The 56,990-nt window shown below is 58.3% G+C and carries 52 protein-coding genes and 2 pseudogenes (1 of these 54 running past the window's edge); 29 read left to right on the top strand and 25 right to left on the bottom strand.

The genetic code is table 11. The annotated features are described in order from the left end of the window. Positions 1-594, top strand: the 3' portion of a protein-coding gene (locus GA0061103_RS29880) for a hypothetical protein (RefSeq protein ID WP_208603584.1). Its footprint begins 24 nt before the window's first position; 594 of the gene's 618 nt are visible here — the last part of the coding sequence; its start codon lies off the left edge, out of view; the stop codon is at positions 592-594. A gap of 223 nt (positions 595-817) precedes the next feature. On the opposite strand, the gene GA0061103_RS29875 is transcribed toward GA0061103_RS29880, so the two are convergent. The 3 genes from GA0061103_RS29875 to GA0061103_RS29865 all read right to left on the bottom strand — a co-directional run bounded on the left by GA0061103_RS29875 (position 818) and on the right by GA0061103_RS29865 (position 2,338). Then, entirely contained in the window at positions 818-1,387 is a 570-nt protein-coding gene (locus GA0061103_RS29875) for a hypothetical protein (protein WP_092718080.1), read from the bottom strand. Positions 1,388-1,421: 34 nt separating this feature from the next. Next, complete coding sequence (locus tag GA0061103_RS29870) at positions 1,422-2,003, bottom strand: hypothetical protein (RefSeq protein ID WP_092718078.1); 582 nt, start codon at positions 2,001-2,003, stop codon at positions 1,422-1,424. Between the two features lie 74 nt (positions 2,004-2,077). Continuing rightward, on the bottom strand, positions 2,078-2,338 hold the full coding sequence (locus tag GA0061103_RS29865; protein ID WP_092718075.1) for a hypothetical protein: 261 nt from the start codon (positions 2,336-2,338) through the stop codon (positions 2,078-2,080). A 445-nt stretch (positions 2,339-2,783) separates the two neighbouring features. On the opposite strand from GA0061103_RS29865, the gene GA0061103_RS34860 reads away from it, so the two are divergent. Beyond that, the gene (locus GA0061103_RS34860; RefSeq protein WP_141694483.1) at positions 2,784-3,017 is read left to right on the top strand and encodes a hypothetical protein; all 234 of its coding nucleotides are present in this window, start codon (positions 2,784-2,786) and stop codon (positions 3,015-3,017) included. A 149-nt stretch (positions 3,018-3,166) separates the two neighbouring features. Here GA0061103_RS34860 and repC read toward each other — a convergent pair whose 3' ends face one another. The 3 genes from repC to repA form a co-directional block, all read right to left on the bottom strand. After that, the gene (repC, locus tag GA0061103_RS29855; RefSeq protein WP_092718068.1) at positions 3,167-4,507 is read right to left on the bottom strand and encodes a plasmid replication protein RepC; all 1,341 of its coding nucleotides are present in this window, start codon (positions 4,505-4,507) and stop codon (positions 3,167-3,169) included. Between the two features lie 154 nt (positions 4,508-4,661). Continuing rightward, the gene (gene repB, locus GA0061103_RS29850) at positions 4,662-5,687 is read right to left on the bottom strand and encodes a plasmid partitioning protein RepB (RefSeq protein ID WP_167376670.1); all 1,026 of its coding nucleotides are present in this window, start codon (positions 5,685-5,687) and stop codon (positions 4,662-4,664) included. Next, a complete protein-coding gene (gene repA / locus GA0061103_RS29845; RefSeq protein WP_092718062.1) occupies positions 5,684-6,901 on the bottom strand; it encodes a plasmid partitioning protein RepA in 1,218 nt (405 codons plus the stop codon). The genes repB and repA overlap by 4 nt, the downstream gene beginning before the upstream one ends. 1,243 nt (positions 6,902-8,144) lie before the next feature. On the opposite strand from repA, the gene GA0061103_RS29835 reads away from it, so the two are divergent. Next, positions 8,145-8,276, top strand: a complete 132-nt coding sequence (locus tag GA0061103_RS29835) for an SDR family oxidoreductase (protein WP_425349561.1) — start codon at positions 8,145-8,147, stop codon at positions 8,274-8,276. A 206-nt stretch (positions 8,277-8,482) separates the two neighbouring features. On the opposite strand, the pseudogene GA0061103_RS29830 reads toward GA0061103_RS29835, so the two are convergent. Beyond that, a pseudogene (locus GA0061103_RS29830) lies at positions 8,483-9,270 on the bottom strand (SDR family oxidoreductase). Next, a complete protein-coding gene (locus tag GA0061103_RS29825) occupies positions 9,267-9,590 on the bottom strand; it encodes a nuclear transport factor 2 family protein (RefSeq protein WP_245304903.1) in 324 nt (107 codons plus the stop codon). The pseudogene GA0061103_RS29830 and the gene GA0061103_RS29825 overlap by 4 nt, the downstream one beginning before the upstream one ends. 102 nt (positions 9,591-9,692) lie before the next feature. Between GA0061103_RS29825 and GA0061103_RS29820 the strand changes: the two genes are divergently transcribed. After that, positions 9,693-10,604, top strand: coding sequence for a LysR family transcriptional regulator (locus tag GA0061103_RS29820; protein ID WP_092718053.1), 912 nt, complete (start codon positions 9,693-9,695; stop codon positions 10,602-10,604). A gap of 110 nt (positions 10,605-10,714) precedes the next feature. Here the strand turns inward: GA0061103_RS29820 and GA0061103_RS29815 are convergent, their stop codons facing one another. Next, positions 10,715-11,869 carry a site-specific integrase gene (locus GA0061103_RS29815; protein ID WP_092718050.1) on the bottom strand — a complete coding sequence of 385 codons (1,155 nt, stop codon included), beginning with the start codon at positions 11,867-11,869 and terminating at the stop codon, positions 10,715-10,717. Then, positions 11,869-12,156 (bottom strand): DUF7673 family protein, encoded by a 288-nt coding sequence (locus GA0061103_RS29810; RefSeq protein WP_092718047.1) that lies wholly within the window; start codon positions 12,154-12,156, stop codon positions 11,869-11,871. The genes GA0061103_RS29815 and GA0061103_RS29810 overlap by 1 nt, the downstream gene beginning before the upstream one ends. A gap of 169 nt (positions 12,157-12,325) precedes the next feature. On the opposite strand from GA0061103_RS29810, the gene GA0061103_RS29805 reads away from it, so the two are divergent. After that, positions 12,326-13,465 carry an RHE_PE00001 family protein gene (locus GA0061103_RS29805; RefSeq protein ID WP_092718043.1) on the top strand — a complete coding sequence of 380 codons (1,140 nt, stop codon included), beginning with the start codon at positions 12,326-12,328 and terminating at the stop codon, positions 13,463-13,465. Positions 13,466-13,542: 77 nt separating this feature from the next. On the opposite strand, the gene GA0061103_RS29800 is transcribed toward GA0061103_RS29805, so the two are convergent. The 4 genes from GA0061103_RS29800 to GA0061103_RS29785 all read right to left on the bottom strand — a co-directional run bounded on the left by GA0061103_RS29800 (position 13,543) and on the right by GA0061103_RS29785 (position 17,005). After that, positions 13,543-14,316, bottom strand: coding sequence for a hypothetical protein (locus tag GA0061103_RS29800; RefSeq protein WP_141694482.1), 774 nt, complete (start codon positions 14,314-14,316; stop codon positions 13,543-13,545). 229 nt (positions 14,317-14,545) lie between these two features. Further along, the gene (locus tag GA0061103_RS29795) at positions 14,546-15,061 is read right to left on the bottom strand and encodes a hypothetical protein (RefSeq protein ID WP_092718036.1); all 516 of its coding nucleotides are present in this window, start codon (positions 15,059-15,061) and stop codon (positions 14,546-14,548) included. Positions 15,062-15,159: 98 nt separating this feature from the next. Continuing rightward, the gene (locus GA0061103_RS29790) at positions 15,160-16,053 is read right to left on the bottom strand and encodes an anti-phage nucleotidyltransferase (protein ID WP_092718034.1); all 894 of its coding nucleotides are present in this window, start codon (positions 16,051-16,053) and stop codon (positions 15,160-15,162) included. 10 nt (positions 16,054-16,063) lie between these two features. Then, a complete protein-coding gene (locus GA0061103_RS29785; RefSeq protein WP_245304902.1) occupies positions 16,064-17,005 on the bottom strand; it encodes an anti-phage phospholipase in 942 nt (313 codons plus the stop codon). Positions 17,006-17,391: 386 nt separating this feature from the next. Between GA0061103_RS29785 and GA0061103_RS29780 the strand changes: the two genes are divergently transcribed. The 8 genes and pseudogenes from GA0061103_RS29780 to GA0061103_RS29750 all read left to right on the top strand — a co-directional run bounded on the left by GA0061103_RS29780 (position 17,392) and on the right by GA0061103_RS29750 (position 31,008). Next, positions 17,392-22,215, top strand: coding sequence for an AAA domain-containing protein (locus tag GA0061103_RS29780; protein ID WP_092718027.1), 4,824 nt, complete (start codon positions 17,392-17,394; stop codon positions 22,213-22,215). Continuing rightward, positions 22,216-23,706, top strand: coding sequence for a hypothetical protein (locus GA0061103_RS29775; RefSeq protein WP_092718024.1), 1,491 nt, complete (start codon positions 22,216-22,218; stop codon positions 23,704-23,706). 59 nt (positions 23,707-23,765) lie between these two features. Next, positions 23,766-24,650 (top strand): bacteriophage abortive infection AbiH family protein, encoded by an 885-nt coding sequence (locus GA0061103_RS29770; protein ID WP_167376669.1) that lies wholly within the window; start codon positions 23,766-23,768, stop codon positions 24,648-24,650. Positions 24,651-24,796: 146 nt separating this feature from the next. Beyond that, positions 24,797-25,984 (top strand): Fic family protein, encoded by a 1,188-nt coding sequence (locus GA0061103_RS29765; RefSeq protein ID WP_208603583.1) that lies wholly within the window; start codon positions 24,797-24,799, stop codon positions 25,982-25,984. After that, the gene (locus GA0061103_RS29760) at positions 25,981-29,700 is read left to right on the top strand and encodes an NACHT domain-containing protein (RefSeq protein ID WP_092718013.1); all 3,720 of its coding nucleotides are present in this window, start codon (positions 25,981-25,983) and stop codon (positions 29,698-29,700) included. Before GA0061103_RS29765 ends, GA0061103_RS29760 begins: the two co-directional genes overlap by 4 nt. 325 nt (positions 29,701-30,025) lie before the next feature. Beyond that, positions 30,026-30,340, top strand: a pseudogene (locus tag GA0061103_RS35505) (DUF309 domain-containing protein); the annotation flags it as partial. A gap of 6 nt (positions 30,341-30,346) precedes the next feature. After that, on the top strand, positions 30,347-30,547 hold the full coding sequence (locus GA0061103_RS35500) for a hypothetical protein (RefSeq protein ID WP_245304915.1): 201 nt from the start codon (positions 30,347-30,349) through the stop codon (positions 30,545-30,547). 170 nt (positions 30,548-30,717) lie between these two features. Then, entirely contained in the window at positions 30,718-31,008 is a 291-nt protein-coding gene (locus GA0061103_RS29750) for a cold-shock protein (RefSeq protein WP_092718006.1), read from the top strand. A gap of 13 nt (positions 31,009-31,021) precedes the next feature. On the opposite strand, the gene GA0061103_RS29745 is transcribed toward GA0061103_RS29750, so the two are convergent. From GA0061103_RS29745 to GA0061103_RS29725, 5 genes are all read right to left on the bottom strand, one after another. Continuing rightward, positions 31,022-31,288, bottom strand: coding sequence for a hypothetical protein (locus GA0061103_RS29745; RefSeq protein WP_092718003.1), 267 nt, complete (start codon positions 31,286-31,288; stop codon positions 31,022-31,024). Positions 31,289-31,293: 5 nt separating this feature from the next. Further along, positions 31,294-31,536: a hypothetical protein gene (locus GA0061103_RS29740; RefSeq protein WP_092718000.1), complete on the bottom strand. Its 243-nt coding sequence runs from the start codon at positions 31,534-31,536 to the stop codon at positions 31,294-31,296. Between the two features lie 12 nt (positions 31,537-31,548). Further along, positions 31,549-31,794, bottom strand: a complete 246-nt coding sequence (locus GA0061103_RS29735; protein WP_245304901.1) for a hypothetical protein — start codon at positions 31,792-31,794, stop codon at positions 31,549-31,551. An 82-nt stretch (positions 31,795-31,876) separates the two neighbouring features. Further along, positions 31,877-32,653: an exodeoxyribonuclease III gene (gene xth, locus GA0061103_RS29730; RefSeq protein WP_092717997.1), complete on the bottom strand. Its 777-nt coding sequence runs from the start codon at positions 32,651-32,653 to the stop codon at positions 31,877-31,879. A 5-nt stretch (positions 32,654-32,658) separates the two neighbouring features. Then, positions 32,659-32,838, bottom strand: coding sequence for a hypothetical protein (locus tag GA0061103_RS29725; RefSeq protein WP_092717994.1), 180 nt, complete (start codon positions 32,836-32,838; stop codon positions 32,659-32,661). A 197-nt stretch (positions 32,839-33,035) separates the two neighbouring features. Here GA0061103_RS29725 and ku (GA0061103_RS29720) point away from each other — a divergent pair, with 197 nt between their 5' ends. The 6 genes from ku (GA0061103_RS29720) to GA0061103_RS29695 all read left to right on the top strand — a co-directional run bounded on the left by ku (GA0061103_RS29720) (position 33,036) and on the right by GA0061103_RS29695 (position 37,090). Beyond that, complete coding sequence (gene ku / locus GA0061103_RS29720; protein WP_092717991.1) at positions 33,036-33,935, top strand: non-homologous end joining protein Ku; 900 nt, start codon at positions 33,036-33,038, stop codon at positions 33,933-33,935. Positions 33,936-33,947: 12 nt separating this feature from the next. Continuing rightward, a complete protein-coding gene (gene ku, locus GA0061103_RS29715; RefSeq protein WP_092717988.1) occupies positions 33,948-34,760 on the top strand; it encodes a non-homologous end joining protein Ku in 813 nt (270 codons plus the stop codon). Further along, entirely contained in the window at positions 34,757-35,788 is a 1,032-nt protein-coding gene (ligD, locus tag GA0061103_RS29710; RefSeq protein WP_092717985.1) for a non-homologous end-joining DNA ligase, read from the top strand. The genes ku (GA0061103_RS29715) and ligD (GA0061103_RS29710) overlap by 4 nt, the downstream gene beginning before the upstream one ends. A gap of 170 nt (positions 35,789-35,958) precedes the next feature. Next, complete coding sequence (locus GA0061103_RS29705) at positions 35,959-36,432, top strand: Hsp20 family protein (protein ID WP_092717982.1); 474 nt, start codon at positions 35,959-35,961, stop codon at positions 36,430-36,432. Between the two features lie 73 nt (positions 36,433-36,505). Then, entirely contained in the window at positions 36,506-36,805 is a 300-nt protein-coding gene (locus GA0061103_RS29700; RefSeq protein WP_092717979.1) for a DUF982 domain-containing protein, read from the top strand. A gap of 9 nt (positions 36,806-36,814) precedes the next feature. Next, entirely contained in the window at positions 36,815-37,090 is a 276-nt protein-coding gene (locus GA0061103_RS29695) for a hypothetical protein (RefSeq protein WP_092717976.1), read from the top strand. Positions 37,091-37,102: 12 nt separating this feature from the next. Here the strand turns inward: GA0061103_RS29695 and ligD (GA0061103_RS29690) are convergent, their stop codons facing one another. Further along, a complete protein-coding gene (gene ligD, locus GA0061103_RS29690) occupies positions 37,103-39,772 on the bottom strand; it encodes a DNA ligase D (RefSeq protein ID WP_092717972.1) in 2,670 nt (889 codons plus the stop codon). Between the two features lie 761 nt (positions 39,773-40,533). Between ligD (GA0061103_RS29690) and GA0061103_RS29685 the strand changes: the two genes are divergently transcribed. The 7 genes from GA0061103_RS29685 (at position 40,534) to GA0061103_RS29655 (ending at position 49,582) form a co-directional block, all read left to right on the top strand. Next, positions 40,534-41,292, top strand: coding sequence for an ImuA family protein (locus tag GA0061103_RS29685; RefSeq protein ID WP_092717969.1), 759 nt, complete (start codon positions 40,534-40,536; stop codon positions 41,290-41,292). Then, positions 41,210-42,724, top strand: coding sequence for a Y-family DNA polymerase (locus tag GA0061103_RS29680; protein WP_208603582.1), 1,515 nt, complete (start codon positions 41,210-41,212; stop codon positions 42,722-42,724). Before GA0061103_RS29685 ends, GA0061103_RS29680 begins: the two co-directional genes overlap by 83 nt. Then, positions 42,721-45,987, top strand: coding sequence for an error-prone DNA polymerase (locus GA0061103_RS29675; RefSeq protein ID WP_092717964.1), 3,267 nt, complete (start codon positions 42,721-42,723; stop codon positions 45,985-45,987). The genes GA0061103_RS29680 and GA0061103_RS29675 overlap by 4 nt, the downstream gene beginning before the upstream one ends. 10 nt (positions 45,988-45,997) lie before the next feature. Beyond that, complete coding sequence (locus tag GA0061103_RS29670; protein ID WP_092717961.1) at positions 45,998-46,663, top strand: SOS response-associated peptidase family protein; 666 nt, start codon at positions 45,998-46,000, stop codon at positions 46,661-46,663. Positions 46,664-46,704: 41 nt separating this feature from the next. After that, positions 46,705-47,349 carry an SOS response-associated peptidase gene (locus tag GA0061103_RS29665; protein WP_092717958.1) on the top strand — a complete coding sequence of 215 codons (645 nt, stop codon included), beginning with the start codon at positions 46,705-46,707 and terminating at the stop codon, positions 47,347-47,349. Between the two features lie 228 nt (positions 47,350-47,577). Further along, on the top strand, positions 47,578-48,360 hold the full coding sequence (locus GA0061103_RS29660; RefSeq protein WP_245304900.1) for an LLM class flavin-dependent oxidoreductase: 783 nt from the start codon (positions 47,578-47,580) through the stop codon (positions 48,358-48,360). Positions 48,361-48,487: 127 nt separating this feature from the next. Continuing rightward, positions 48,488-49,582 carry a substrate-binding domain-containing protein gene (locus tag GA0061103_RS29655; protein ID WP_092717951.1) on the top strand — a complete coding sequence of 365 codons (1,095 nt, stop codon included), beginning with the start codon at positions 48,488-48,490 and terminating at the stop codon, positions 49,580-49,582. A 60-nt stretch (positions 49,583-49,642) separates the two neighbouring features. On the opposite strand, the gene GA0061103_RS29650 is transcribed toward GA0061103_RS29655, so the two are convergent. From GA0061103_RS29650 to GA0061103_RS29630, 5 genes are all read right to left on the bottom strand, one after another. Then, positions 49,643-50,023 (bottom strand): carboxymuconolactone decarboxylase family protein, encoded by a 381-nt coding sequence (locus GA0061103_RS29650; protein ID WP_092717947.1) that lies wholly within the window; start codon positions 50,021-50,023, stop codon positions 49,643-49,645. A gap of 15 nt (positions 50,024-50,038) precedes the next feature. Next, entirely contained in the window at positions 50,039-51,220 is a 1,182-nt protein-coding gene (locus GA0061103_RS29645; protein WP_092717944.1) for an acetyl-CoA C-acetyltransferase, read from the bottom strand. A 15-nt stretch (positions 51,221-51,235) separates the two neighbouring features. Further along, positions 51,236-51,862: a 3-oxoacid CoA-transferase subunit B gene (locus GA0061103_RS29640; RefSeq protein ID WP_092717941.1), complete on the bottom strand. Its 627-nt coding sequence runs from the start codon at positions 51,860-51,862 to the stop codon at positions 51,236-51,238. Positions 51,863-51,871: 9 nt separating this feature from the next. Next, a complete protein-coding gene (locus GA0061103_RS29635; RefSeq protein WP_092717938.1) occupies positions 51,872-52,570 on the bottom strand; it encodes a CoA transferase subunit A in 699 nt (232 codons plus the stop codon). 75 nt (positions 52,571-52,645) lie between these two features. Further along, positions 52,646-54,346, bottom strand: a complete 1,701-nt coding sequence (locus GA0061103_RS29630; RefSeq protein WP_092717935.1) for an FAD-dependent oxidoreductase — start codon at positions 54,344-54,346, stop codon at positions 52,646-52,648. Positions 54,347-54,830: 484 nt separating this feature from the next. Between GA0061103_RS29630 and GA0061103_RS29625 the strand changes: the two genes are divergently transcribed. The 3 genes from GA0061103_RS29625 to GA0061103_RS29615 all read left to right on the top strand — a co-directional run. Beyond that, positions 54,831-55,604: an IclR family transcriptional regulator gene (locus tag GA0061103_RS29625; protein WP_092717932.1), complete on the top strand. Its 774-nt coding sequence runs from the start codon at positions 54,831-54,833 to the stop codon at positions 55,602-55,604. Next, a complete protein-coding gene (locus GA0061103_RS29620; RefSeq protein WP_092717929.1) occupies positions 55,601-56,410 on the top strand; it encodes an IclR family transcriptional regulator in 810 nt (269 codons plus the stop codon). The genes GA0061103_RS29625 and GA0061103_RS29620 overlap by 4 nt, the downstream gene beginning before the upstream one ends. A 163-nt stretch (positions 56,411-56,573) precedes the next feature. Further along, positions 56,574-56,990, top strand: a 417-nt coding sequence (locus tag GA0061103_RS29615; RefSeq protein ID WP_167376667.1) for an EthD domain-containing protein, incomplete at its 3' end; no start/stop codon positions are given.

Here is a 56,990-nt window from a genome sequence, read left to right as displayed (position 1 = left end):
GTCTTCGTCAACTGCCCGTTTGACGCCCAATACCGCGACTTTTTCTACGCTATCGTCTTTACGGTCATCCGCTCGGGTTTCGTTGCGCGATGTGCGCTCGAAACCGACAACTCCGCCGATAACCGCTTCGACAAGATCTGCCAGATCATCAAGGAATGTCGCTACGGCATCCACGATATTTCTCGGACGGAGACGGACGGCAATCCACCGCTACCGCGGTTCAATATGCCGCTGGAGCTGGGTGTCTTTCTGGGGGCCAAAAAATACGGTGGGCCGGCGCATCGCTCCAAGTCCTGCATCATTTTCGATCGCGAGCAGTATCGTTTTCAGCGATTTATATCCGACATTGCCGGCCAGGATATCCACGCGCATGGCGGAGATACGCGACGGTTGATTACCGAGCTCGCCACGTGGTTGAGAACGCAAAGCCGAGATCAGAAGGTTCCGGGCGGTATTGCAATCGCGGAGGAGTTCGAAAGCTTCAATGCTGTTCTTCCCGATATTTATGCGGCTCGTCAGTTGCACCCGAGCGAAGTCACCTTCGGCGACTACAATGAGGTCGTCGTTGAATATCTGACTGCCGGAGTATCTTAGTCCAATCTAGGAACTGGATCCTGACCACTGCGAAAGGATTGTAGGTTCCCAGGTCAAGTTAATTGCCAACCCTGGATAAACGGCCATATACTTACGATTACGTGCAAAACAACACCTGGCTTGCTAACAAGCGAGGCTTTTCGCCTCCACGGACGATCTGGCCGGGTCTTAACGAGTCGTCCTCGATAAAGGCGTCAGAGCGATGACACCCTCCGCCCTCGCGTCAATGAATGCCGCCGAAACGCTCAAGCATTGTCCGAAGCTGCCGGTTCTCATGGCGAAGGCGCTCGATCAGCAATGACTTTAGTCGTCGATTTTCGAGCTCGAGCAGGGCGAGTTCATCGGTCAAAGGCTCGTAGGCCGTGACAGGGTTCTTGAACGCTGTCGTGACAGGTTTTTGAAGCGAACGCAGCTTGTGTTCGACGTGCCTGACGGCACGAGACGATTCGGACCTAGTGGCAGCGTTTCCTGCTGTAAATGGACGAGGTTCTTCGACCGGCGTAGGGGCGATCGCGATCGGTTCAACAGATTGAAGCCCAACGGATGCGGATCCGATGTTTTCAACGCCGGTGGCGGTAGGCACCACCGGCACGGGAGCCAAAACAGGCGTCGGCGTAGCGGTGGCGATGTCAATGGTCGCGCCGGCGTCATCGAACAATTGCGGCGCAACGCTGGCAGCCTGGCGCGCCAGGGCTTTTAAGTCCGTCGTGCCCCAGATCGATCCCGAGGTCGCGACAGAACGGCGGCCCTTCGACTTGAACTCCACAACGAAACGTCTTTGCTGGGTCTTCATAAAATTCCACTTTTAGAAAGCCCGGCTGGCAGGCTTATCGGTTTTCAAACCGCTCAAGCATTCTGCGCAGTTGAGCGTTCTGCTGTTTCAACCTTTGAGCCAGCGCCACCTTCAGATCGGCAATCTCGACATCGAGGGTCAAAACCTCATCCAAGAAGGCAGGCCGCGCCGAAGTGGCTGGCTGCTCGCTGACGTCATCCGGTCGGAGGACCGACGAAGATGGCCGCTCGACGTGGCCTTGCTCTATACGCTTTGCCCGCTTTTTGCCAGCCTTCGACACGATGGCTTCATCACTACGCGTCGACGTCGCATCCGTGGCTGGCTTGTCCATTGCCAGTTCCAAGGGATCAGGATGAGGATTAGATACTCTGGCATCGGCAGTGGGCGCTCTGTCATCTACCACAGCGACGAGCTCCGGTGGCGCTGCCTGATCTGCTTCGTCCAGTTGGGTTATCTCGGCCGTATCGGTCTGGTCCAGCGAGCCGGCTGCTGAAACTGACGCGCGTCCGTCATTCGCCTCGTCTGTCGGCGACTCGGGGACCGGTGCGGGAAGAAGCGGTTGCTTCGGCTTGGGGCGTGCCGTCAAATCGGCGAGGAAACGCCATGGTGATCTCATAGGATTCAACCTCAAGCAAACAGGGGCATGGCGACGATTGCTGACAGGTCTCCCCGCCCCTTATTAGTCAAATGTCACCGCTGCAAGCGCGAACTCTTTAGTGGATGGCTTACTTCGAGCTTTTTGCGCAGATCCCGGTTTTCTTCTTCCAGCTTGATGAGATCTTCGAGCTCATCAAGGGCTGCGACAGGGGCCGGCTCTGAGGGCGCGCCAGCCTTTGGCACGCGCGCCGTTCGCGTGGCTTTTGCAGCAGCATCGGGCTTGGCAGCGACGATTTTGGCGCTTTTGCCACGACCGCGACCTGACTTGACCGCGCCCGCCGGCGACGTGGCCATTTCCGTGCCAGTATCTTGAGCCGCTGCGGTAATCTTCTTCTGCCGCGGGGCACGCGTCTTCTTGACAGGCGAAGCCTGGGTTGCAGCCCCTGCAGTCTCGGTCTGGTCAGTCTAATTGTCGGCGTCAGCCATTATGATCTCCTTTGCGGCCGAATCCATTTCGGTCAAGCTCTGGTACAGTGTCAACAACAGCTTGCGTGGGCCTTTCAGCGGCTCCGGGCGAAGGCGACGCGGTCGCGTCAGCCAACGACGATGGACCGATAAAGGGTCCCTGCCCTATGACCCGGGGCTCGACCGTTGGGGAGCACCCCTTCACACGCGCTCGAATTCATCGAAGCAGGGAGTTGTGCGCATATGTCGTGTCAGTAACCTTGTTTAAAGTGGATCGAAAAGCCGACGATTGCTATCTCGTCGTCGGGGCTCTTCATTGGAGCGAGGGGACGAGATGACATCACGAAGATCGATTGCCGAGCAAGTGATCGCCAGGGCGAGAGCTCGGGGCACGCCAATCGACGACGATCTCGAATTCATGGCGGTAGTAGAACTGTGGATCGCCGGCGAGATCGAAGCCGATGGTATGCGGGATCGTTACGATACCTTGCTGAGGCAACGATCCATGTCCAAAAAAGGCGGTATTGGCGCGCTCGCGGATCCAGGTGCTGACGAATGGAACAGATGACGTCCAAACGCAGATCCTATCGGCCCGCGAGATGCTGGCGCACATGGACATGCCACTCACTTGAAGTTGCAACACACGCGCCTGCGGATGGCGACCGGACTGGCTCCGACGCGAAAACCGATCTCGGGCTCGCCTGAACGGTTTTGCATTCATCCCATGTACCCAGTGCTTAATCCCGTGGAACCAGAACTTGGCGATTGGGGTCTCGTCAGATCAGGATTGCTGACCGCCAATGCGCAAGACGCTGCTGCCCTAGCCTTTGACTGGAGAAGCGCCGATACCATGGGTTTAATCGTAAACTGCCGCTGTGCGGCACGTCTGGTGAGATCGCGCAGATAAGCGCCGGCTGAGACGATGTTTCCTCCCCGTTCGAAGATGCAAGCGACCGCCGCACTGGCGTTTTCGTGCCCCATGACAGCACAGGCTTGATGGAAGGCCGACGGACTAATCTGAAGCATCGTTCGTAAGACAGAGGTGGCTGTCAGGAGGTCTCGCCAGGTTCTAATCGCTCCGCCCGGCCCATAGGCATGAATTTCGTCGCAGGCGCGAAGCACGATATCCAGCGGAAGGGTCGGTTTTTTGAACTGCGTCTCGTCTGCGGCGGGGCTGGAGGCTGGTTGCTCTGGCGAGGTTGCGTCAGCCAGATGCCCAGACCGAAAAGTCATGCAAGGTCCCGCGTCATGGATTGCTTCAGATTCAGAAAAGGAATGTGTTTGTGAATCCTGTATGTGGCGCTCATTCTGGGACTCTCTGGCGCGCAAATTTTGGGTTTTATCGTGATCGTTCAGGAGTTTGACGATTACCGTGCGAAGCTCGCTTAGGCGGTTCAGCAAGAGCTCGAGTTCCTCAAGGGACGGCCGACGTGGCAAGGTTGTAAGGAAGGAGCGAAACCGGCCGTGAAGACCTTCCCAGTCACCGTCGACGCACCCATCTTTTGCGAGTTGGATGAACTTGATGATGTCGCGCCGGCATAGAGTGATCCGCTCTCTCGTTGACTGGAAAAGTTCTCGATCAGCCGCGATTTGCGCTGCAATCGTCTCTATTTCCGTTGCGCGCGAAAGGAGTGGGGCCAAATTGAAGCCGAACGCTTCGTTGATCTCGCCTGCTCTGCTCCGCCGAGCAAAGCGTTTTCCATTAGCGCTGTCTTTACGAAGGATGAGCCCCGCGTCGACGAGCGCGGCAAGATGGCGTCTCAAGGTTGCTGCTGTCATTCCCCTTGCGCGTATTGAAAGCTGTGCGTTCGATGGAAAGACGATCAGATCGTTCTGAGGCACAAGATCATCGGACGGGTAGAAAGACAGAAGAGCGTCGAGGACCGAGAGAGATCGGTCCGACACATTCAATTCCTCTCTGGCTTCGCAGACAGCCCTGAAAAGCTTCCACTTGTTGCGCTTGGTTTCCGGTGGTGCTTCGTCAATTTGTCGCTGCCTTGCCAATAAGGCAAACGTCATCGACCGCCCAAACGGCGTTGTGATATGTCCACGATCCATTTCTTCACCTTAAAAAAGGCAAAAGAAATCCGCTCACCAAAATCGGTGCCAAGACTCTTGACTAGGATTCATGGAAATGCGATTCTCGATCTTGTCACGGAATACGAGAGAGGCTTCCACGGTTCACCGCTTGGGGGCCTTTTTCTTTTGCATCCTACTCCTGTTTTTCTGTTTCAACGGTGCCTGTTGTCCCTTCCGAGACGTAGGCGGCGTAAATGTCCGGCAGCTTGCGCAGAAGAAACTCCGCGAAATTCGGAGCATCCTTCGTTTGAATTGTCACCTTCACGGCACGCTTCGCGAACTGCGCGGTTGCAATCCTGCGACCCTCCTTGGTCTCGACGACAAGCTCCTCGCCCTCGGTAGACCTTTGCGGGGCCAAAGCCTTCAGAATAGTCTCGAAACGGGCATCGCTTGAGCGGGCGCGGAAAGCTTCCTGGTCGATCAGCTGACGCCAAACCTTGTCGCTTCTTGTGTCCGTGAGAAGCCGTGCGAAGGTTTCCCAGCGCGGCCTTCCGATGGAGGGAGCCGGTCCGATGGCTTCGATCAGTTCGGCTGGGATGGAATTTGCAAGCGAGATCATTCCTGACAGCACACCTTTCGATGTTGTCGTCAGCGCGTCCATAATCACCTGGCGGCGAACCCCCATCTCTTCAAGACGGAGCGCAAAGAGGGCCTTTTCGATGAAGGACAGATCGAGACGGTCTGTGTTTTCCTTGCCTTGCGCGACGATAAGGTCTTCGTCTGAGAGGGGCCTGACAATGGCTTTAACCTTGGCCCCGATTTGCCGTAGAGCCTCCAAGCGTCTATGCCCAAACGCTAGCTGATATTCGCCAGCTTTGTCCTGATGCGGGCGAACCAGAACAGGGACGATCTGTCCGCTGGTGCGGATGCTCTCGCGCAACTCAATGAAACTTGGGCCCGTAAAGTCGTCAAGGCGGTCCTTAACGAACGATCGGTGAATGACTTCCGGTGCAAGTTCGACGATCGTTTCGCCCGCTTCGAGTTGGGCGCGCAGTCGTTCCGCCTCTTCGGCCTCAGTGGCAAGGTTGGCAATGGCCCGATTCATCGAATTAAGCGCGCCCGACTGTACAGCCGGCTTTGAGCGCGTAGCAGGTTCTGCGGCGGAAACGGGCTGAATCGGCTCGAGGAAATTCTTGAGCTGGTCGCTTCGTCTGCTCATGTCTTGCGCCCCCATGCCTGCTTGACGAGCATTTCGATTTCGCCGTTCATGCTGTCGAGAGATTCAATCGCCCGGTCGTAGGTCGCGCGGGTAAAGTTTTCCCGACCGACCTCGTATAGCGTTTGCTTGGTGATACCGGCATCGGAGATCGCAGCGGATTTCACCATGGCATTGGTCAGTACTCGGTCGCCGAATAGACTCTTCAGCAAGCCAACAATTTGGCCCTGAGGACCGTCGCTGGGTTCATAGCGCGTCACGGCGTAGCGAAAGAAATCGTATTCCGCATTGCCGCCGGCGTTTTCGACAACGTTGAATAGGCCGGCTGTCATGTGCAGGAATTGCGACATGGAGGCGACATCCAACATTTGCGGATGGATGGTGACGACAACGCTGCGTGCCGCACAAAGCGCCGAGAGTGTCAGAAATCCAAGTGACGGGGGGCAATCGAGAATAACGACGTCGTAGTCCTTGTCGACGGAGGCAAGTGATGTCGCGATGCGCGTGAAGAACATCTGGTCGCGGTTGCGAGACCTCTCGCTCAGCATGCGAGGGGTGTCGTGCTCGAATTCCTGCAGTTCCAGGTTGCCCGGGACGATATCGAGGCCGGTGAAGTAGGTTTTCCGGATGATATCGCTGAGTGGGCGCTGGTGCTGATCGTAGCGAATGGCGCCGTACATGGTTTCGTTGGCGGCTAGATCGAATTCGGGCTGGATGCCGAACAACGCGGAAAGCGACGCTTGGGGGTCGAGATCGATGGCCAGCGTCCGATAGCCGCGAAGCGCAAAATATTGCGCAAGGTGCGCGGCTGTAGTGGTCTTGCCGGAGCCGCCCTTGAAATTGGTGACCGCAATCACTTGCAGGGCTTCGTTGTCCGTTCGCTGCGGTGAATACCCTTTCTTGTTGGCGCTCAAGTAACGACGGATTTCATGGATCTGTTCAAGTGAGTAGAGGCGCCGTCCGGCGCCGTTCTTTTCCGCGTCTGGGATATTGCCTTCCGACGCCAGAAGGCGAAGGTAGGCATCACTGATTCCGATCAGCTTTGCAGCTTCTCCGGCCATGAACTTGCGAAGTTGCTTTTCGGCGGTCGGCGGAAACGCGCGCGCCCGCAGCTGCTGGAGTTGGGCGCTGAGGAGATCAGCGTCGGCCTCGATAAGGCGGGTTAGCGACGGGACAGCCGATGCACGCGCCAGAGAGTGAGTTGCGACTGAATTCATTTTAAACGCTCAATCAGGTGAAATCGACAATTGAGCGTAAAAATGATCCGAGTCGGTATCGCGGTCAAGGGAAATTGGGTTAACGGAAGGTTAACGCAATCGCTTAACGGTGAGCTAGATATTGAGATGCCCGAATCGCCACAGACCATCCCAGAATTCTTAGCTGATTTCCCTCCCCTCCCCGCAGATAAGAGCAGAAATCAATCGGCTACAGCGCTGGATCCTCAGGAAACGGATGGCGCGATCATGGAAATCTTTGTGAAGTACCCGCGAGCTCGGTAGCGAAGCCCGAGGTTCGGTTGCAACGACATCGGCGGCAAAAAGGTAGCCTAGCCGGTCAAGTTGCCGACATAACGTGTCCATGTCCGTTGGCGGGAGCGGCTCGCCGAAACGAGTGCCTCTGCGAATACGCGGCTCCCTGCAATCGCGGCTCGCAGCAACGAGCGGGCGCCGGTGGCCAAGCAATGGGTTAACGGACGTGGTGGGTCCTAGGAGGCTGGCGCTCCAGAGCATATGATGACTACAATGACTGGATGTATTGTGACGGCGATTGTGGTTCACCTCCGATACAGCGCACGTGAGCCGGCGGAGGCCAGCTTTGCCTTACGCGGTGAAAATTCAGTGAACGCCAGTCAAGACCTTTTTCAACGCGGGGGCTGCTTGGCACGTTCTGAGTAGATGGCGGCGGCGGCCGGCTCTTTCGTTTCTGTCGATTCGGCTACGGTGATGGCCTTTTTCGTGATGAGTTCTCTCCGCCGCATTAACATTCTTACACTTTTGGCTGGGAGAAATGTGGGAACCCAGCTTGGTTGCATGGGGCTGCGGCGACAGGATTAACCTGACGATGTGGTACGGTGGAGTGATTAATTTAAACTCCAGGTGATGCTGCGGCATGCCATTGTCTGATGCTAATGTCTCGTGTGTGTGGGGTCTTCGGCCAGGCTGAGGGCTAAGTCGGATGGCGGACCGCGGGAAATACCACAGCGGTTCCATGTGATGGTGCGGCGCCCATGGTCAGCTCTTCCTTTTTCATCGACGGGCACATCGTGCGGGCACCTGCAAGTTCTCAGCTAAGAACTTTTATAGGCAGTCGAAGAGTCGGGGTTCAACAACCTCCGCGCCTCATGCAACGGCTCACAGAAAATCCGATAAGTTCTCAGCTGAGAACCAGCTATAGAGGCGCTGTACGGCCTGTGCTGTGCGCTCATCGCGTCCACGCTAGGCTTTATTGAGCTTCCCGTTCATGCAGCAGGCGATCAAGCGTTTGGGCACGCCTGCCGATATCGCCGGACCGGTGGCATTCCTAACCAGCGACGGCGCCCGCTTTGTGGCCGGCCAGACGCTTGTCGTCGGTGGCGGCTGGATGCGACAGTAGGGATCGCGGTCTCGGTGAGGCCGAGGGCACGCCCTCGACCAGCCCCTGATCGACTGCCTGGCCGGGATATTCCGATCAGCCTTGCCTGATAGCAGCTGTTGACAAATGCCGGTCAGGAGGGCGGCCAATCCGTGGCGACTTTATCCGTTGGCAAGGCCAGGCCAGCTCCCGGCGTCCGCGCTTGAGCGAGCGCCGAGGAGCCGCCCTTATACCGTTTTGATCGTCCCGCCATCGATGACAAACTCAGCGCCGTGGATCGCAGCCGCACGGTCGGAGGCGAGATAGGCGATAAGGTCGGCCACCTCCTCAGGCTCGGCTCCGCGCCCGATCGAGATCCCGCCTAAGGCATCGAGCACCGACTGCCGCGCATCCTCGATCGTGCCGCCATTGGCATTCCGAAGCATTTCGAGAAAGTCTCCGGTGGCATCGGTCATGATCCAGCCAGGCGAGACGGAATTGACGCGGACGCGCTTGGGACCGAGTTCTTTCGAGATCGACTTGCTGTAGGTTCTGAGCGCCGCCTTCGCCGCGGCGTATGCTGTCGTGGATTCAGGCAGCGGCAGGACGGACTGAATTGAGGTGATGTGCACGACAGCGCCCTTGCCCCGCTCAAGCATCTGCGGGATCAACAAGCGATCGAGCCGGACGGTCGCCAGCAGGTTGAGGTTCAGTTCGGCGAGCCAGTGGTCATCCGTCAGCGCGGCGAAACCACCCGCCGGCGAAGCCGAGCCACCGATAACATGGGCAAGGATGTCAATGCCGCCCAGCCGCTCGATTGCCACCCTGGCTAGCGCTTCGCTACCCTCCGCAGTGGTCAAGTCGGCCTGAGCATATTCCACGCCCTCGATGGGATCCTTGATCGTGCGGGCGGCGGTGACAACACGGGCGCCGCCGGCAAGGAAGCGCTCGACCGTCGCGCGGCCCAGCCCCTTGGTGCCCCGCTGACGAGTATGCGCTTGCCGGCGAATTCGGTTGGATCTGCCTTGATGTTCATACTGTCGTCTCCAGGGTCTTGATGGCGTTGTTGGCCAGCTCAAAGCGATAGGTGAAGCGGATCGGGCTGCCGGGAAAGTCTCCATGGGCGGGGCCTTCGAGCACGACATCGCCATCTTCCTCCCGAACAGCATCGGGCTCGAAGATCGCCTTGACCGCGATTGCTTCATCCTTGAGCAGCTTTCGTATCTCAGCCACCCCCTCGTAGCGCTTGCCGTTGTCGATGAAGACGGCATCTTGCAGGAACGGCTTCATCATGCCGTCGATATCGAGACGGGCATTTGCCTCGACATAGTCGGCAATCGGCTTGGGTAGGTTCATTGACATCTTCATCTCCTTGATGGTGATGAGGCAAACTTAGTCATGGACTTTTCGCCCGATAAGCGAGACAAACCGGCATGGGGCATTACGAAAATCGGGACAATGACTCGTTATTCGCTGATCGAACTTGAGGCCGTTCTCGCCATTGTTCGGTGCGGCTCGTTTCGAGCGGCGGCGCTCGAACTCGGCATGTCGACCACTGCTATCAGCAACGCGGTGGGCAAGCTCGAACGGGAGCTTGACGTGCGGTTATTCAATCGCACCACGCGCAGCGTCTCGCTCACCTATGCGGGGAGGATCTTCGTCGCACAGATCAAGCCAGCGCTTGATGGCATCCAGAAAGCGATGAACACGGCGCGCTCCCAGCAGGACACGCCGTCTGGGATCTTACGCATCAATGCTTTCGCGACCGCGGCGCGCGAGATTATGGCGCCGCTGGTCCTGAGCTATCTGAAGCTATATCCGCAGGTTCATATAGACATCGTCACGGAGGGGCGGCTTGTTGACGTCGTGGCAGCGGGCTTCGATCTGGGCGTGCGCAGCGCGGATCTGGTGCCCAGCGACGCGATCGCCATACCGCTGGGTCAGATGCGACGCATGGCGGTTGCGGCATCGCCCGCCTTTTTCGAAAACAGGGCTATCCCCCGAGTGCCGCAGGACCTGCTTTCTTACCCCTGCGTTCGCGTGCGGCTTCCCGATGGCTCGTTGTTCCGATGGCGGTTCGAGAAGGGCGCCGAAGAACTGCAGCTCGACGTCGAGGGGCCGATCACTCTTGACGAGGCATCCCTGGCGCGGATCGCGGTGATGAACGGCGTGGGGATCGGCTATTTCATGGAAGCCGATGTCCGCGAAGACATTGCTGCGGGGCGACTCGTACGCATTCTCGAAGACTGGACACCGCCGCTCGTGCCGCTGTGCCTCTATTATTATAATCGGCGCAATTCCTCTGCAGCCTTCCAGGCCTTCATCGGGCTTGCGCGCGACTACGCGGCCGGGCGGCTCGCACAGCGTTGAGCCTGCTGAACGTCAGAAGTGCCGAGGTCGCTCGGCATCCACCTCGAAAAGTCGCGGTTTTGCGCCCAATTTTCCGACGGCCAGGGATCGTTCGTGGGCGATTTCGGCCATCAGAGAAGCCGAGCTGCCCTGCCGCTGCGCCGAGTCGCGCTATTGTAATAGCTCGAGGCTTGTTGAACCGAGCGATGCCTTGACTGCTCCATCGCTTCGGGAAGGGGAATGCCGCGGTTGGCAGCTTCGGTGAGGTATCCGGACCGCAGCCCGTGTGCGGAGAATTCCATAGGCTCCAACCCAGCCATCTCTGCCCGCAGCTTCAGAATCGCATTGATCGACTGCGGATCGAGCGCTCGTCTTGATACGGTTCCCCAACGCCCGATCCCCCGAAACACGCTGCCCTTGTCGATCTTCGTCCCCGCCAGCCAAGCATTTAACGCCTCGACAGGCCGCCCCGTCAGATAGACGACGTCGTCCTGCTCGCCGTTCGTCGTTTTGGTACGTCCGAGATGAATGGCCAGAGAGGGGAGGGGAGGGCCGTCGGCCACCTCGATCGGCGGCTCGACGGTCAGTTGCTCGACGTGCAACTTGGCGATCTCGCTACGCCGGCGGCCGCCGGAGGCAAAGGCGACCATCAGGATCGCCCGGTCGCGCAGATCACGCAGGCTGTCGGTCGCGCACGTGGCCAACAGTTTTGCCAGCACGTCGCCGGTAACCGCCTTGGCGCTCTTGCGACGCCGGGTCCTCGGGACCGCGCGCACGGCCAGACGGATGGCTGATTTGAGGGCAGGGGAGGCGAAGGCGCCGTCGAGGCCTCGCCATTTCGTCAGCGTCGACCAGTTTGCCAGCCGCCGGCGCACCGTAGCCGGCGCGTGCGGGCCGACGGCTTTTAGAAAGCCCTGGTGGCGGAGCTTATCGTCGACCTCGGCCGGCATGCCGTGATCGGGGTCGGCCGCGCGCTTCTCAGGATCCCAAAGGTGATGGGCGACGAACTTCAGGAGCAGGGCTTCAGGCGCCGGCCAGGGCAGAGATTTTCCTGTCGCGGCCAAGCCCCAGGCTTCGAGATAGGCGAGATCGGAGGTGAGGGCCCGCAGCGTGTTGTCGCCCATGCCCTGGTTGACGAGGTGGCGCAGCGTCTCGACATCCTGGTCGGTGAGCAGCTCGGCGAGCTCGTCGCGGCGTTCCATCGGCATGACAGAGGCGATAGTGTCGAGTTCTTCGGCGCGGCGCTCGACGGCGGACTGGGTGGCGGATTTGCTTGGAACTGCCATCAGTCGATCTCGACATGAGGCCGCCAGCGGCGGATGATCTGGATAATCTCCGGCTTGTAGGCATCCGGATAGGACAGCGTCTCCTCGCGGGCGATGAAGGTGAAAACGGTGATCATGTCCTCGCAGATCTCCGGATCGAGATCGGCCAGGTCGGTTAGGTCGAAGCCGCCATGCACCTCGGCATTCCACCAAGCCAGCAAGAAGTTGGCGACACGGCGGCTTTGCCCGGTATCGCCGTGCGCGACGTTGAGCAGCTTTTCGAGGGCGAAGCGGACGCGGTCTTCCATGGAAAAAGGCCTTTGCGGAGCGGTATTTGCTCAGATTCGAGGGATTCGGAGCCTCTGTCAATCTACCATCGATAAACGTTTGTTATCGATGGTAGATATGCCAACCCAAAACCGTACCATGTGAGGAACTGCAATATTCAGATAGAGTTCTTTTAGAAAATCATTTATCATGATTTCAATGGCTTACGATCTCGCGAAAATCAGCATGACAGCCCTGATGCGACCGGCTTTCGACGCGGGTGCTGCTCTGACGCGTTTGGACGAGCGGATCGCCCGTTCACCGGTCGGCGCCGGCTGGATCGAACGCATGCATTTTACCGATGCGTGCGCCTCGCTGTGGATCGACGGCGAGCTCGTCCATCTCGAAGATCTCGTCCTCCACGACGCGACCCGCGATATTCGCACGCCGACCCACGAACTGACAATCGCCCGCGACGTGCTGCGCACCCGCCGGCGCATTTCTGGCCAGTCCCCTGGCTGGGCATTATCCGCCGATGGCGTACGCACTCTCAGAAAGACCGCGGAGATTACATCGGCCGATGCGGATGATGCGCAGGCGATCGGTACCGTCCAACGCGCGGTCGCAAGCGATCCGGAAGGGGAGGGGGAAGATACCGACGACATCGGAAATCTCCCCGGTGTCGATTATGCCGCCATCGATGCGGTGCTCGCCCGATCGGAGGCAGCGATCGAGCAGGCGAAGCGGCCCGGTCGCGGTGATACCCGCGAACGAGATCCTTTCGTCTATGACCTCGACTGGGACGAGGATGCCCGGCTCGACGAATGGCGTGGCGTGCTGCGCCGGGCCAACGAGTTGCCGGCGGTGCTGCAGGCGATCGTTGCCCTCGATGCCTGGAACGAACTCTCCGTCCTGCAGCACGCGCCTTGGCTTGGCCGGCTGTTTTGCGCCTCTATCCTGCGCCAGGCCGGCATCACGTCAGGCGCCCATCTGGCCGCCATCAACCTTGGCCTCAAAACCATTCCCGTCGATCGGCGTCGGCATCGTGATCGGGAGACCCGGCTGCTCGCGATCGCGCACGGGCTTCTAGCGGCCGCCGAGCTCGGTCTGAAAGAACATGACCGGCTGGTGCTGGCGCGAACCCTGTTCGAGAGAAAACTCGAAGGACGGCGGACGTCTTCAAAAATGCCGGAGCTGGTCGACCTCGTCATGGCGAAACCGCTCGTATCGGCCGGCATGGTGGCGAAGACGCTGGACGTCACGCCGCAGGCGGCGCGGCGGATTGTTTTGGGACTCGGGCTGAGGGAGATGACGGGGAGGGGGAGGTTCCGGGCGTGGGGGTTGATTTAGTTCTGTAACGACATCGTTGCGGAGGGAAATGGTGGCCTCGTCCCAACGCTTGGGTATCGTCAGGTTAGGCAGAGCCGTTAGTAGATGTAGATCGGCGCAGGCCCCAAACCTCGACTTGGTATGATGATCTTCGGGCCTACGCCTGGATCACCGGGATGAGGGAAGGGTACAGCGTTTGACGCCGGCTGGATTGTCATCTTGATGTGTTGTGTGTAGTCATTGTCTGCGGAAGCAGTCACGTCCCCACCGACGAACACAATGTCGAACTTGACCCCTCCGTTGGTTTTTCTGACGATCTGGAAGTTTCCATCGTATTCGGCGCTGTCAACGATGCCTGCGGGCTTGTAGAGTGCATAACTGTCCAAGCCTTCAATCAGTGTAGAAAGCCAAGTGGAGAATCCGTAGTCGATCTTTTGATTCTTCGCGATGGCCTCACAGAGATGGTCTTCGGTGGCATACTCCAGCCCAAGCCTGTATTTGACAACGGTCTGAATGGTGTTGGTGAGCGTCCTAGATCCTCCGATGCTTGGGGTGATGCTGCCGACCCCTGTGGAAGTGGTTACGAGGAACGGGCCTGCGGCCTTCGCCTCAACACTCCCACCATATGCCGACGTATCAATTACTTTTAGGGTCAATTCGATAGCGGCGACGCGGCCGTTCAGGCGTTGAAGGCGCTTATCCTTACCCTGCTCTCGGCGCAACGCTTCCGAGAACGCGCACTTAATAGAACCGGCAACGTCGGCAATAGTGACGCCTTGGTTTTCGTTGAAGGATGCGGCCGATCGTTCGGCGCTAACACAGCCGCTTAGCATGAGCGCGGTCGCGCTCAGCGTCACAATCATTGTGCGCATTACTTGGCCCCACAAATCCCCTCCGGGGAACGTATGGCAAGCAAGCGCGAAATACAACTTTGAATCGTTGCAGTAGGAATCCGATTGCCGCCCCGCGCGTTCGTGCCTGATCTTCTCCTCGGTACGCATTAAAGCGCGGAGTTTTAATTGAGGTGTCGGGCGGGAAAGCCACTTCCCCATTTACAGGCCGCGCCGAGTTAGGCATGGGACGACCATCGGAACTTTGGACTTAGTCGACGTGATGCGGACTGACCGGCTGATTGTCTGAAGGTAGGTACTTTCGGAAAAAGTCTCGCCAGAATCTCACGACGACTTCAAGCAAATGAGCCGCTGGAAGCCACCTCTGTTCAGCTGCATCCTCACCCAGGTCGATGACCAGGTATCCTTTTCCAAAAGGACCCATGCCGAAGCCACCTTCTCCATATCCCTGGACGAGCAAGGTCTCCAAGGCGGCCTCCCTGGAGAAATGTTTGGTGCCGTTCGCAAGATCCTGAACGAAGACAAACCACACGCAGTGCTGGTCGATCCATTGCAAGAACTGATCCTTCTTACGGCCCGTAAGCCCCAGAGCGTCGCGAGCTGCCTGATCCTTGGAAAGCCAATCACCCCACACCCATTCGTGGAGGTGGTAAGCGCTGATGGCGCAATGCATCGCGCGTCTCGCCGAATGTGGCTCTTCGACGAACTCGTCAAAGTCTTGGACCAGCAGTGCGTAGAAGTCTCTCGCCGTCTGAATGTCGAACATGAGCAATCGCGTCCTCACGATGAGGGTACAGGTCCGCAGCCGACGACCTAGCAAACAGGGCTTCAATTACACGTAGGTGGAAAGACCGGCCATTATGCTTAGAAGTCATTCCAGAACTGCTTAAATGCTTCCATGAAGGTGTTGTGGTCGGTCGGCGACCAGCTCGTCGGGAATTCATGGCGGAGAAGCCAATGATAGTCGTTTGCGCATTTAAGCTGCGACTTATCCTCCATGAAGTACATGTGGTTAAAGCAGGCCACCAGGGTGTTAAAGTAGCTCTTCCCGAATAGATTGTTGGGTACGTTCCAGAGCATGCCCTCCAAGAAGTAGGACGGTGCAACGCCTTCCTCCAACAGGCCATCATCAATCATTCTATTCCGGATGTTTTTGAAGATCCGCACGGTAGGCTTGAACCAGCTATTCGTGGCCTGATGCTTGATAGTGCAATTCTCGGAGTGCTGCTTTGGATAGTTGACGATCTGGGTGCCATCGGCCTTCCAGAAGACAACTCCCTCCCTATAGGTCGGATCACCGACGGAAGGGTACGTGAAGTAAAGGCGATGTTCTGCGCAAGCCAATACGTCTGCATCACGGCGATTGCCACTTCCGGGAACGAAGATTGCCTTGCCTGACGCATCTACGCCACTACCGTAGTTGGCCGTGAGCCACGCCGCGACCTCGCGCTTGAATTGATTGAAGGAATAATCGGCTGCGCTCCAACCCCGGTCGAAATTCGCTTTTTCGACGGGATTGAGATTGCTGGTGTCCGAGTAGTAGACGGATGATAGGCGCATGACGATATCAACATCGCTGTCACGCCAGACATTGGTGTCGTTGCCGTAAGAGCCCTGCAAGAAATTGCTGAACCACTTCGCATAATAAGGCGACTCGGTGTCGTTGAGCACAGTACGGATGGTCTGATAGGTCGCTGCAGATTGCTGGGTGGCGCCGATGGAGGACCAGGTTGTGAGCTGAGCTTCGCTGATTGCCATGGATGGTCCGTCAGAGCAGGTATTCCTTCAGCAAGGCTTCGCTGTTCGCAAAAGATTCACGGCCGCGCTGACGGAGGATGTTGAGCTTCTTGAGGTCGTGTTCGAAAAGGTCGGTAGCCATTTCCGGCTGTTCGAACGTATCTGATATGCGGACGGTCGGCACGTCCTTGAAAAGAATCACGCGGAGCTGGTCCATTGACTGCGTGTTAATTTCCAGTGTCTTCTGAAGAAGCTGAACGCTTTGTAGATATCGCGCCCAATACATCTTGCTGAACATCGACTGTTTCGGGCTGGGATAAACGCCGACGCCGACGCTGACGACGCGAAGGTCTTCGTGAGGCAATCCAAGCGCTCGAGTGGCATCCGCGATGGCGTAAAGGGTAGGGTTATTGGCGCAATAACCACCGTCTACCAGCTTCACTTCATCGCCGCCTGCTGTGGTCAAAGTCATGGGCGAAAAGAAGGGGAAGGCGGAGCAAGAAGCTTGGACAGCGTCACCAATCCTGACGCCAAAGCCGGGCTTGAACGTGCCTTTGCGGCCATGGGCCTGCTTTACGTCGCCCTTAAAAATCATGGGGCGCTCAATCACCCATTTCGTGGTGACGATGCCAACGCCGGTTTTAACGTCGTCAAACTTGGCCTCTCCGAAAATCTTCTCAGAAAGCGCGGCCAGTTTAGCGGATTTCTGCTCCGCCTTCTTCAGTCGCATTATGTCCGGGACGTAAGTCTTGTAGTTGTCGTGGATCTCATCGACCGTCATGCCGAGTGCGATCATGGATGCGATTATGGCGCCGGTGCTCGTCCCAAACACCAGGTCGAATTTTTCGCAGAGGCGGCACCCGATAAGGCCTTCGATCTCGGCTAAGACTCCAAGGGTATAGAAACCTTTGGCGCCGCCACCATCAAGGCTGAGAATACGATAAGGTTTCTTTGTTTCTACAATGTAGGCCACTACAACTCCATCCGCACTTACAACCATTAAATGAAATCCGCTCACATGTCTCACATGTACAGATGTTGTCCACCGCGAAAGCGCGTTGGCTGCCGCCATTACTTGAGACTAAGACCTACTTTGCCGCAGCGCGACGTTGTTCCATTGATTGATGCTCCGCATGCGGCTCGCGATTGTTGACGGTGAGGATGTCGGGGCCTTGGGGGATGGCTTATCGCTGACGCAGCTCGCTGTGAGCTTTGATGAGCAGTTCGCTTCGAAAAATCCGGGGCTGATCTGTTCATAACAGTCGCCGTTTCATTCAATCTTGTTGAAGATCGACCGGTATAGCTATCATATTACCACGAAACGCTAAGTTGTGATTTGCGGGTGCAGGGTAGATTTAGATGAAGATTGATTTCTTAAGCCCAAAAGGCCCGCAACCCGCGGAGCAGATCGGTTTGAATGAGTTTCGTTCGAAGCTCCCGCCCAGTTGGAAAGGGTATGCGAATTTTTATCTACGAAACGAAAAGCGTCGAGGCCAGGATCGTGAGGTCGATGTTGTCCTGATCACTCCAGACCGGTTGATCATCGTTGATCTCAAGCACGGACGTGGAAAGTTCGAGAGCCGCAGCGGGTCTTGGTTTCAAAATGGTGAACCGATTGGTCAGTCGGCGGCGACAAAGATCCGGGAAAACGCCAAAGTGCTCGCGAGTACTATCCGGAAGCATGTTCAACAGATACCAGGAGCGCCTCCGGTAGAGAGCGCTGTGGTATTTACAAATCCCCAAGCCGATTTTTCCGGCCTCGAGCAACATGAAAAGGACCGCTGCTTCACAATCGATGACTTTACGCGCATCGGTAACGAGAGCATCTTTCGGACCTACTTCACAACGCGTTCAGATTTTGGGGGCTCGGCGTCACTGGCCGCCGGTCAGCACTTGTTCGGGCTTCAACGATTTTTCACGAACGACAAACACGTCGGTGCGACGCCCGCGAAATACCACGGATTCATTCCAACAGGGACCCCGGAATTCCGCCATCCCTTGTATGAAGAATTTTCCTGCCAGGACGAAGCTAATCCAAAATATACTGGATTGCTCCGCCTCTGGGACTTTAGCCGAGACCCAGAGGCCTTTGCCGTTGAGGAACTTCGACGCCCTGTAGCTGAGCGGGAGCGAACCGCGCTTGGCCATATCCGCGCAACCAACCCCCATTACTTCGATAACTTCGTCCTAAGGTCGCAAGCTCATGACCGCGAGTACGGACTGAATTTTTCGGAGGTTTTCGAGAAGCATCCTGATCTGGTACGACTTACCCGTTACGTGGGAACCATCTCGGAGCTGCCGACAGACAGACGAGTAGACATCGCAAAGCTCTTTTTGGACAGGGTTGCGGAACTCCATCGTGTAAAGCTAGCTCACAGAGATCTCGACCGACATTCCATTTGGATCGATGAGAGGCGAAGCAGCGTCGTCCTTTCCGGCTTCGGCGCCTCGCATTTCCCTGATGTAGATACTATCGGTGATAAGCGCGCCAAGCTCCTGGCCGGCGGTGTTCGAACGCCGGAAGATACGGCGCAAGGATCTGTGGCGTCTCCGTTCCGCCAAGATGTTTTCCTGTCTGCCGCAGCGGTATTTGGGATATTGACGGCCCGCCGTATCGAGCTTGTGGACGATGTACCCTACTGGTCAGAGAAGCTGCTGGAAACGGCTGAAATGACCGAATATCGACATTTTCAGGCCTGGTTCGAGCGAGCGCTCGATTGGGACCCGTCGAAGCGCTTCAACGATGGGATTGAAGCTAGCAGCGCGTTTGTCGATGCCATTTCACGGAGCCCATCGTTCAACGTTGAAAAACAGTTGGCCCAGTATCGTCGAGAAATCGACCTAATGGACTATGCCGCTAATGTCGACGAGTGGTTCAAGCGCACGCCGTACCGTGTGCTGAAATCCGGGCCGCTACTGATCAAAAACTGGCCCCAGCAATACATCGGAGACCTCAAGACGTCGGCTCTCGCCCTCCTCGCATTTTTCTCGCGCGGGGCCAGACTCGAGGGCCTCGCAGCACCGTGGGCCCCGAGGGTTCGCCAATGTTGCCTTTGCATGGACGGGTTGTTCCTAGCCCAGGACTGGGTTGACGGCAGCAAACTTTTGGAGGTCGATTGGAGCGGCCATGACGAAGGTAGTATTACCGCCTTCTTGAAGAAGCTCTTTGACGCCGTTGATGAACTTCATGCCGCCGGCTTGTCACATGGTGATCTAAAACCAGCGAACATCATTGTGTCCCAAACCGAGGAAGGCGCATCTGTACCGGTTTTCATCGATCTTCTTGATTTTTCCCGACCGGACGACGGTGAGCGCTTATCCCCAGCCTATTGTCCACCTTATCAGAATGATGACCTGCAACTCCGTGACCGATTTGCAGCAGGACAAATAGCAGTCGAGCTGATTGACGCCTGGGTGCAGAACAGCAGACACGAAACTCGTCTTCAGCAAAGAATTGCTGAAGGGGTGCTGAAATCGAACGAGGAAGGGGATTATTGGTCGACGCTTCAGCCGCTAAGGGACTCGCTGTCTGCCGCAAAGAGTACCAGTGAGAGCGTTGGTCTGGACCTCTCTGTCGAGTTTCGCGATCCAAAGTTTCCCGGCGCAATGCTTGCGGACAACGGGAGGTTCTACGTTGTTCTTCGTGAGGCGAAGAACCAGATCGAGATCTATGGCTTCGACCAAAAACTGCAAATCGATTTCGATCGAAAGGACATGAAACCGCACAAGGCGGCTATGTACAGCGTTGGCGCGAAGGAATCCAATTGGGCCGGGTCGAACAGTGTGATGCAGTTCCAAGGGGAGATTCGGATAGCCCACGCTTTGACCACAAGGTTTGCAGGGTTCGAATCAATCTTTGGGCAGGTAGCCACTCGACTCCAATCGACTGAGGAACAATCGCAACCTGTTGACGCGGTAACGGAAGGCAGTGTTGCAGCTGAGCCGGCAAAGAAGCCGATTCTGTCGCTGCCAGGTGGCCCTGCGGCGAAGGCGGTATTCCCCGTTGCGAAGTTTTGGGAGGAAACGATCCTCGCCGAGGAGGAGATTCTTCCCGAAATTAAACTTATCGAACTGCCGCGCGAAACCCACGAGCCTGGGACGATTCTGTTGACTTGTAATGAAGTTCCGGCGGTCGATGCCGTTGACGTTCGAACGGGGCAGTTCGCCACCGTCACTTGGAACGGCGAGCGCATTGGAGATCTCGATACCGCACGGGCGGGCCACGGGAAGGTGCTCGTTCGAAACGCAAGGTCGTTCCGGCGCCTTCAGCCAAACGACGTTTTGAAGATCCAATCTCCCGATAACCGGTCCAGCTTTCGGCGCAGATCAAGGGCAGTAGACAGGATCCTGCGCGGCCAGGCACAGATCGCCAATCTCATCTCTTATTTCAATCCCGTTGCAAAGATAGAGCCAGCCGTGGTGGCGGAACCTATCCCTGCCGGTGCACTCGATAAGTACGGGCTTAATCCGCAGCAGGAAGAGGCGTTCCGTCATCTTTGGGCTAATGGACCCGTTGGGCTTCTTCAAGGACCGCCGGGCACGGGTAAGACATATTTTACGTCGGCATTTGTGCATTGGGCACTAAACGACGGAAAGCTTCGTAACGTCTTGGTCCTGTCTCAGTCTCATGAGGCCGTCAACACAGTCGCCGAACGCGTTCTTAAAGTCTTCAACGACCGCGGCGGTGAGGTGGATCTTCTTCGCGTCGGGCAATACGACAAGATCTCCCCGCAGTTGCGGCGCTATCACTCTCAGTCTGTCCAGGACCGATACCGGGAGCTTTTCCGGGCGGAATTAAAGGATCGCGTCTCGACCGTTGCAAGAAAGCTAGGTTTGGACCGAGGTTACGTCAGAGAGGCCGTCGAAATTGAGGCGTCGATAGGCTCCATCGTCAGACAAATAGAGCTGGCGGAACAAGATCTAGGATCTACTGACCTCGACGCAGACGTTGTGGCCGCCGCGGGAAGGCGTCTCGGGACGCTGAACCGGACGCTTGAGAGATTCTTGGCCGACGAAATTGTTCCGCGGGAAGGGACACCCTTCGAAATACTGGATGAAGTCCGCGACGAGATTGCAAAGCGCCACCATGTTTTCGATCCCGATGCGCGGGACCGACTACTTAGGCTGCTCGATCTGTCGAGGAGCTGGTTATCTGTCCTGAGCGCTCGATCGAGAAATCTCGAAGAATTCCTGGCCCGCAGCAGAAATCTGGTTTGTGGCACCTGTGTGGGCATTGGCCGGCACGGTCTTGGCTTGGAAAAAGGCGTCTTTGATCTGGTAATCATCGATGAGGCGGCACGGTGCACGCCGGGGGAACTGGCGGTCGGGATGCAATCCGGAAAGAGGATTTTACTGGTTGGCGACCATAGACAATTACCTCCGCTTTTTGAGCACGATGCACTCAAAGCGATGGCGAAAAAACTACCGGGCTTTGCAGCGGAAGACTTCAAAAAGAGTGATTTTGAACGCGCCTTCTCTTCAAGCTACGGTAAATCGATCGCGAGAACACTCAAGACTCAGTATCGGATGGCTGCGGAAATCGGCTCTCTCGTGTCGGAAACATTCTACCCTGGCGAGGATCTGGAAACCGATCGTGAGCCGCCATCGAACATCTACGATCATTTGCCCGCGCCGTTCGACAAACAGGTAGTGTGGCTTGACACTGGCCTTTCGAAAAAGGGAAGCAACGACAGCGAAGTGGGCACAAGCTTCATCAACCGTCGTGAAGCGATCGAAGTTATAAGTCTGTTGAAGAAAATCGCCGCGTCTCAGGTATTTCTGGCGAAAGCGCCCAATACACTCGAACTTAAAGACGGGGAAGCACTGATCGGCGTCATCTGCACCTACGCGCAGCAAGCGGAGCTTATCGAAAACATGATCGTGGCGTCGGACCTGCCCTCAGATTTTCGCTCTTTGATCAAGGTCGACACCGTCGATGCTTATCAGGGAAAGGAGAACCGGATCGTGATCCTGTCAGTGGTGCGCAACAATAGTGAGGATGCTATGGGGCACGTTAAGAGCCGCAACCGTGTCAACGTCGCCATTTCTCGCGCGATGGATCGGCTCCTGATAATCGGGGCAGCTGCGATGTTCGAAAAGGGAAACAACTCTCTCAAACCGATCGTGCGTCACCTTAAGGCCAAGAATCGGATTATTCCGATCACAGCGCTGGGCGGTGCATAAATGTCCGGTTCACCGAAGGTTGACGCCGCAGCGCAAAGCAATTCGCTTCCGCCAATAGAGATTGATGAAGTTTCATTTCTTGTTCGCGCACAGAAGTTTCGGATTTCCGCTACCGCTATGAGGCGCTCCCCCATCTCGCTGGCGACCGAGTATGCAATTCGCTTGATTCATCTCGTTCCCGAAATTGGACCGGAGGCAATCGGTGAGTACTTTGGTTTCGAGGACGTAGAAACCCGTGTGCTCCTGCAGGATATTTTGGAAACGGGGTTGGTGCTGGAGAATTCCGGGAGGCTAACCTTGTCCGCTCGCGGATATGAGGCAATCTCACCGGTTTCCGAGGAACTAGAGATTTTCGCTCGCGAGGAAATTAGAACGTCTCAATCCTTCGACCTGATTGCCCTTGCACCCGTGGATGAAATTTCGATCGACCCTAGTATCGCGCGAAGGATTCCGGAGATAGGTATCCCGGACCGGGAAAAAGCGGCCAACGCCGCCTCTCAGATCGGTCGCGCATTCGAGGACCATTTTCTCGAGTGGAGACAGCGTAACGGGACACGCAATCGCACTGATGACCTTAAGTTCGAAGCAGCAGATGACGTTCAGCAAATAAAGACGTTTGCTGCCCCCTTCCACATATCAATTCATTACCATCAGGAAGATCCAGTCGGTTTGGAGCCGGATTTCCGGCCATTGCAAACTAAGGGCAGGCCGGGGTCCAGAAAACCGCTGATCGAGGCACTCAGTGCTCGCTTGTCGAGCATGCGTGCCCCGCCGGACGCCGATTTAGCCTTTCGATGGCTCCGCGAGATAGATGGGGACCTGTTATCCCGCGCTGGATTCAATGAAATGTCGGACGTTCGGTCGTGGATGGCGAGATGCCAAGACGAGACTGGGAGACAGTTGTCCCATCCCTTCAATCCCGGTCTGCGTTTGGCCGGCTCTATTTCGGGCATGTTTGTGCGAAATGCTCTGATCGAATGGACCAGGCTTCAAGGTCCAACCGACCCAACGCCCCTCTTCTGGATTCCACCGCATGCCGACTACTGGGGGAAGAGTCTTGCATTCGCGGCGGTCGTTCGTGAACTAAAGGCCCAGGAAACCGATGGTATAGTCCTAATGGCGCGCAACGGACTTGTGACACGCGATGCAAATTGGTGGCGCCGAACGTTTGGGAGAAGTGAAAAACATAATTCACTCTTTGACCGTTGCGTCGGCATCTCTAGCGATTTGCCAAAATCCTTGGAGGTTATTCTAAAGCCGGATTCTTGGGCTCTAGTGCTCATTCACACAAGTGAATCCAGATCGGGGCTTCCTCTGCCGATCGGATATATCACTGCCGATAGCGTTGTCGTCCAGGCGGTTACGCGGGCTGTGGCCGATGTCGCGAGCACCGCTCCGAACTCGAACGCGATGCTCTGGGTCAGGCAGGACGAGACACCCGACGCCGCTCTGAATGCAGTTGACACGGCACTCGGCATCGAGACGGTTTAGACTCTTTCTTCGAGGTCTGTGAAAATGTGCTTCAGTGGAAACAAAGCCTGAGTAAGCTGGTGGAACGCAAACTTTTCATCATCGGAAATGGCTTCGATCTGCACCATGGAATTGAGTCCAGATATTCCGATTTTGCCTTTTATCTCGAACGAGTAGACCGGCATGCGTTCCGCATTGCTGAGGAGTATGTCGTGCCAGACAAGGACCTCTGGAGCGTTCTTGAAGAGCGGCTTGCCGAGGTCGACGTAGACCAGATCGAAGACTACGCGGAGAATTTCCTGGCCTCTTACGGCGCCCAGGACTGGAGCGACTCTGGACATCATGATTACGAGTACGAAATCGGGCAGATCTGTGATGCAATCTCCACAACATTGCGCAAGCATTTCGCCGACTGGGTTCGTCAGCTCGAAATCCCCGCCCATGTTGCGGCCGCGGTGCGATGTATCGACCCGAGCGCCGTGTTCCTGAATTTCAACTACACGCCCACCCTGCAGCAGATATACGGCGTTCCCAACGATCATGTCTTGCATATTCATGGGTCCGCGATGGACACCAACTCCGAGATTGTTCTCGGCCACGCTTGGAATCGGCAAGGCTCCGAACTACGCTCGCGTTTTACGGACGAGGATACCGATGTGCGGGTCGCCGGAGGTTTTCAGCTGATCGATGACCTGCTAGCGGCAACATATAAGCCGACGAGAGAAATCCTCGAGCGGAATAAAGCCTTTTTCGATGACTTGGGTCGTGTCACGGAGGTTTTCGTTCTTGGACATTCACTGGCTCATGTCGATGAACCATATTTCGGTGCGGTACTCGATCGCGTGGACCCGAAAGCCAATTGGAATGTCAGCTATTACAACGATGAGGTTGCTGCACGGTCCTCGGCGGAGAGTATTGGCATACCAACTGCGAGACTTAAGCTGAAGCAAATTGGCGATCTGTAGGGCAGGTCTTGTCATCGCAGTCATTTCTGTGGTGGTGAACATCCCGAACCGGCAAAGGAAGCGGCAAATTATGTTCATCGTCACAGCCGTAGAGTGTTGATTTTCATCGCTTTACAAGCGGCAGAGAAACCGGCATTAAAGGCGGTATGGATATCGCATTTATGGAACCGATGGTGCCCTCGGACGACAAGGGCGCTCTTGGAGATAAAGTTTTAACGCTGGTCGGCGAGGCCAATCAGCTGGCTGGTCGTGTTCACCCGATTTTGGCTAGTTCGATTGGTGACCTCGTACGTTCCATGAATTGTTATTACTCCAATCTTATCGAGGGGCACGACACGCACCCACGCGACATTGATCGGGCGCTCGCGAACGACTTCTCTGAGGAGCCTGAGCGGCGGGAGCTTCAACAGGAAGCTGTCGCCCACATTCATGTTCAGAAATTAATCGATATAGGTGATGATCCAGATGTCTGGCCGGCTTCAGCCGCCTATGCATCTTGGCTCCATGAGGAGTTCTGCTCTCGCCTTCCCCCAGAGATGCTCTGGGTGTCTAATCGCACGACTGGCGAACGTGTGCCAATCATTCCTGGAGAGTGGCGAAACCGGGACGTCCAAGTAGGCCGCCATCTGCCGCCCGAACCAATCGATTTGCCGCGTTTTATGGTCCGGTTCGATAAGGCCTATCAGAGTCCACCATTAACCCGGTCGCAGCAACTCCAATCCGTGGGTGCGGTCCATCATCGCTTTCTTTGGATCCATCCTTTCCTTGATGGCAACGGCCGTGTGGCGCGTCTGATGTCGCATGCGCTCTTGAAGCGCCTTGGCGTCGGGACGAGCCTCTGGTCGGTCGCCCGGGGTCTTGCGCGAGAAGAAAAGAAATATAAGGCGCTGCTCATGGCTGCCGACGGTCCACGTGCTGGCGATCGCGACGGGAGAGGTAATCTCACCCACCGGGGGCTGGTCGCATTCTGTGACTTCTTCCTTGACCAGGCGATCGACCAAATCCGGTTTATGAGCGGCCTAATCGAGACCGACAAGCTGCTCATGCGCATCGAAATCCACATCGAGGAAGAAATACGCGCCAAGAAGCTCCCCAAGGGCAGTTTCCAGGTCCTTCGCGAGGCTGTTCTGGCTGGCGAGGTGGAGCGGTCAAAAATTCAAATGATTACCGGCTACGAGGAGAGGGCGGCGCGTAACGTCACATCGGCGCTCGTCGAGCGGGGAATGCTTTCCGCGACCTCGCATAGATCGCCGCTACGCCTCGCCTTCTCGGCGGACACGGCCGAGCGGTGGTTTCCAAACCTCTATCCAGCCAATGCGGGGTCAGGCAAATGAAGGATCAGACAGTCATCCTCCTCAGGCGTTTCTTTCCCGCGGCACCACAGCGCGGGGATTGGGAGTTTCTCAACCCGGTAGCCGGCGGCACTCCCCAACATTGGCGAGCTTTGGAGAACCTTAATCGCGTCCTCATTCTGGCAGAGCCTGGTGCCGGTAAGACCTTTGAAGCTCGCCATCAAGCGCGCAAGCTCTCTGAAAAGGGCAAGAAGGCTTTCTTCATCCGGATCGAGAAGCTTAACAACACCTTCGATACCGCGTTCGAAATCGGCACCGCGGAGGCGTTTGAAAGCTGGCTTGCATCGACCGAGGAGGCTTGGTTTTTTCTGGATTCTGTTGACGAGGCGCAACTTGAGACGCCGCGGGCTTTCGAAGACGCGATCCGAATCTTCGGTTCTCGCATCCGCATGGCGCGTGAGCGAGCGCATGTCTATATCACCAGCCGGGAAGATGCCTGGCAAGCGTTGCCAGATCGGAGCCTCATTGAGCAGCATCTGCCGTACGTAGACAAGGACGCGCTCAAAAAGGAAGATGTCCCTTCTGGTGAGCCGGCTCCGAAGCGGGAACCTGAGAGCGCCTTGAAGGTCTTTCGCCTGGGGCCCCTGAAAAGGGACGAAATCCGGCTCTTTGCAAGCTACTATTCCGTCGGTGATATCGAGGCGTTTCTCGACGCGATCGAGCGAGCCGATCTTATGTCGCTTGCCGAGAAGCCGTTCGACCTGCGCTCTCTGATCGAAAAATGGCAAGCCGATCGGCAGCTCGACAATCGCCGCGATGTCCTCCAGCGCGTCATTGAACTTCAAATCAAGCCACTCTCTTTTCATGGATCGACTATCCGAATTCCGGAAGATCGCGTGCGAGATGGTTTGCGTGCACTGGCTGCAGCCGCGACACTGACCGGAAAGAGCGTAATCTCTCTCCCAGGTGAGCTTGTGACTGTCGATCGAATTGATCCCTCGGTCGTTCTGCCCGATTGGTCAGAGGAAGAGATTGCCGCTCTTCTCAAAACGGGTGTGTTCGATGATATCGTCTATGGAAGCGTCCGCTTCCGACATCGCGATATGCGCGAACTTCTATCTGCAGAATGGGCTGCTTCGATCGCGGTTCAGCCGCAGGGCCGAGAGCGGATACAGAACCTTTTCTTCCGTAACAGCTACGGGGAAAAGGTCATAGTTCCGAGGCTACGGCCGACGCTTGCCTGGCTGATCCTCTTTGATGATCGAATTCGCGATGAGGCTTTGGCTATCAGCCCTGAAATCGCTACCGAGGGAGGCGATCCCTCACGCCTTCCGCTGGATATCAAACGCCGCATGCTTTTGGATATCGTCCGACGGATCGCCGCCGATGATGAAACCGGTCCCTGGATGGACAATGCTGCCATCACCCGCATTGCCACCAACGAGCTTTCCGCCGAAACCGAAGAGCTCTTGGCGCGCTACAAAGACAATAATGATGCAATTTTCTTCCTCGCCCGTTTTGTCTGGCAAGGGAAAGTCAAGGCCGGCGTACCCATCCTCGCAGAAATCGCGCTGGATCGCTCACGCGACGTCCACACTCAAATCGCTGCTATCAGGGCCGTCATGGCGGTCGCGGAAGAGGCCGAGAAAGACAGTCTCGTGGCAGGGTTGCTTGCATCCACAGAACCTCTTGATCGGCAAGTAGCTTCAGAGATCATCCTCAATCTTCCCGCAACGCTGACTTCCGTTGGCTCTGTCCTGCGTGCAATCGAGCGAACGCAGCCTAAACGCCGCTTCGAAATTACGGGGCTGAGCCAAGCCTTGCATGAATTTGTCGATGGCTTGCCGGTCATGGCCGACAGTGTGCCCGAGCAACCACTGCTGGCCCTCATCGTGGGTTTTGACGAGCTGTTAGGCCGAGAACCCCATATCGAGCGCGGCGAATGCATTGTGTCCTCGCAGTATTCGTGGCTGCTCCCATCGGCGCTGCGCGCCGTTGAACGGCTTGTTGGAGCGAAATCTGCCTCCGCCCTCGACGGTCGTTCCATCGGCATTCTGACAAAGGCGCAGGCGGCGAAGTTCTGGGACCACGACAGCGACGATCAGGACAAGAGCCGGCTTCGCGAGGTGGTGCCTCGTTGGAAGGATCTCAACGATGCACTCTATTGGCAAAATGTCGAGGAGCGGAGGGCCCGCCAGCAGTCCAGGGGCGGCGAACTAACCGACGATTGGCAGCTGACGATGTATGAGCGCTATTGGGCATTCTCGGCCGATGATTTCGATCGCTGCCTTTCGTGGGTATCCACACGCGAAAATCCGGACGACAGGCGGATTGCGCTCTCGCGGTGCTTCGCGCTGTATCTTGAGAACAGCAAGAGAGGGGATTGGACCAGGAAGCTCATCGAAGCAGTCGCCGGCCAACCGGCGCTTAAAGCTCAGCTCGATCTCTGGCTCCATCCGCCGGCGCGAGAAGTCGCCGACTGGGAAATCGAACATCGGAGCTTCGAGCGCAGGCATGCGCGCCGCGAGCGCAAATCCGCGCGCGATCGGGCAGCATGGATCAGTGAACTCAAGAAGAACCCGGACCGCATCCGTAACCCGAGCGGAGCTGAGCCGGGGCAGATCACGGGCGATCACTATCACCTGATGATGAGCATCGAAGGCGAGGGTGGTTGGACCCGTTACGACGCACGCTCGAACTGGCAGTCTCTGGTGCCAGAATTCGGGTCGGAGGTCGCTGAAGCCTTCCGCGACGCTGCTATCAAACACTGGCGCCACTATGACCCAAAACTCCAGTCGGAGGGTGCTGATGGATCCTCTATACCCCACGCTTTGATTTTTGCGTTAATCGGGCTGGAGATCGAGTCGACAGAGGATGGTTCGTTTGGGGTTGGTCTTTCCGAAGAGGAAGCCGCCCACGCGTTCCGATATATTGCATGGGAGCTGAACGGTTTTCCTCGATGGTTCGAGGGCCTCTATCGCGCCCATCATGAGCAGGGACTTGCCGCCGTAACAAAGGAACTTCTTTGGGAACTCGCTGAGGCAAGCAAGCGGCCTGGCTTTCACCACATTCTCAGTGATATCGACAATCGGGCGCCCTGGCTCCAGGCCGATATCGCCCCGATCCTGGTTGAATGGCTCCTCACCGGCCGCCCCGTCACGAGTGATACTCTTAGGCACAGCCTGAAAATCCTTCAGGATGTCCAGTGGGAAGGCCTTGCCGACCTTGCGAAGGCCCGGCTTAACTCAGGTGACAGCGACAATCGTCCCCGCTGGTATGCGCTCTGGGTTGCCTATGACCCTGAAGCGGCAATTCCGGTTCTGCAAGCCGAGCTTGAGGCGCTCGGCGATTTGGCATCGGAATTTGCTCAGAACTTTGCTGTTTCGCTTATGGGAACGCGATTTGGAGGCAATGCGATGTCGTCCGGCTATCGAAGCGCCGCTCACCTCAAGACCCTCTATGTGCTTATGCATCGCTTCATTCGGGCCGAAGACGACATCGAGCGCGCAGGAACGGGTGTTTATTCGCCGACCCTGCGCGACAACGCACAGGATGCTCGCAACAAGCTTTTCAACCTTCTCGCTGAAATGCCGGGCGAAGAGACATATCTGGCTCTCAAGCAGCTAGCAAAAGAACATCCGGAAGAGAAGTACCGGCTTTGGATGGCTGATCGTGCCCGTCAGCGAGCAATCAGCGATGCCGAGGAGCCGCTTTGGAACGTGGATCAGATCCCGCGCTTCTATAGGGGAGACGCATGAGCAGACATTAAAGTGGCGCGTCAAAAGGAGGCTGGCTGGGACACATGAATTGGATGGTCGTAGATCCCCTAGGGCAACCTTTGGACCGGGGCGCTGTCGTAGTAGACCGTGATCAAAGTTCGCTATCGATCGACGAATCCGCGAGCAAATGCTGGACGTCCCAATATTATCAGATAGATAAGTCGTGATAAAGACAGGTCCATGGTTCGGATCCTGTCAAGGCGGCTCATGCTTTCAGCTCTCAAGCCAGGTAACGCAGAGGGAGGGTTGTCCATCGGGCTAGCTAAGAGGATGCTGTTTCAAGGCTTTGCAAAGGACTTGGGCTATGGGACGTCGTCGGTTACTTCCAAATAGATCATTCCCCCACTACGCCTACTTGCCCGGTGAGGGTCCACATCCAGTCCGTGATCCTAGAGGACACAGCTACGGTGTTCAGCCGGTTTTGGTCAGTGCGTCTCTCGACTCTGAGGAATTCGCCTGGGGCCAGGACCTCTTCAATCACGGATACTATTGGGAAGCCCACGAGGCGTGGGAGGGACTTTGGCAGACTGCAAAGAGAGGAAGCCGGTTGCGCGCCTTCCTGAAGGGATTGATCTTGCTATCCGCAGCCGGGGTAAAGATCCGGGAAGGCAAACGGACGCCAGCGATGCGTCATGCTGGACGCGCCGGCGCGCTGTTGCGATACCTCACAACGGCGCCGCATGGCCATTTCTCGAGCGCCATAGGCATATCGCCTCGACAACTTGCTGATCTCGCCGAAGCGACAGCTGAGGCCATGCCGGCATCGCGCATGACGACCAAGGCACAGCCTGACCCGGTCTTCGACTTCGTTCTGGGAGACGCGTAGACAGTTGAGCGTGCCGAACTGGATTTTTGGTGCTCAACGGCGGCCACTCCATCGCCGCGATATGGCGTGATGGCCTGGGTCAATATTGTGTGTCGCTTAACCATTCCGAATTGTGTTTTTAAATGGCAGCTGCCAAAATGCAGCAAATTCTTCTCACAGGAAAGTCATATATGCCCACCGGCAAGGTGAAATGGTTCAGCGCAGCTAAGCGGTTCGGATTCATCACGCCCGATGATGGCACTGCCGACGTCTTCCTCCATCTCTCGAAGGTTGAGGAGGCCAATTTACCGACCTTGGAAAGCGGCACTGCGCTTCAGTATTCCATCGGTTCCCGGAACGGAAAAGTCTTTGCCGAAGGGCTGTCGATCTTTTCCAAGCCAAAGGCGTTTCGGCGTGAGGCTGCGCTAAATCAAGATTTCGAGTCAGAATTTGAGAAGGAATGGGGCCTTCGAAGGCGATGATGGGTCTAATCAGCTAATGCAGCGGGCGAGCCTTGATCGCTTGCCCGATGATCGTCAGTTGCAGCACCGGCTCGCCTCGCACGAAACGTTCTTCTACCAATTCCAGCTGCTCGAGCCGCTCGACGATCTTTTCCGAGAGGCGCCTGTCACCGACCAGCCAGCCCTTGCCGACTTTCTTCTGCCACCGGAAAAACGCGATCGCTCTCAGGGCTTCCTGCTGCTTGCGGGTGAGGCTTAGCGCGGTATCGTCTGCTCCGCGATGATCCGGGAATGGGCCCATGCCGGCTACTCCTCCGCCCCGGTCCGGTCATCGGCGCTCGGCCAGTCGTTGGCGGGCTCATCGACCGCGTCTTCCGCCGGATCGGGATCACGCTGATAGGCAAGCTGACGTTTTGCCAGAACGTCCTGTAGCGTTTCGATGACGACCGCAGTGCCATGTCCCTGGCTTGCGAACTGGTCGATGATGTCAGCGATAAGATCGTCAAGCTGCTGAAACAGCCGTTCCGGACTTTCGGATCGTTCCGTCATGATAGGCGCTCCTCAGCTTGCGGCTCGACGCTGTAGCCAATCTCTGTACGGCGCAAGGAGCTGCCCCGGAAACCGATCCTCAATAACCGTCTCGACCAACGCTATTTTCGCGAACACATCGCTACCGGCGCGCTCGTCGGGACGGATGCCTTCGCTGTCCTCTTCAAGTCCCCGCATAGTTTCGAACAGTTCATCTTCGCTCATCGCCGCGAGACGATTGGCGAAATCACCGGCATCGAAGTCTGCCTGATCGGGCACGCCGCCACTCCTTCAATTGATATCTTCAGCACAGTCACCCGACAGAGGCGCTCATAGCCAAGATGTCTGATCATGAGATAAGTTATCGGTCATCGAGTTCAATCCAGGTGGGTGCGTGATCACTGGTGTGCTCCCACCCGCGCGCAAACTTGTCGACGACAGCCGCTATCAAAAGTTCGCGCAGGGCCGGACTGAGCAGGAAATGGTCGATGCGCAGCCCGGCATCGCGGGCGAAGGCGTTGCGGAAATACTTCCAGAACGTATAGATCCGCTCTTCCGGATGCAGCAGCCTGACGGCGTCCGTCCAGCCCATGGCAATGAGCTCGGCATAGGCGGCCCGTACTTCCGGCCGGAACAGGGCGTCATCCCGCCAGCGCTCCGGGGCGTAGACGTCGAGGTCGGTCGGCATGACGTTGAAGTCGCCGACAAGGGCGACCGGCACCTCGAGTTCGAACAGTTCGGTGGCATAGGACTTCAGGCGTTTGAACCAGCGGAGCTTGTAGTCGAATTTCGGACCGGGGGCCGGATTACCGTTCGGAAGATAGAGGCAGCCGATCACCATTCCGTCGATCGCCGCTTCGATGTAGCGACTGTGGCTGTCGTCGGGATCGCCGGGAAGCCCGCGACGCGTCTCGCGCGGCTCTTGATCGCGTGCAAGAATGGCCACGCCGTTCCAGGCTTTCTGGCCGTGCCAGATAGCACCGTACCCGGCGCGCTCGATCTCGCGGCGAGGAAACTTCTCGTCAGGGGCCTTCAGTTCCTGCAGGCAGACGACGTCAGGCTTTGCCTCGGCAAGCCAGCGCAGCAGCACCTCGAGGCGGCCATTAATGCCATTGACGTTGTAGGTGGCAAGCCTCACCGGTTTTATCCGCGCTTGTGATCGCCCTTGTCACCCTGGCCGGGTTTCGTATCATGCTTGGCGTCATGCCGAGCATCGGCCGATAGTGACCGCGAAACGTCGACGCTTTCCTTGAACTTACCCTCTTCATCGCGGCGGACGTAACGTCTGTCGGTACCGGTATCGATCAGTTCGCGCTTAGTCATGGCAGGACTCCTTTGTGGTTGCTGCTGGAAGAAACGCGCGTCTTCTCCAAAAGATGCATGTGAATCAGGACTCTAGGGAAGACTCTCAAAACGGGTGTGCCCGAGGAGCTAAGTCATTGAAAAATGATTCGTTTCGACTCGGAACAATTACATGCCGATTCGCTTGAATCGCATTGGTTGTGTCAGGAGCCTGCGTCATGGTTGCCCCGCGTGCGAATTGGAAGGGTTTCATCAAATTCGGAGAGGTTGCCTGTCCGGTGGCCCTCTACACCGCGGCTTCTTCGTCGGAACGCATTGCATTCAATACGCTCAATCGCAAAACCGGAAACCGCGTCAAGCGCGAGTTCGTCGATAGCGAGACCGGCGATCCCGTCGAGCGCGACGACCAGGTTAAAGGCTACGAGATCGAAAACGGCCAGTACATCATCCTCGAGCCGGACGAAGTGGCGGCCGCCGTTCCTGATAGCGACAAGACGCTCAAGATCGACACCTTCATCCCCTGCAACGAAATTGACGACGTCTATTTCGACAAACCTTATTACCTTGCTCCCGACAAAATGGGCACCGATGCCTTCGTGCTTTTGCGCGACGGCATGAAGAAGGCCAAGGTCGCGGCGATCGCGCGCACAGTACTCTTTCGCCGCATGCGCACAGTGTTGATCCGGCCGCACGGCAAAGGTCTGATCGCCACGACGCTCAACTTCGATTATGAAGTTCGCTCCTCTCAGGAGGCCTTCGAGGAACTGCCCGACCTCAAGATCGAAGGCGAAATGCTGGAGCTTGCCCAGCATATCATTGGCACCAAGAAGGGAAGCTTCGATGCCAGCACCTTCGATGACCGCTATGAGGCCGCCGTCGCGGAATTAGTGAAGGCCAAGATCGAGGGTCGGTCGCTTCCCAAGAAAAAGGCGCCGGCGGTTTCCAAACAGAGCGATCTGCTCCAGGCCCTGCGCGAGAGCGCCGGTATCGGCGGCAAGGTGGGATCGAAACCCACAGCCGCCAACGTCAACAAGGGTGCTGGCCGGCAGAAGGCGACAAAGCCTGCTGCCGCGGCCAAGGCGAAACAGGCCGTTGCGCCAACCCGCCGCGCCGGCTGATCGGAGGATACGATGGCTGTCCGTCCCTACTGGAAAGGCTATCTCAAGCTATCGCTGGTCACCTGCCCGGTGCAGATGATGCCGGCGACCTCCGAAAACGAGAAGGTTCGCTTCCATACCCTCAATCGGGAAACTCAAAATCGGGTGGTCAGCCATTACGTGGATTCCGTGACCGGCAAAGAGGTCAAGGACGAGGACGAAGTCAAGGGCTACCAGCGCGGCGAGAACGACTATGTCATGCTGGAAGACGAGGAGCTCGAAAACGTCGCTCTCGACAGCACCAAGACCATCGATATTTCCACCTTCACACCGAGAGACAGCATCGAGTGGATTTGGCTGGACACTCCCTATTATTTGTCCCCGAATGATCCGGTTGGTCAGGAGGCGTTCTCGGTCATTCGCGATGCAATGGAGTCCCAGGACATGGTGGGCATCTCCCGGCTGGTCATCACCCGCCGGGAGCGCGCCGTCATGCTGGAGCCACGCGGCAAGGGTATCGTTCTCTGGACGCTACGTTATGGGGATGAAGTCCGTGACGAGGACACCTATTTTGGAGGGATCGGTGATGAGACGGCAGACAGCGAGATGATGCCCTTGGTGCAGCAACTGATCAAAAAGCAGACCCAGCATTGGAATCCGAAGATGGTGATCGATCCGGTGCAGGATCGGTTGCTCGATATCATTGCCGATAAGAAGAAGGCGCTGAAGAAGCCTTCAAAGGCCAAGGCGAAAGCACCGGCCTCGGCGCCCGCCCCGAGTAACGTCATCAACATCATGGATGCCTTGAAGAAGTCGGTCGCCGCTGAAGCCCGGACGGGCAAATGAAAAGACCCTCCAAGCCCCTCCTGCAGGACGACAGTCTTTCCGCCAAATCGCAGCCGCGTCGAAAGCGCGATCCGGCGCAGCCGAACCTTCCCTTCGATCCGATGCCCGATCGGGTTGAGCCATGCCTGGCCTTGCTAAAGGCAGCTCCACCGGTCGGACCGGATTGGTCATACGAGATAAAGTGGGACGGGTACCGTCTGGCGATCCACATCGAGCCGAAGGGCGTGCGGATCATCACGCGGGGCGGCCATGACTGGACACATCGCTTTCCCGCGATTGCGGCAGCTGCCAAAGAGCTCGGGGTTGGAACCGCGATTCTCGATGGAGAAGCCGTCGTGCTCAATGCGCAAGGCCGCTCCGACTTCGGCGCCCTTCAGCGATCGCTCGGCGGACGTGGCGGTAAACGAACCTCTACCGAGTCCGTTCTCTTTGCTTTCGATCTCCTGTATTTCGACGGACATGATCTGACGAAGACCGAACTCTCTGTCCGCCGGCATCTCCTGACAGATCTGCTCGACGGAGCCGTTGGCGCGATACAGCTTTCCGAGGAGGTGCAGGGTGACGGCGCCGAGCTCCTGGAGAACGCTCGCTCGCTTGGGTTGGAGGGCATCATCGCCAAGCACCGGGATCGTCCCTACCGCTCGGGCAGGACCGGCGACTGGCTGAAGATCAAATGTATTCAGAGTGAAAGCTTCATGATCGTCGGCTACGAACAGTCAGCCGTTGCACGCGGCGGGATCGGCAGCCTGCTGCTGGCTGCCCGGCGCGGCCATGATTGGATCTATGTCGGTGCCGTCGGCACAGGCTTCAAGGAAAAGGACGCCACCTATTTGAAGAAGACGCTCGACATGCTGAAAACGAGGACGCCGGTCGTTCCGCTCAAAGGCAAGAACTATGTCTTCGCGCAGCCGACGCTGATCGCCGAGATCGAATTCCGCGGCTGGACCGACGACGGCAACCTTCGGCATGCGTCCTACAAGGGCTTGCGCGAGGTCCAGGATAATGCCGCAGTCCATGAGCTTGATTGAGCCAGTGTTGGTGACGAAAAAAGTGCCGAATTTTTTCTCTGTCCGCTCTTGAATCGCAAATTCTCCAAAACCAAATCTTTTGCCGCCAGCCGCTGATGACAGGGCTGGCCTTGCTGGGAGCGCCGCTTTCGGCGCTTCTGTACCCATGTTGCTTCAAGGAGGATATGGCTATGGCAACATCTTACGACTATGCACCTCTCTTCCGCTCGAGCGTCGGCTTCGACCGGGTCTTCAACCTTCTGGAAAATGCCCAGCGCGCCCGCTCGATCAGTGACTGGCCGCCCTATGACATCGTCAAGACGGGCGATGATACCTACCGGATCTCTATCGCTGTGGCAGGCTTTGCCCAGGACGATCTCGACATCACCTTCCAGTCCAACCTTCTGACCGTCGCGGGCAAGAAGCAGGAGGCGGCTGCTGACGGCTATCTGCATCGCGGTATTGCCGGCCGTCCATTCGAACACCGGTTCGAACTTGCCGACCATGTCCGGGTAAACGGAGCGGACCTGAGCAACGGTCTACTGTCGATTGATCTGGTTCGCGAGATCCCGGAGGCACTAAAGCCGCGAAAAATTACCATCGAAAGCGCCCCAGCTTTGGCATCTGCACCTCCGGCACAGATCGAAGCGCAGCAGGCGGCTTAATCGACACTGTCCCTCAACAGGGGCGCCGTCGCGACGGCGCCCATCGACATTCCGGGTTGGGAAGGAGAGAACGATGAAACCCGATATGTTCAGACAGCCAGTTTCCATTCTAGTCGGCCTCGGCTTTCCGGCAGAGGTTCGCGGCGTGATGGACGCCTACCGGCATCTTTCAGAGTGGCCGGCCTCAAGCCGGGACACCGCGCATTCGATCGCGCTCAAGGCATGCAGTGCCGCGCTGCGCGGCGAGATCGAAGCGGAAACCGCGCGGGGCTTGTTCGCAGCTTTTGCCGCAAAGCATGATCTGCTTGCGCCTGAAACCAATGTGATCGCCGCAACGCGCTTGCGGCGAGACAAAGATCCTCATGTGCAGTGAGGTGGTGGGATGATGCACGATTTGCTCCAGCAGGCCACCAACAATGCGATGGCGATGGGACCGACGGTCCTGCTTCAGGGCATGCAGCTTCGGCGACCGATCGACGTAGTGAGAGTGCGTGCTCTTTCAGTTGACGATAAGCGTGCGGTCCTCGCCGCTTGGGCTTCGGACTTTTACGCCGTCGATTCCAAGCCTGCCCTTCGTCAGCTACCGGGAACAACTCCAGTCTCGATCGATGAGGTGCAGGCTGCGCTGGGAGAGCTCGATCGGCGCTACGGTTTTTGATGGCTTGCGCGTTCAGGCGGCCTGCTTCATCGACTTGGCGAGCCGCTTGATTGCCTGCTCCAGCGAACGCTGTCCGTCGCAATAATCCTGCCAGGCGCTCGTCTTCTCAAGAAGAGCCGGCACGGTGCGGATGGTGAAACGCTTCGGATCGAGATCTGTCTTCACTTGAGCCCATGTCAGCGGCATCGATACGGTGGCACCGGCACGGGCACGCGGAGATAAAGGCGCAACAGCGGTCGCCATGCGGTCATTGCGCAGGTAGTCGAGGAAGATCCGGCCGTTGCGCTGGTTCTTGGCCATCTTGATCAGATAAAGATCAGGGTTTTCGCGTGCCATCTGTTGGCAGACATCGTGGGCGAACCCTTTCGCCTCCGGCCAGGTGAGCTTTTTGCCCTTCGCCACCGCCAGCGGTGTTACGACGTGCAGACCCTTGCCACCGGTGGTCTTGCAGAAGCTGACAAGGCCCAGTTCCTCCAGCCGGTCGCGCATTTCCCGAGCGGCTTCGACCACGGTGGAGAAGGGGACGTCCGGACCGGGATCAAGGTCGAAGACGAGACGACCGGGCGCTTCCGGTTGGCCCGGTTCGCAATTCCAGGGATGGAGCTCGACGCCGCCGATCTGGGCGATGGCCGCAAGACCCTCGACGCGATCAATCTGCAGATAGGGCTTCTTGTCGCCGAAGACCGTTACCAATTCGAGCAGGTTCGACGTTCCCGGCATCGCATGTCGCTGGAAGAACTGCTCGCCGCCGATACCGTCAGGCGTCCGGATGATCGAGCACGGCCGGCCCTTGATATGATCGATCAGCCAAGAGCCGACAGCCTTGTAGTAACGAGCCAGTTCCACTTTCGTGACCGGCTCGCCATCATTGGCGTCCGGCCAAAGCGGCTTGTCCGGGTTGGAGATCAACACGCCCATGACATCTTCCTTGCCGCCTTTGCGCGGCGTCTTTGCGGGCCGTTTGGGTTTGGCCTGTGTCTCCGGATCGGGCGTTTCCACCTCAGCTGGTTCGACCGGCTTCTCGGCGACGACTTCCCCTGCTGGCTTGTCTTCCCGCAGTCCCTTAAAGGCCGCCTGGCGGACGAGCCCGTCGGCGGTCCAGCCGGCGAACTCGATTTCCGCCACCAGTTCCGGCTTCACCCAGACGACGTTAGGATCCTTCTTCGGCGCCCCGATACCGGTAAATGGTGACTTGGCCGTTTCCAGCGCGCGCAGCTTGGGCAGCAGGACGTCGACCTTGCCGACGCCATAGCCCGTGCCGACACGGCCGACGTAGACGAAATGGCTGCCGCGGTTGACGCCGACCAGCAGCGAGCGGAACTTGCCGTTGGTCGTGGCGTAAGCGCCGATGACGACTTCATGGCCGGCCCGGCATTTGGATTTGGCCCAGGTCTCGGTGCGGCCGGATTGATAGGGAGCATCCGCCTGCTTCGAGACGATGCCTTCGAGCGACAGCTTGCAGGCTGACTTCAGGACGGCATCTCCGCCGGTTTCGAAATGCTCGACGAAGCGCAAGCGGGGATCCTCGCCAGCGTCATCGAGCAGTTTCTGCAGCCGATCCTTTCGCTCGGTCAGCAGCAGTTGTCGAAGATCCTCATTGCCTTCAAACAGCAGGTCGAAGGCAAAATAGACCAGCGCATCCGTCTTGCCTTCCGACAGCGCCGCCTGCAGCGCGGCGAAGTCCGGCGCCCCGTTGTCATCGAGCGCGCAAATCTCGCCGTCGATGATAGCGTCCGGAAGCGCGGCGCCGGATTCGGCGATTGCCGGGTACTTTGCCGTCCAGTCGAGGCCCTTGCGGGTTTTGAGCGTCACCTTGCCATTCTCGATTCGCATCTGGATGCGGTATCCGTCGAATTTGATCTCATGGATCCAGCCGTCCGCCGAAGGTGGACGCTCGCGCGTTTCGCAGAGTTGCGGCGCGATGAAGTCCGGCATTGCGGATTTCGCTGCTTTGGCAGCTTTGGCCGGCGCTTTCTTCTTGGCTGTGGTTTCGGCTTTGCGCTCTTCCGCTGCAAGGCCGTGATTGCTGTCCCAGACCGCGTCTGCCTGGACTTCGCCACTCTCGATCATGAACGGTTTCGGCTTCTTGCCCTTACCGGCGGCGATCGCTTCCATCGTCCGACCCGAGGCGACGGAGGTTGCGTTGTCTTCCAAAATGGCCGCGCCGTTCTCCTCGACCGAGAAATCATCATGATGTTTGATCAGCAGCCAGTTGGTGCGCTTGCCGCCGTCGCGGTCGTTGCGCATCCGCACCAGAACGAAGCTGCCATGCAGCCGCTCGCCTTCCAGGGTGAACTTGAAGTCGCCCTTGGCGAGGGCCTGGTCGGGCGTCTTGTTGCCTTCCGGCTCCCAATAGCCGCGATCCCACAACATCACCGTGCCGCCACCATACTGTCCCTTGGGGATCGAGCCTTCGAAGTCACCGTAGTCGAGCGGGTGGTCCTCGACCTCGACCGCCAACCGCTTGTCGTGCGGATCGAGCGATGGTCCCTTGGTGACGGCCCAGGACTTGAAGACGCCATCGAGTTCGAGCCGCAGATCGTAATGCAGCCGCGTGGCGTCGTGTTTCTGGATGACGAAGCGCCTGCGGTTCGATGCCTTCAGCTTCGTTGCGCCGCTCGGTTCTTGCGTCTTCTGAAAATCGCGCTTCTGCTTGTAGGTCGAGAGCTTGTCGCTGGCCATGGCTGTCCCCGGGAAAAATCCGCCTCCCGTCTCGGATGAAGACGGGACGAGGCGCGGGCCGGACAGGTAAGACGCTCGGCTGCCGTTTCGTTGGCCGCGATGAGAAACCGGAAAAATCATCGCGTTCGTCATCTCTGTCACGTCCGGTTGACACAGCACGCGACCTCAACAATCAAAAGGCAAGAGATAATCGTTTTGTTCCATGGAGTTGAGCAGGGGGAGTTGGACAGGAGCGCCATCTCTTCTGAATGATCGACCTTACCAGCCGGAATTGGTATGCGCTCTCGGCATAACTGCGCTGCAGTAAAGTCTATTTAATAGGCGGGGAGAACCCGTATGATGTGCTCATCGAAGCGATGCACCTCCTCCCGCGTCGGTTCGATAGGCAGACGTCCTCTCCTCCTCCCAAGGGCGTTTGCGGGAACAGCAACACTCCTCCTCCCAGTTGCTGTTCGGATATTTTCGGAAGGCCTGCCGCACCTCCTCCCGCGGCAGGCTTTTTCGTTTCGGCCGGTGTCAAGCCGCGGCATCTTTCAGGTCCTTGTGCAAAACGCGAAAAAAATGAGGCCGCAGAGTCACTTGGCTCCCACTGCCTAGGCTCCTGATTCGTTTCATCATTTCGCCCACACCGCTTTAGCGGAGGCTAAATAAGCTCATTAAGACCGGCTTGACTCCTTCAAGAACACGGAACAAAAGAAGAACGTCAACAATTTTCGGGGACATGAGGTCCATGCAACGCGAACCGAGGAGGTCCGTGAACGATGTCGCGCGCCTACAATCCTCGGATGATCGAGGAACTCAGAGACCGGATCGCGCATCTGGAGGGGAGTGCGTCAAGAAAAGCCGTCGTGCTTCCCTTCGGCGTTCCCCAAATGGACAAACGGCTACCGGGCGGCGGGCTGGCCTATGGCGCCGTGCATGAAATTGCCGGTGGCGGCTCTGGCACTGTGGATGGCGCGGCGGCAGCGTTGTTCGCCGCCGGCATTGCCGCGCGCTCGAAAGGCAAGGTGCTCTGGTGCTTGACGAGACCTGACCTGTTTTTCCCCGCCGTCGCCCAGGCCGGCCTACATCCCGACCGCGTGATCTTCTGCGAAGGCGACAAGGAGGAGGATGTCCTGGCTTCCATGGAAGAGGGACTTTCCTTTGGTGGGCTGGCAGCAGTGGTCGGGGAGCTCGTGCGATTGCCGATGGTGGCATCCCGGCGGCTGCAGCTGGCTGCCGAAAAGACAGGAACCATGGGGCTCGTTGTCCGCAGATGGCGGCGTCAGACGGAAGCGTCGGACTTCGGCAATCCAACGGCCTCGACGACACGGTGGAGGGTGAGCGTGCTTCCGTCGGAGGAACTGCCAGTGGCAGGAGTTGGCCGGGCCCGATGGCTGTTGGAATTGATGCGCGTGAAAGCAGGCGAGTGTGCTGAGTTTGAAATAGGAGCCTGTGATGCCAAGGGTCGTGTGTGTCTACTTCCCCACTCTGCCAACAGACCGGATACGTCGGCATGGAGAGGGAGCCGTGCCAGCTGATCAGCCGCTCGTCGTCATTTCCAAATCGGGGTCGAAACGCTGGATCTCGGCTGCCGATACCGCCGCGCGCAAACTCGGCCTCAAGGTCGGCATGCCGGCGAGCAAGGCCCAGGCCGTGGTCGCCAACCTCACGATGATCGATGCTGACCCCAGCGCCGACGCAGCTGCCCTTGAGCGCCTCGCTTTGTGGGCGCTACGCCAGTATAGCCCGGTCGTTGCCGTCGATGGCGCGGACGGTATCGTCATGGATACCGAAGGCGCTGATCATTTGCAGGGCGGCGAAGATCTGCTGATTTCCGGCTTGGTCAACGGCCTGAGAGGACGGGGCCTAACCGCTCGTGCCGCCGTTGCCGATACCTGGGGAGCAGCGCATGCGATCACCCGCATGACGTCGGCGGAAACGACGGTTGTCCCGGTTGGCGGCGTTGCGAAAGCGGTTACTGGCCTGCCGATCCACTGTCTGCGTCTTCCACCAGACACAATCCATGGACTGCGGGTGATGGGCGTCGAGACGGTCGGCGAACTCTCCGCAATGCCGCGCGCGCCCGTGACGCTGCGATACGGCCCCGAAGTCGGTCGGCGGCTGGATCAGCTCTTTGGGCGGATGGCGGAACCCATCGAACCCCTGCGCACTCCGGAGCTTGTCGAGGCAGCGAAGAACTTTCAGGAGCCGATCGGCGCGGCGGAAACGATCGCCAAATATGTGCGCCGACTGGTCGGCGAACTGACCACCAAGCTGGAGACACGCGGTCTCGGCGTCAGGCGTTCCGATCTCGTCATCCACCGCGTCGACAACACCCGCCAATGCATCCGAGCCGGCTTAGCAAAACCGGTGCGTGACCCCGCCCGACTGTCAAAACTTCTCTGCGACCGCATCGAGAAAATCGACCCGGGCTTCGGCATTGAACGTCTGGTGCTTGTCGCCATCATGGCAGAGCCACTCGAGGAGCGGCAGGCCGCTTCCTCTCTGATCGAAGAGCCCGTCGTCGACGTGACGCCGCTTGTGGACATTCTCGGTAACCGCGGTCAGCGTCTATACAGGGTCACGCCCGTTGCCTCCGACGTTCCCGAACGGTCGGTGATGCGCATCGGCCCGACGGCAGACGAGACTGGAGCGACATGGGCCGCAAAATGGCCGAGGCCGTCGCGGCTACTGGCGAACCCGGAGCGGATCGACGTAACTTCCTTGCTCCCCGATCAGCCCCCGGCCGTATTCACCTGGCGGGGAAAGCGCCGCCGGGTGAAGCGCGCGGACGGGCCGGAGCGGATATTCGGGGAGTGGTGGCTTCGTCCGAGAGAACATGCCGCCGTCCGGGACTATTTTGTCGTCGAGGACGAGGTCGGCGAACGCTACTGGGTCTATCGCGCCGGCGACGGGGTGGACACTGACACGGGCTCGCACCTGTGGTTTCTGCATGGAGTGTTCGGATGAGATATGCCGAGCTTCAGGTCACCACGCATTTCTCGTTCCTACGCGGTGCCAGTTCCGCGGAGGAACTGTTCGCGACCGCGGCAGCGTTTGGCATTGATGCTTTGGGCGTTGTCGATCGCAACTCGCTTGCCGGCATCGTGCGCGCCTGGGAAGCGGCAAAGACCACGGGCGTGAGACTTGTTGTCGGCTGTCGGCTCGATCTTTCCGATGGCTTGTCGATCCTGGTCTACCCGACCGACCGGCCAGCCTATTCGAGACTGACCCGCTTGCTTTCACTCGGTAAGAGCCGGGGCGGCAAGGGCAAGTGCATCCTCGATCTGTCGGACCTGGAAGCCTATAGCGCTGGCCTGATTGCCATCCTTATCCCTGATGAGGCCGACGAGACCACTGCGGGCCAGCTCAGGAAGCTCGCTGCGATCTTTGGAGACAGGGCCTACGTTTCGCTCTGCCTGCGCCGTCGCCCCAACGATCGCCTCCGGCTTCACAATCTTTCGAACATGGCCGCACGCCACAAGGTCAAAACGGTCATCACCAATGACGTCCTGTTTCATGACCCCAGCCGCCGGCAGCTGCAGGACATCGTCACCTGCATCCGCAACCGGACGACCATCGACAGCGTCGGCTTCGACCGCGAGCGGCATGCCGATCGCTTTTTGAAGGCGCCGGAGGAGATGCACAGGCTGTTCTCGGAGTATCCCGAGGCGTTGGCAAGAACGCGTGAAATCGTCGACCGCTGTCGTTTCGACATGAGCGAGCTGCAGTACCAGTATCCCGAGGAAGCTCTGGTTCCAGGGCTCGACGCGCAGCAGTCGCTGACCAAATTTGCTTGGGAGGGCGCCTCTAACCGATACCCCGAGGGGATCCCCGACAAGGTCCGCAAGGCGATCCTCCACGAACTCGAACTCATCCGCGTGATGAAATACGCCCCGTACTTCCTGACCGTCTACAGCATCGTGCGGTTTGCGCGGTCGCAAGGCATCCTGTGCCAGGGGCGGGGGTCGGCGGCCAATTCGGCCGTTTGCTATTGTCTCGGCATCACCAGCATCAACCCGGAAACGGGTGACCTGCTGTTCGAGCGTTTCGTCTCGATGGAACGCGACGAGCCGCCGGATATCGACGTCGATTTCGAGCACGCCCGCCGCGAGGAGGTCATCCAGTGGATATACGCGACCTATGGCCGCTCACGCTCGGCGCTCTGTTCCACCGTCACCCGCTACCGCGCCAAGGGCGCACTTCGTGATGTCGGAAAGGCGTTGGGGCTGCCTGAAGATCTGCTCACCCAGCTTTCCTCGGGGGTCTGGGGCTGGTCGGAAGGCGTCGGTGAAAAACAGCTCATCGATAACAACATGAATACCGCCGACTACCGCCTGAAGCTGGCGCTGGACCTTTCGGCCCAACTGATGGGCGCGCCCCGCCATCTCGGCCAGCATCCGGGGGGGTTCGTGCTGACCCAGGACCGGCTCGACGATCTGGTGCCGATCGAACCCGCGACCATGAAAGATCGTCAGGTGGTGGAATGGGACAAGGACGATATCGAGGCCCTCAAATTCATGAAGGTCGACGTGCTCGCGCTCGGCATGTTGACCTGCATGGCGAAATCCTTCGAGCTGCTGAAGGAGCAAAAGAACATTCCGATGGGTCTCGCCGATGTCGAGCAGGAAGACCCGGCGACCTACGCGATGATCCGCAAGGCCGATACGCTCGGCACCTTCCAGATCGAAAGCCGGGCCCAGATGGCGATGCTGCCGCGCCTGAAGCCTCGGACGTTTTACGACCTCGTCGTACAGGTAGCGATCGTCCGGCCGGGACCCATCCAGGGGGACATGGTGCATCCGTATCTGAGGCGGCGCGAAGGCAAGGAGAAGGTAGAGTATCCGACGCCCGAGCTCGAAGCCGTTCTCGGCAAAACGCTCGGCGTGCCTCTGTTTCAGGAGAGCGCGATGAAGGTCGCGATGACTTGTGCGGGTTTCACCGCCGGCGAGGCCGACCAGTTGCGTCGCGCCATGGCGACGTTCAAGTTCACGGGCGGGGTCTCGAAGTTCAAGGACAAGCTGGTCGACGGCATGGTCAAGAACGACTACACGCGCGAATTCGCCGAAAAGACCTTCGCCCAGCTCGAAGGCTTCGGAAGTTACGGTTTTCCAGAGAGTCATGCCGCGAGTTTTGCGCTGATCGCCTATGCGAGCTCGTGGGTCAAATGCCATCACCCCGACGTCTTTTGTGCTGCGCTGCTCAATAGCCAGCCGATGGGCTTCTACAGCGTCGCGCAGATCGTCCAGGATGCAAGAAACCATGGTGTGGAGGTTCGGCCCGTCTGTGTGAACCGCTCGCGCTGGGACTGCACGATGGAACGTATCGGCAATTCAGACCGGTTTGCCGTCAGGCTTGGCATGCGCGTCGTGAAGGGACTGTCCACCAACGATGCCGCCCGGATCATCCTGGCTCGGGCAGACCAGCCGTTCGCATCGGCCGACGACATGTGGCGACGTTCCGGCGTATCTCCGTCTTCGCTAGTCAAGCTGGCAGAAGCTGACGCTTTCCTGCCATCGCTGCAACTGGAGCGGCGGCAGGCACTCTGGGACATCAAAGCGCTCCGGGACGGACCGCTGGAACTCTGGGCGGCGGCCGCTGAGCGCGAAGCCCAGGTGATCGCCGAAATACAGGAGCCCGAAGTAGCCCTGAAATCGATGACGGAGGGCAGGGAGGTCGTTGAGGACTACTCGCATACGGGTCTTACCCTGCGAGCGCATCCGGTTTCGTTTCTCCGAAAGGACCTCGACCGCAAAGGCATCGTCACCTGCGCAGAGGCAATGGGACAACGCGACGGGAGATGGCTGTGGACTGCCGGCCTGGTTCTGGTGCGACAGCGACCGGGATCAGCGAAGGGCGTGATGTTTCTCACGCTGGAAGACGAGACGGGAATCGTCAACTCCGTGGTCTGGCCATCGCTGTTCGAACGCCAGCGGCGGGTCCTGATGACCGCGAGCATGATGGCTATCAACGGCCGTATCCAGCGGGAAGGCGAGGTCGTTCACCTCGTTGCCCAGCGCCTGTTCGATTTCTCGGCCGATCTCGCAAGCGTTGGCAACCGGGACGGCGGCCTCGGTGAATTCCCGCTTCCTCATGGTCGCGGCGATCAGGTCAAGCATGGCGGAGGCCCCGACCCACGGGATAATCCCAAGCCTGCCGTGCAGGCACGTGACATCTATATCCCTGATCTCCATATCGATAATCTGAAGATCAAATCCAGAAACTTCCATTGAGGAAAGCACAGTGTCGCGCCTGTTTGCAGTCACCAAAAGCCTGGAGGAGATTGTCGCCCATTTCGCGGTCGACATGGCGCCGACGCTTGAGGTTCCGAGCGAAACTGTCGAAGGCACTCCGGGACTGATCGTCCTTGAGAAGGACGGATTGCGGCTCTTGAAGTCGATCCCATGGGGCTTTCCTCGACAGACACGCGACATGCGGCGTGAAGGCGAGCCGCCGAGCCGCATCGGCCTCGTTGCCGATCTGACCAATCCGCTCTGGGACCGCATCGTTGTCGACCCCAGATACCGCTGTCTGATCCCGCTCACGCATTTTGCCAATCCTGACGGCGTCAAAGGGTCAAAAACTCGATCGTGGTTTTCGAGGAACCGGCAGCCTTTGATGGCCTGGGCCGGGTTCTGCAAAAATACCCCCGACTTCGGCCCCGTGTTTGCCGGCATGACCATGACCGCCAACGAGAAGATCAGGCCGTTCAATGACCGGATGCCGGTTTTGCTCAATCCGGACGAATACGACCGCTGGCTTCATGGCCCGATCGAGGACGTCATCGCCTTCCAGTTCCGCAAGCCACCATCATCCGACGATTTTGAAATCCTGCATAGTCGTGACCGCTGGCAAAGCGGAGTCTCCCCTGCCAAGGCTTCACCGCGCCGGGACAACATGCTTATGTAACCGAGGTCTCGTGCTCGGTTTCCAGTCGAAAGGTCTGCAGAATGTGTAACTTGTACACCGTCCGTCTGTCCGCTGCGGAAGTCGCCGCGCACTTTCGCGTGCCGAACCCGGTGCAGTCGAATGCGTCGGAGGAAGTGTATCCGGGCACGCCTGGTATGGTGGTGACGGAGAATGAGGGTGTTCGCGAGCTTCGCTCGATGGTCTGGGGATTCCCGTTGCGCCTGAAGGGAATGAAACCGGAAGCCAAACCGAAGCCGGTCAACAACATCGCTGACCTCGCGAAAGGCATGTGGATCGGGCTTGCCCGAAAGCCGCAATGGCGATGCCTGATCCCCGTGACCGGCTTTGCCGAAGCCGAGGGTGAAAAGGGCAGGATGACCCGGACCTGGTTCTCCTTAAAAGACGAGCCGATCTTCGCCTGGGCGGGGTTGTGGCGGATCAGCGATGAATGGGGTCCGGTCTACTCCGGCGTCATGACGGACGCGAACGAAGCGATCCAGCCGGTGCACAATCGCATGCCGGTTCTGTTGCATGCAGACGAATACGAACAATGGCTTCACGGCAGCTTCGATGACGCGCTTGCATTTCAAAAGCGAACATTTCCGCCGGAGTTGGTGGCGATGGAGCGGACAAGCGAGCTCTGGGCGAAAAAGAAATCGGCACCTGAGGCGCCATTGCTGCTTTGACCCAGATTGCTGAACTGTCACCCAATTGGCTGAGGCAGTGTTTCTCGCTGTGCACGGCCTGTCTTCCTACTTTTGCAAGCTAATCGAAGACCTTTCAACAGGTCAATGGTTCGAGTTGGCTCAAGAGCTTTAGTGCGAGCGCTTCTGTTCTGGCGACCGGCACTGAAGCCGGTCAGCTCACCGAACCATTTCCGCAGCTGTCCAGCTTCCAAGAGAAGTATATCGGCGGTGGCCCATGTCTCTTCGATCAGGTCCGGCGGCCAAGTATTCGAGCCCTTGGTCTACATCGCGACGCTCGCGGCGGCGACGAAGACTATCGCTCTCGGCACGGCGGGCATCGTGCTGCCGCTCAGGGAGCCGATGATCCTCGCCAAGCAGGTCACTTCGCTGGACCAACTGTCTGACGGAAGGATGATACTTGGGCTTTCCTCGGGCGACAGGCCGGCAGAATATCCGTTGTTCGGAATCGATTTCGACAGCCGTGGCGAGCGTTTCAGGGATGCTTACGAAGTCTACCGGAAAGTCAGTCAACAGTCTTTCCCGACCTTCAAGTCCAACCGCTTCGGCGAATCGAGCGGCCATCTCGATCTCTTGCCGAAGCCGCCATTTGGTAAAACGCCGACCATCGCGATCGGGCGAGCGCAGCAATCGATTGACTGGATCGCCGCGAACATGGATGGGCTTATCGGGGCATCGCCGGCGAGCGAACATCTCAAGCAGTTCGCCGAAGACTGGCACGATCTCGTGCGATCGACCTGCGGCGAAAACGCCTTTAAACCGGTCGGCATTGGCGGATTTCTCGATCTTGTCGACGACAAGGATCATCCCTTTCAGAAGATCCGCGGTGGCATTAGGATCGGGTCGCGCGCGCTTGCCGAGTTCCTCCATTCGGGCCGGGCGGCCGGGATCAACCATGCAGCGCTCAATCCGAAGGTCAGTCGGCGTCCATATCTCGAGGTGATGGAAGATCTCGCGGATAACGTGTTGTCCCGACTTCTGTCGCCGGTATAGTTCAGCAATGCCGAATCTGATTTCCATTAGCGAATTTAATTGATATCGTGTCCTCCGGAGGAACAGGCGCTTTGCTGGTAGGCAGCAGGCTCAAAGCTACGGGCATCGCAGCCCTCGGGAGGAAAAAATGCGAAAACTGTTCAAGTTGTTGGCTATCGCCGGCGCGGCTGGCATGGCACCGATGCTCGTCGGCGCTACGGCGGTAGAAGCGGCAGACTATGTCGTGTCTGACAAGGGCGCCGATATAAAACCGCTTTGCGGCAAGAAGCCTATGAAGGTTGCTTTGGTCGACGGGGTCGGAAGCAATACATGGAGAAAAATCGCGGTTGCGGAATTCAAGGACGAGCTGAGCAAATGCTCGAACGTCACCGATGTCCTTTATGCGGACTCGCTTGGCGACCAGCAGAAATATAACAGTGACCTCAACAGCATGGCGTCTATGGGCGTGAATGTATTGGTGACTTTCACCGACTACGGTGACGCGGCGCTTCCGGCCTATCGCTCGGCCTATGACGGAGGATCAACTGTCGTCGTGCCCTATTATTCAAAGATATCCGGAACGCCGGGACAGGATTTCAGCGTCAATGTCTATCAGGATCAGGCATTCATCGGAAAACTCTGGGCCGACTGGGTGAACAAGACTCTCGGAGGCAAGGGCAATATCGTGATGCTAGGCGGAACTCCGGGCGCTACGTCTTCAGAACAATTTCTAGATGGGCTGAAAGAAGGCTTGAAGCCCTATCCCGGTATCAAGATGCTAGATGAGAACTATATCGTCACCAACTGGAACCCTGCCGACGCGCAGCGGGCCGTGGCCGGATTGATTGCCAAATATCCGCAGATCGACGCGATCGTTTCTGATTCCGGCATGGCGACGATCGCTGCGACCAAGGCCTACGAGCAGGCCGGTTTGCCGATCCCTCCGGAAGCGACAATAAACGGCATCAACGAAATGGGATGTAGATACGAGGATCTGAAAGCAGCGGGAAAGGGATGGAAGCACTTCGCTGTCGACGGAGCGACGTCGATGGTCCGCTTTGCCGTCCGCGCCGGCGTGGCAGCCTATCAGGAAACCGCAAGCACGGAGCCAACCGTGATCGTCCCCTATGTTTATGCTGATACCGAGGCCGGCAAGCCGCCGCGTTGCAATCGCGCGGCACCTCCGGATGCCGACTTATCCTCCACGCTTTCGGAGGATAAACTGAAAGCCGTCTTCAAATAGATCGAACGGCGCCGCGGCCTCGATCTGGCCGCGGCATTTCATTCGGCAAGGGAAGGCGGATCAGTCGCGCCGTTCGGCAAGCACCTGCTGGGCCGTTTTCATCGCGGCCAGCGCGGCGGGAAAGCCGCAATAGACGGCGGCATGCAAGACCGCCTCACGAAGCTCTATCGGTGTCAGCCCGTTGTTCAGTCCGCCGAGCATATGTACTTTGAGTTCATCCGGCCTGTTCAGGGCGATCAGCATGGCGATCGTCAGCAAGGATCGCGACCGCCGGTCGAGATCGTCGTCGCGGGACCATACCTGACCCCAAGCGAAGGATGTCGTCAGCTCCTGCAGCGGCCGGCTGAACGCATCGGCTTGGTCGAGGGACTCCTCGACCCGTGCTGCACCGACGACTTCGCGCCGGATCTTCAGACCATTTTCGAACGGGCTGTCCATCATGCACGTCGGCTCCGCTCACAGCCGCTCGACGCACATCGCGACGCCCATGCCGCCGCCGATGCAAAGGGTTGCCAGCCCCCGCGACAGTCCGCGACGCCTCAATTCGAAGAGAAGCGTCGTCAGCACGCGAGCCCCGGATGCGCCGATCGGATGGCCGATGGCGATGGCACCGCCATTGACGTTGACGATGGAAGGATCCCAGCCCAGTTCCTTGTTCACGGCGCAGGCCTGTGCGGCAAATGCCTCGTTGGCCTCAACGAGCTCGACATCCCCGATGGACCATCCGGCTTTTTCCAGCGCCTTCCTGGAGGCCGGGATCGGGCCTGTGCCCATGATCTGCGGATCGACACCGGCCGTCGCCCAGGAGACGATGCGGGCAAGCGGTTCGATCCCACGTCGTGCGGCCTCTTCCTCCCGCATCAGAAGCGCGGCGGCAGCGCCATCGTTCAATCCTGATGCGTTGCCCGCCGTTACCGTTCCTTCCCTGTCGAACGCAGGACGCAGCTTCGCCAAGGAATCCATCGTGGCGCCGTGGCGGATATACTCGTCCTGATCAACGGTGACGTCGCCCTTCCGTCCCTTGACGACGAAGGGGATTATCTCGTCAGCGAACCGGCCGGCCATCTGCGCGGCCTCAGCCTTATTTTGTGATGAGAGCGCAAACTGATCCTGCTCGTGGCGCGACAACTGCCATCGCCTTGCGATATTCTCTGCAGTCATTCCCATGTGATAGCCGTGAAACGCATCCGTAAGGCCATCCTTGATCATCGTGTCGATCATGGTGAAATCGCCCATCTTGACGCCGGCGCGCAGATGGCCGCAATGCGGCGCCATCGACATCGATTCCATGCCGCCAGCAACGACGATCGCGGCATCGCCGACGACGATCTGCTGCATGCCGAGCGCAACGGCCCGCAGGCCTGAGCCGCAGAGCTGGTTCATGCCCCACGCGGTTGCCTCCTGCGGAACGCCGGATTTCATTGCGGCCTGCCGGGCGGGGTTTTGTCCTTCACCCGCGGCCAACACCTGCCCGAGAATGACCTCGTCGATTTCGGCCGCGTCGACTTGTGCGCGGTCCAGCACGCCCCTAACTACGGCAGCGCCGAGTTCATGGGCCGGCGTATTTGCAAAGGCACCGTTGAACGAGCCGACGGCAGTTCGCGCCGCGCTCGCGATGACGATCGGATGGCTGGTCATGCTGTCGCTCCTCGATCAGACAATGGTTGCTTCGGTTGCCTGCCGCAAATCGGCTTCGGACACATCATCGGCAAGCTCGACAATCTTCAGCCCACCCTCGACGACGTCCAGGACGCCGAGGTTGGTGATGATCCTGTCCACCACACCGGCGCCAGTGAGCGGAAGCGAGCAATGACGGAGAACCTTGCTCTCACCGCTCTTCGACGTATGCTCCATAACCACCACGACACGGCCGACGCCGGCAACAAGATCCATGGCGCCGCCCATGCCTTTCACCAGCTTGCCGGGGATCATCCAGTTTGCGAGGTCACCGCCCTCGGATACTTCCATAGCACCGAGGATCGCCATGGCGATCTTGCCGCCGCGGATCATCGCGAAGCTGGTCGCGCTATCGAAATAGCTCGTATGGGCGAGCTGCGTGATCGTCTGTTTGCCGGCATTGATCAGGTCGGCGTCCTCTTCGCCCTCGAACGGGAAGGGGCCCATGCCCAGCATTCCGTTTTCCGACTGCAGCGTCACCGTGACGCCCTCCGGGATGTAATTCGAGACGAGCGTCGGAATGCCGATACCGAGGTTGACGTACCAACCGTCCTGCAGTTCCTTGGCCGCCCGTGCAGCCATCTGATTGCGGTCCCACATCAGCTTTCTCCCTTATACGCGCTTGCGGACGGTGCGCTGTTCGATGCGCTTCTCGTGTTCGCCCTGAATCAATCTGTGAACGTAGATCCCCGGCAGGTGGATAAGGTCCGGATCGAGGCTGCCGGCCGGAACGATTTCCTCGACCTCGGCAACGCAGACCCGCCCGCATGTGGCCGCCGGAGGATTGAAATTGCGCGCTGTCTTGCGGAAGACGAGATTGCCGGTCGTATCCGCCTTCCAGGCCTTTACGATCGACAGGTCGGCTACTATGCCGCGCTCGAGAATGAAGGTTTCGCCATCGAATTCCTTATGGTCCTTGCCTTCGGCGATAACGGTGCCAACCCCGGTGCGGGTATAGAAACCGGGAATGCCCGCGCCCCCCGCCCGCATGCGTTCCGCAAGCGTGCCCTGTGGGTTGAATTCGAGTTCCAGTTCGCCGCTCAGATATTGTCGCATGAATTCGGCATTCTCGCCGACATAGGAGGAGATCATCTTCCTGACCTGACGCGTCTCAAGAAGAAGGCCGAGGCCAAAACCATCAACGCCGGCATTGTTGGAGGCGATCGTCAGCTGTTTCGTGCCAGCATCCCGGATGGCGGCGATCAGAAGCTCCGGGATGCCACAAAGGCCGAATCCGCCGGCGGCGATCGTCATGCCGTCAAAAAGCAGCCCCTTGAGGGCCGCTTCGGCACCGCTGTAAATTTTCTGCACTGTGCTCTCCGTCACCAAAATGAGAGAATGAAGCCGTGGCGCGACCGGTCGCGCCACGGCTTTCCCTGCTGGAACTTATTCGTTTGCGCCCGCCATGTGCCGTGCCGCGATGTAACCGAAGGTGATTGCCGGCCCGAGCGTGATGCCGCCGCCCGGATAATTGCCGCCCATGATGCTGGCGGCGTCGTTTCCGGCAGCGTAGAGACCGGTGATCGGCCGGCCGTCGCCGCTGAGCACCTGCGCGTTCTCGTTTGTCTTCAGGCCCGCATAGGTCCCGAGATCGCCGACGTAAAGCCGGACCGCATAGAATGGGCCCTTTGCGATAGGCGAGACACAGGGATTGGGCTTGTGTTCTGGATCGCCGAGCGAGCGATTGTAAGCCGTAGATCCCTTGTGGAATTCAGGATCTTCCCCCTTCTCCGCATGCTTATTGAACTCCGAAACGGTGCGCTCTAGCTGGGCGGCGTCGGCGCCGAGCTGCTCCGCCAGATCCTGCAGGGTCTCGCCACGGATCAGGTATCCGTTCTCGATCAGCTTTCCATAGGGAACGGGAGCGGGCTTGGCAAAACCGAGGCCGTATTTGCGGAATGTGCGGTGATCGGCGATGAACCAGGCGGCAAGCTCGCCGCCTTCTTCCGCGCAGCGCTTGATCATTGCCTGGCAGAAATCGTGATAGGAATTCGCCTCGTTGACGAAGCGGCGGCCCGAGCGGGTAATGGCAATGACGCCCGGCTTCGACCGGTCGACGAAATGCGGGAAAGTTCCAAGCGTCCCATCCGGCTTTAGCGGCCGAGAAATGGGGACGAGCGCCACTGCGTTCGGAAGACTGGTATCGACAATGGCTCCGACGCGCTCGCCCATCCGCAGGCCATCGCCTGTATTTCCGGGAGGGGCGGGCGACACATGCTCGTGCCCGGAAGGTGAATGCGGGATCAGTTCCTTGCGGCGAACCGCATCCTGCGGGAAGCCGCCCGCAGCCAGAACAACACCCTTCGCCGCATAGACTTCGTATTGCCCGTTTGGGCTATCCACGCGGGCGCCGATAACGCGGCCGCTATCGTCCTTGATGAGGTCCTTGACCGGGCTAGATGTCCAGATCGGTACGTCCTTGTCCATGCAGGACTTTGCCAGGCGGCCGATCAGGGCATTGCCGTTCAGAAGCCGCATCGGGCGGCCATGGAAAGCCATGTCACGGACGAATTTCGCGAAAAGCTTCGCCACATACCACATGGAGACCGGCGAACGGGTCACGTTGAAGAAATGCAGCAGCTCCTTGCCGGAGCCGATCATCATGCCGAGGAAGGTGATCTCCCAGAGCGGCGGGCGTAGCCGCTTGATCTCCTTGCCGAGTTCACGGCCGTCAAAAGGCTGGGCAACGATCGAGCGACCGCCGGGCATTCCGCCGGGTGCATCAGGATGATAGTCCGAGAAGGTCGGTCCAAGATCGAATTTCAGCGCGGTCTTCTGCTCGAAAAAGTCGACGGCGACAGGACCCGCCTCTAGAAAGGCGTCGATGCGCGGGGCGTCGAAATGTGTGCCCGTCTCGTGTTGCAGATAGATGCGTGCCTTTTCGGCGCTGTCCACAACGCCGGCCCGCTTCGCCGGGGCGTTGCCGGGAACCCACATCCAGCCGCCAGAGCGCGCGGTCGTGCCGCCGAAAACGGGCTCCTTTTCGACTACGAGAACCTTAAGCCGGCGATGGGCGGCTGCGACAGCGCTTGCGAGGCCGCCCGCTCCAGAGCCGACAACCAAAACATCACAATCGTAACGCTTCATGACATGATCCTTCGTTAAGCTATGCGCGCGGCAAAGGCTGCGCGGGAAAAGAGCCGTCCGATGTTCACGGCACCAACGGCGCGCGCGACACAATCTGGATTTTAGCGGGGAGAGTGATTGGGGAAGCAGACCGCGAAACCGTCCAAGCCTTCGAAGCGCAGCCATGACGAGTCGAATTCGCCGACGCAGCCCGAAATTGGGACGTTATCATCCGCGAGCGGGTGAAGACTTCGGTGCATAATTTTCCTCCCTTTCGGTTCAAAGCGCTCTGCTCCAAACCATCTTCTCGCGGCACACTCCCGTCGCGCCACCCATGAGGAGAAGGAATTCTTCGCCTCATTCGACCCCCACATTCTTTGATAACGAACCGATTTGTCAATAGGAAATTTTTGATCGTCTCGCCGTCGAGTTGACCCAAACCGTCAGCTGCGGTTTAAAAGAGGTTCATGGGAGCAAGGGAAATTCTTGAAGAACGAGGACTTTAATGGCTAAGGGGGAAGGGCGTGGGATCCAGTCGATCGATATCGGCGGTCGGCTGCTGTCTGTGCTGGTCGATGCGGACGGCCCGATGATGCTCAAAGACCTTGCGGCAATCGCGGATCTGCCGCCAGCGCAGGCGCATGCGTACATTTCAAGTTTTCGCCGCCTCGATTTGATCGAGCAGGACGGCGCGACCGGCCGGTATCAGCTTGGCCCACTTGCCATTCGTCTGGGCCTTGCCCGTGTTGCGAGCTTCGCGCCATTGCGCGCGGCGCGCGATGCAACGGTTAAGCTAGAACTTGAGCTTGGGTTGATGGTCGCTCTTGTGGTCTGGGGGGTAGGAGCGCCGACGGCCTTACAAGTGCAGACGGGAAATTATCCGTTAAACGTCAACCTCAGGCCTGGAATGGCGCTGCCGATCCTCGGGTCCGCCGCGGGTCGCGTTTTTGCAGCTTTTGGTGGCCCGGCAGGTATCGATCGCATCATCGATGGCGAGTTTTCCGAGACGACGGGCGACAAGAAGGCTGTGAAAGCGGCGCGCAAGGCATTTGACGACGAGCTCGAGACGGTCCGGAAGACAGGCTATGCTGTAACCAGAAGTGAGCCGGTTCCCGATATCGATACGATTGCGGCGCCGGTCCGCTTGCCGAATGGCGAAGTCATCGCCGTCATCACCGTCGTTGGCGATTCAAGCAACCTCGACCTCAATCCGGCTGGGGTTCCCATCCTAGCTTTGTTGCGCATATCCGAGCAGTTGTCGCGGGGTGAACTGAAATGAGCGACAAGATACAAGCGCGCAATGGCCTCGATGCCCGTGGCGTGCAATCCGTCGAGGTCGGCCTTGGAATTCTACTGCCGTTTCTCGAAGCTACGGAGCCGCTGAAGCTTCGTGAAGTCGCAGAACGTGCAGGGGTGCCACCGACGAAAGCTCATGCCTACCTTGTCAGTTTCAGACGCATGGGCCTGGTCGAACAGGACGAGGCCAGCGGTCGCTATCGGCTTGGTCCCTATTCGCTACTTCTCGCCATAGGCAGGATGCGTAGCTTCAATGCTATGAAGGCTGCCGCAACTGCGGTGGAAGCGTTATCCGAAGAAACGGGCCTTACCGTTGCCGTAAGCGTATGGGGCTCGTTCGGGCCGACCGTCGTCCAGATCCGCAAGGGTATCGACCAAAACTATATCAACACCAACGTCGGGACGGTCTACTCGGTCTCAGGCACGGCAGCTGGCATGGTCTTTGCTGCCAATATGCCGGAAGCGACGATCAAGGCGGCAATCCGCGCAGAAATGCGTGAAGGCGGAAAGACGCTCCGGGTCGGCAAGACACGCGCTTATGCCGACATCGTCGATGAAATCGAAGAGGTAAAATCGCAAGGCTTCGCGACGATTTTTCCTCGTCCGGTGCCCGGTATCGCCGCAGTCGGCGCGCCGGTTATCGATCACACCGGGCAGGTTCAAATGGCGGTGACCTTGATCGGACCGGAGACACACCTCGACATAGACCCAAATGGCCCCACTGTGAAAAAGCTTCTCGCTGTGACGAGACGGCTCTCTTTCGAGCACGGTCACGTTCCGCTGCGATGAATGCAGCTGGCGACGCGCCCGAGCCCTCTTGCCTCCTCAGGGAATGTTTAATGCGTTATTGACACATCGATTTGTTTTAGGCAAACATCGATTGCGGTGCGGACGTAGTCTGTGCGTACGTCCGAAGGCATGGGAGATGCCTTACGCAAGGAGGAGTATCAATATGATTGTACGTTTCGGCCTGCTGACGCGGCGACAGGATCTTTCGCCAGAGGAATTCAGCTCCTATTGGCGAGGAACGCATGCAGAGGTCGTGAGATCGACCCTGCCCGAACTGAATGGGTACATCCAGAACCATGTCGTGGATCGCAGCCAGAAGGGTATAGATTACCAGCGTGTTGCGATCGAAGTCGACGGCATGGCCCAGCTCTTCTTTCCGTCATTGGCCGAGACACGCGGCTTTTCGGATGAGACCAAGATCAGGGCTCTCCAGAGTGACGAAGAGAATTTCCTCGGAGGAATTGCGATCCTGACGGCGTTCCAGAATGTCGTTGTCGAGCCGCCCCGATCCGGAAAATTTGCAAAGCGTATGTCGCTGATCCGCAAGCGCAGCGATACCAGCATGCAGCAGTTCCAGGAT

The sequence above is a fragment of the Martinezella multihospitum genome (assembly GCF_900094585.1).
Classification (GTDB): domain Bacteria; phylum Pseudomonadota; class Alphaproteobacteria; order Rhizobiales; family Rhizobiaceae; genus Rhizobium; species Rhizobium multihospitium.
Note: the sequence above shows the minus strand (reverse complement) of the source record. Positions and strands in the feature narration are given on the sequence as shown.

Excerpts from the sequence above, each read along its gene's own strand:
- GA0061103_RS29875 (WP_092718080.1), bottom strand. The coding sequence starts at position 1,387 with ATGAAGACCCAGCAAAGACGTTTCGTTGTGGAGTTCAAGTCGAAGGGC.
- GA0061103_RS29870 (WP_092718078.1), bottom strand. The coding sequence starts at position 2,003 with ATGAGATCACCATGGCGTTTCCTCGCCGATTTGACGGCACGCCCCAAG.
- GA0061103_RS29865 (WP_092718075.1), bottom strand. The coding sequence starts at position 2,338 with ATGGCCACGTCGCCGGCGGGCGCGGTCAAGTCAGGTCGCGGTCGTGGC.
- GA0061103_RS34860 (WP_141694483.1), top strand. The coding sequence starts at position 2,784 with ATGACATCACGAAGATCGATTGCCGAGCAAGTGATCGCCAGGGCGAGA.
- repC (WP_092718068.1), bottom strand. The coding sequence starts at position 4,507 with ATGGATCGTGGACATATCACAACGCCGTTTGGGCGGTCGATGACGTTT.
- repB (WP_167376670.1), bottom strand. The coding sequence starts at position 5,687 with ATGAGCAGACGAAGCGACCAGCTCAAGAATTTCCTCGAGCCGATTCAG.
- repA (WP_092718062.1), bottom strand. The coding sequence starts at position 6,901 with ATGAATTCAGTCGCAACTCACTCTCTGGCGCGTGCATCGGCTGTCCCG.
- GA0061103_RS29835 (WP_425349561.1), top strand. The coding sequence starts at position 8,145 with ATGCAGCAGGCGATCAAGCGTTTGGGCACGCCTGCCGATATCGCCGGA.
- GA0061103_RS29825 (WP_245304903.1), bottom strand. The coding sequence starts at position 9,590 with ATGAACCTACCCAAGCCGATTGCCGACTATGTCGAGGCAAATGCCCGT.
- GA0061103_RS29820 (WP_092718053.1), top strand. The coding sequence starts at position 9,693 with ATGACTCGTTATTCGCTGATCGAACTTGAGGCCGTTCTCGCCATTGTT.
- GA0061103_RS29815 (WP_092718050.1), bottom strand. The coding sequence starts at position 11,869 with ATGGCAGTTCCAAGCAAATCCGCCACCCAGTCCGCCGTCGAGCGCCGC.
- GA0061103_RS29810 (WP_092718047.1), bottom strand. The coding sequence starts at position 12,156 with ATGGAAGACCGCGTCCGCTTCGCCCTCGAAAAGCTGCTCAACGTCGCG.
- GA0061103_RS29805 (WP_092718043.1), top strand. The coding sequence starts at position 12,326 with ATGATTTCAATGGCTTACGATCTCGCGAAAATCAGCATGACAGCCCTG.
- GA0061103_RS29800 (WP_141694482.1), bottom strand. The coding sequence starts at position 14,316 with ATGCGCACAATGATTGTGACGCTGAGCGCGACCGCGCTCATGCTAAGC.
- GA0061103_RS29795 (WP_092718036.1), bottom strand. The coding sequence starts at position 15,061 with ATGTTCGACATTCAGACGGCGAGAGACTTCTACGCACTGCTGGTCCAA.
- GA0061103_RS29790 (WP_092718034.1), bottom strand. The coding sequence starts at position 16,053 with ATGGCAATCAGCGAAGCTCAGCTCACAACCTGGTCCTCCATCGGCGCC.
- GA0061103_RS29780 (WP_092718027.1), top strand. The coding sequence starts at position 17,392 with ATGAAGATTGATTTCTTAAGCCCAAAAGGCCCGCAACCCGCGGAGCAG.
- GA0061103_RS29775 (WP_092718024.1), top strand. The coding sequence starts at position 22,216 with ATGTCCGGTTCACCGAAGGTTGACGCCGCAGCGCAAAGCAATTCGCTT.
- GA0061103_RS29765 (WP_208603583.1), top strand. The coding sequence starts at position 24,797 with ATGGATATCGCATTTATGGAACCGATGGTGCCCTCGGACGACAAGGGC.
- GA0061103_RS29760 (WP_092718013.1), top strand. The coding sequence starts at position 25,981 with ATGAAGGATCAGACAGTCATCCTCCTCAGGCGTTTCTTTCCCGCGGCA.
- GA0061103_RS35500 (WP_245304915.1), top strand. The coding sequence starts at position 30,347 with ATGCGTCATGCTGGACGCGCCGGCGCGCTGTTGCGATACCTCACAACG.
- GA0061103_RS29750 (WP_092718006.1), top strand. The coding sequence starts at position 30,718 with ATGCCCACCGGCAAGGTGAAATGGTTCAGCGCAGCTAAGCGGTTCGGA.
- GA0061103_RS29745 (WP_092718003.1), bottom strand. The coding sequence starts at position 31,288 with ATGGGCCCATTCCCGGATCATCGCGGAGCAGACGATACCGCGCTAAGC.
- GA0061103_RS29740 (WP_092718000.1), bottom strand. The coding sequence starts at position 31,536 with ATGACGGAACGATCCGAAAGTCCGGAACGGCTGTTTCAGCAGCTTGAC.
- GA0061103_RS29725 (WP_092717994.1), bottom strand. The coding sequence starts at position 32,838 with ATGACTAAGCGCGAACTGATCGATACCGGTACCGACAGACGTTACGTC.
- ku (WP_092717991.1), top strand. The coding sequence starts at position 33,036 with ATGGTTGCCCCGCGTGCGAATTGGAAGGGTTTCATCAAATTCGGAGAG.
- ku (WP_092717988.1), top strand. The coding sequence starts at position 33,948 with ATGGCTGTCCGTCCCTACTGGAAAGGCTATCTCAAGCTATCGCTGGTC.
- ligD (WP_092717985.1), top strand. The coding sequence starts at position 34,757 with ATGAAAAGACCCTCCAAGCCCCTCCTGCAGGACGACAGTCTTTCCGCC.
- GA0061103_RS29705 (WP_092717982.1), top strand. The coding sequence starts at position 35,959 with ATGGCAACATCTTACGACTATGCACCTCTCTTCCGCTCGAGCGTCGGC.
- GA0061103_RS29700 (WP_092717979.1), top strand. The coding sequence starts at position 36,506 with ATGAAACCCGATATGTTCAGACAGCCAGTTTCCATTCTAGTCGGCCTC.
- GA0061103_RS29695 (WP_092717976.1), top strand. The coding sequence starts at position 36,815 with ATGATGCACGATTTGCTCCAGCAGGCCACCAACAATGCGATGGCGATG.
- ligD (WP_092717972.1), bottom strand. The coding sequence starts at position 39,772 with ATGGCCAGCGACAAGCTCTCGACCTACAAGCAGAAGCGCGATTTTCAG.
- GA0061103_RS29685 (WP_092717969.1), top strand. The coding sequence starts at position 40,534 with ATGTCGCGCGCCTACAATCCTCGGATGATCGAGGAACTCAGAGACCGG.
- GA0061103_RS29680 (WP_208603582.1), top strand. The coding sequence starts at position 41,210 with ATGCCAAGGGTCGTGTGTGTCTACTTCCCCACTCTGCCAACAGACCGG.
- GA0061103_RS29675 (WP_092717964.1), top strand. The coding sequence starts at position 42,721 with ATGAGATATGCCGAGCTTCAGGTCACCACGCATTTCTCGTTCCTACGC.
- GA0061103_RS29665 (WP_092717958.1), top strand. The coding sequence starts at position 46,705 with ATGTGTAACTTGTACACCGTCCGTCTGTCCGCTGCGGAAGTCGCCGCG.
- GA0061103_RS29655 (WP_092717951.1), top strand. The coding sequence starts at position 48,488 with ATGCGAAAACTGTTCAAGTTGTTGGCTATCGCCGGCGCGGCTGGCATG.
- GA0061103_RS29650 (WP_092717947.1), bottom strand. The coding sequence starts at position 50,023 with ATGATGGACAGCCCGTTCGAAAATGGTCTGAAGATCCGGCGCGAAGTC.
- GA0061103_RS29645 (WP_092717944.1), bottom strand. The coding sequence starts at position 51,220 with ATGACCAGCCATCCGATCGTCATCGCGAGCGCGGCGCGAACTGCCGTC.
- GA0061103_RS29630 (WP_092717935.1), bottom strand. The coding sequence starts at position 54,346 with ATGAAGCGTTACGATTGTGATGTTTTGGTTGTCGGCTCTGGAGCGGGC.
- GA0061103_RS29625 (WP_092717932.1), top strand. The coding sequence starts at position 54,831 with ATGGCTAAGGGGGAAGGGCGTGGGATCCAGTCGATCGATATCGGCGGT.
- GA0061103_RS29620 (WP_092717929.1), top strand. The coding sequence starts at position 55,601 with ATGAGCGACAAGATACAAGCGCGCAATGGCCTCGATGCCCGTGGCGTG.